We start from the raw sequence: 57,671 nt of genomic DNA, 5'->3' as shown, positions 1-57,671 counted from the left end.
CGCGGCAGACGGAGGCGATGAGCAAACCGCAGTTCACGACGCAGCTCAATCAGGTCAAGCGCGACTACGCCGAGGCGTACGGCGCCGCCCGCGCGGTGATCGGCACGGCGGATCGTTACGCCAAGACGCACCCGAGCGAAGAAGCGCGCAAGATGCTCGCCCAGTTCGTCGATGAGAATCAGCCGCTGCTCAAGCGCATCGACGAAGGCCGATCGGAATTCAACGATTTCATCGCCGACTACATCAAGCACGGTGATGCGGCTTTGCCCGAGCCGGCGGGCGGCGCCAAGGTCGCCGTCGCGAATCCGCCCGCCGACGCGCCGCCCAGAACGCAGCCGGAGGCGCCGAAGGAACCGCCTGTGGCCGTCGCCGAGCCGCGGGAGGAACCGCCGGTCGCGGTCGCGCCGCCGGCCGATGCGCCCCAGCCCGTGGCGACGGGGCCGGTGCGGACATCGCGGGGCATGATGCACATGATCAAATGCGACAAGTGCGGCGAGATGTTCATGCCGCCGCCGGGGTCCGATGACAAAATCTGCTATTGGTGCAAGAACGAACTGGGGTTCTTCCGCGTCGATGGTAAGTAATGCAGGCAGTCGATCACTCGGACCGGCGCAGCCACTCTTCTTCCAGACTCGAAAGCTCGTCGATAATCTTCTCGCGCTGTTGCTGAAGCTCGCGCACCTTCTGGCCGTCGCGATAGATGTTCGGGTCTGCGAGCTGCGCGTCGATGTCGGTGCGCTGCTGATCGAGCGTGCTCATCTTCGCTTCGAGCTTCGCATCGCTCAGAGCCGAGTGCGGGCCTTTGGCTTTTGTCGCGGGGGGCTTCGGGTCGGGCTTGCGCTCGGGCCTGGGTTCCGGTTTGGGCGGCGGGGGGGCGGGCGTTTGGGCGGCGGACGGATCGAGCGTGGCCAGATATTCGCTGTACGTGCCGTAGAACTGCCGCACGTTGCCCTGACCATCGAAGATCAGAAGTTGATTGACGAGGTTGTCGAGCAGCATGCGGTCGTGCGTGATGAGCATGACGGTGCCGCCGCCTTCGCTGGTCGTGCCATAGCTCTTGGGCGGCTGGGCGTAGACGCGCAGGGCTTCTTCGAGTCGCTCCGCGGAAGGGATGTCCAGATGGTTCGTCGGCTCGTCGAGCACGAGCAGGTTGTGACCACCGGCGACGAGACTCGCCAGCACCGCGCGCGACCGTTCGCCGCCGCTGAGCACATTGAGCGGCTTGTCCTGGGCCGTACCCGCGAACAAAAACGCACCGGCCAGCCCGCGCGCTTCCTGTTCGCTGCTGGTCACACGACGCAGATATTCCACCACGGTTTCCCGCAGGTCCAGATGATCGTGCGTCTGGCGGTAGTAGCCCACATCGACCTGCGCCCCGACCCGACACTTGCCGTCATCGGGCTCCAGGTGCCCCAGCAACGTATTGATCAGCGTGGTCTTGCCCGCGCCGTTGGGCCCGATGATCCCGATGCAGTCGCCGCGCTTGATGCTGACGGAAAGCCCGTCGAACAGCGGCTTGTTGTCGTAGCCCTTGCTGATGTTCTCCGCGACGATGACCACATCGCTCGCCCGGCTGTTGCTCGAAAGGCGCAGGTTCATCGTCTCCAACGTGATCGGCCGCTCGACCGTTTCATCGCGCTTGAAGCGCTCCAATCGCTTCTCACGCCCGCTGGCCTGCCGGGCCCGCTGACCGGCCCGATAGCGGTCGATGAACGCCTGCTCGCGATTGATGCGCTCCTGCTGTTTCTCATATTCCCGCCAGCGGAATTCGAGCCGCTCGCGCCGCAGCACGCGATATTTCTGATAATTGCCCGGGTATTCCTCAAGCCGCCCGCGATCCAGTTCGTAAATCTTCGACGCCACCCGGTCCAAGAGCCATCGATCGTGACTGATCACGATCACCGCGCCGTTGTAGCTTGAAAGGTATTGCTCAAGCCACCGCCGCGCTTCGATGTCCAGGTGATTGGTCGGCTCGTCGAGCAGCAACAGGTCCGGGTCGGTCAATAGCAGCTTCGCCAGCGCCAGCCGCCCGCGCTGCCCGCCGGAGAGCGCGCCGACTTTGACGTTGAATATCTCGTCGCCCAGACCCAGACCGTGCAGCGTGGCGTCGATGCGATGATCCACGGCATACCCGCCCGCCGCCTCCATCTTGTGCTGCACCTGTTCGTACTTTTTGAGCAGCGCCTCCAGCGCATCGCCCTCCGCCTCCGCCATCTGATGCGTCAACTCGTCCATCTGCTCGTGAAGCTGATGCAGCTTCGCAAAAGCCGCCCCGGCTTCGGCGCGCAGCGTGCGGTTGGGATCGAGCTGGGGGTCCTGCGTCAGGTAGCCGGCCCGCGCGCCGCGCAGAAGCTGAACCTGCCCGGCGTCGGCCTTGAGATTGCCGTAACCGGCGATGATCTTCAGTAGCGTGCTCTTGCCGCATCCGTTGACGCCGACCATGCCGACGTGCTCGCCGTGTTCGAGCGTGAGGTTCACGCCGTCGAGCACGATGTGGTCGCCGTACGAATGCGTCAGATTGGAGATGCCCAGTAGCGCCATGGGGCGGGAGTTTAGCACGCTCGGCGCTGAATTTCGCGTCGCAGCGGGGCGGATCGTCACGTTTGCCAATCCGCTTGGCGATGCATAAAGTATCACCCTGTCGCCACCCTAGCTCAGTTGGTTAGAGCGGTGCTTTCGTAAAGCACAGGTCGCGGGTTCGAATCCCGCGGGTGGCTTTTTGGGATCGAGATGCGTCACGCCGTATCATGTCGCATTGAAACAAGGAATCCTTCAAAGCGGACGAGTTCATCACGCCCGGCGCCTGGCACACTGCGTCAAGGTGGCTGGACTCGCGATAAGTGCGCAGAGGGCATCACATCACGTCGTAAGCCCAGGCGCTGTCGATGATATGATCGGTCGGACGATTCGATTGCGCCCGGAAATCAAGGCGGCGGATACGCCGGGCACAGCAGCGGCGTGCTGATCGAAAAAAACATTCGCCAGATGTCAGGAATCGTCGTTCCGGCGCTCTTGTATACGGACGATGAACAACACGGCTGAATATTCAGATGATTCCTCGGATCGCACGGAGCAGTTTGTGATGCTGCTTAACGGTTGCGAGCGGGGACTTTACGCCTACATTCTCGGGCTGGTCGGGAACTTCGCGGACGCGGATGACCTGGACCAGATTGTCAAGCTTCAGCTTTGGCGGGAATTCGGCAAGTACGAGCCGGGCACGGACTTCGGTGCATGGGCCCGAACGCTCGCGCGCTATCAGGTCATGGCCCACTTCTCCAGCAAGAAGCGATCCCGGGCGCAGTATGCGTCGGAGGTGATCAAGCTGCTTGCCGACGATCTGGCCGTGGAGGCCGAGCAATTTGATCGGCGGGCATACGCCTTGGAGGAATGCCTCAAATCGGTCTCTGATTCGAATCGTGATCTGCTGCGGCGTGTCTACACGGATGGCGCGGCGGTCAACCAGGTCGCCCGGGACAGCGGTCGCCCGGTTGATCAGCTTTACAAGATCCTTTCCCGAACCCGCCGTTTTCTTCATGACTGTATCCAGAAGCGCATTTGTCAGGGGGATACGGCATGAATTGGCCCGCATTCGATCGTGATCAGTTTGACGGCCTGTTGATGCGCGGATTTCACGGGCGATTGTCGGACGATGAGCAAACAGGTCTCGAATCGATCCTGCGTGATTCGGCCGAGGCGCGCCGGATGTATGGCCAGTGGATGACCGAGGCGGTGATCCTGCGTCGATGGGCGAATTGTCAGCCGGCGGCGCAGGCTGCGGAGCAAAATGAGCAGCGCATCCCTCACGCGACGCTCGCAAAGGTTTATCGCGTGTGGCTTACGCCTCAGGTCTACGCATTTGCCGCGGCTCTGGCGATCGCGGCCGTCTCGATTGCATTTTATTTTGTGGCGCGCCCGTCGCCCACGGATCATCGGATAGCCAAACCGGATGCTTACATGATGCCGGGCGTTGCGACGCTGACCGATACCCAGGACGCGAAGTTCGACGGCGAGACGCCGCAACTCGGCAGCGCGTTGCCATCGGGTCCGATCCGACTCGCGTCGGGCAAAGCGCAGATCCTGTTCGCTTCCGACGCCGTGGTGGAATTGAGCGGTCCCTGCCATTTTGAATTGACCGGTGAAAATCACGGCAAGCTCATCGCAGGCACGCTCGAGGCCTATGTCCCCGAGAAGGCGCACGGGTTCACCGTCGATCTTCCCGACGGCGCCCGCGTGGTCGATCTGGGGACGCGATACATGGTCCGCGCGGTAACCGGCGAACCCAGCTGTATCCGTGTCATGGAAGGCAGCGTCCGCGTGAGCCGCCGGGACGACGGCGAATCGATGGACATGATCGCCGGCTCCACAATTCGTGTTTCTCCCGATCGGCCGCTGGCGCTGGATCAGTCGATTCAATTTTCCATGTCGCTGGTCGACCGCACGTTGACTTTCGTTCAAGCGCAGCCGTTCGACATCAACGGCTTCCCGGGCAATACCGTTCGCGCCGATGATCCGACCCGCCCCTGGTCCTCGACCAGTCTCGACGCCAACGACGGCCTGTGGCGCCGGCGATCCGTCTCGACCTTCTGGCCCGACTTCGCCGAGCGTGCCGGCGCCGAGGGTTTTGACTTTGAATTGATTCACGATGACAACGTCAAAGCCCCCGAACTGATTACCAGCGTTTTGGGCCTCTCGCCAGGACGCTATGAAGTCTACATCGTTACCGCCTCGGTTAACCATGAACTATGGGCCGTGCGCGCCGATCTGAACGGACCGGCGGTAAAGCCACGAAGCCGCCGATCGGCCATCGACGCGTCGCCGTTTCCCGAGGGGGTCAGCGTCGTGCCGATCGGGACCACCGATGCGGCGGCAACCCGATTCGATGTCCACGTGCGCGGCGAGCCCGCCGCCGTCCGAAGCCAATACATCGGCGTCGCCTACCGACGCATTGACGACCTGAACCGACCCGAGAATCGCGCGATCGAGCCTTGATTCACACAAGCAACACCTGTTGCCTGACGACGCAAGCTAGCAACGCCGTCAGGCGGCTATAAGCCGTCGTGGATGGTCCGCGACGGGAGGAATTGAGCGGATGTTTCACGAAAAGGATCACGTTATGAAAAAGTTCATTTTTACGGCCGTTGCGATGTGTCTGATCATCGCCATGTCTGCTTCGGCCCATGCCGCCATCATCTATGTCGATGCCAACAGCGGCGCCGGCGGCAACACCGTCCGCGACTCCAACGGCAGCACGACCGACTGGGTCGGCGCCACCAACGCCACCAATGACAATCTCTGGTTCAATCGCACCGCCAGCGCCGGCATGTTCGGTGAGGGCGACGTCTGGGAAACGCTCCCGGAAGGCGAAAATGCCCCGCAGCTCCGTACGACCGTGACCGGGCTGATCAACGGCAACTACGATGTGTACGTCTACTTCGGTACACCGAACACCTCGTCAACACTTTGGCAGATCAGGGCCGGCCTGACCAATTCCGGACTCGTCCAGTATTCCTCTGCGAGTCCCGATGCGACGAAACTCTTCGACGATACGAGCTTCGACGGTTGGCGCGTCAAAATCGGAACCGCGACCGTCACCGGCGGCACGCTGAGCGTCTTCATCGCCCATATGACCGACTCCGCGCCCACCGGCGAGCGCACCTATTACGACGGCATCGGCTACGAGCAGATTATCACTGTGCCGACCCCCGGCGCGCTGCCGGCCGGATTGGGCCTGCTTTCGTTCGCCGCGATGCGCCGCAAGCGCCGCGATTGATCATGGATCGCCTGCACGCGGTGATGCGGCCGAATCCGCACGACCGCTTGACCGGGCCCAGACGGCCCGACGTATCCCGACCCGCCGTGAGGTCGGATGGGTTTCAGCCATGCGTAAAAACGCCTTTACGCTCATCGAACTGCTCGTGGTGATCACGATCATCGCGCTGTTGGTGGCGATTCTGCTGCCGGCGATGGGTCAGGCGCGCGCGGCGACAAGGCGGGTCGTCTGCCTCAGCAATCAGCGGCAGATCGCGCTTGGCGCTCTCGACTTCGCTTCCGACAACGCCGGCGCCATGCCGGTCTTTCGATCGTGGGTCCCGCACGCCGCGTACTCCTACAACAACTCCATCCTCGCCGACGGCCGATCAATTCTTTCGGACCTCGTCAGCGGCAAGCCGCAGGTCTACTACTGTCCTTCGCACGCGCGCGTCAGCTATGGCGACTCGCAGATCGGATGGAACGGCACGGCGACCATGCGGTTTGTGTCCTACTCGCTCATTGGCATGTGGGAGTTCGCTGACGCGGCATCCGCCGGCGGCCGATATATGAACATGCCCTCCGCCTTCCCTTCCAATCGACCCAAGCGCATCGGCCAGGCCGTCAACCCCGCCAACATGGCCATCTCCACCGATTCGCAGAACACCTACACCAACGACGGCAGCAGCTACATCTCGTTTGCATACCCCGGCTGCTACCAATCGTTTTCCTATTCGGGCTACGCGACCAGACCCTGGCCCGAAAGCACCTACTGGGCGGCCTACTGCTATCCGCACCGCGACGGCGCCAACCAATGGACCGGCACCGCTTCGTCCATGTACGACGGGTCTGCTCGATGGGGAGATTTCTCCGACATCTTCGATCAAACATTGCCCTACCCGTTTGGCGCCAAGTGGAAGCTTCACGATGGTTGGAACGCCGGCTTCGGCACCGGTATCAACGGCCTCGAAGGCTGCATCTACTGGTAAACTATCCGACTCATCCCTACCTGCCTCGCATCGCCCTCCCGAACGACGTCCAAATACCACCCCACGGACCCCCGCCGCGCGTTCGCGCTCAGGATTGTCGACGACGACAACGAACGCCGCGTCGAATCGATCGATTTTGAACCAAAGGGAAACAGCATGAATCGAATGTGGACCGCGATTTTCGTGATCATCGTCGCAAGCCGCGCTTTTGCACAGTTGCAGGAGCAGGCCCACTACGTCCTCAAGGGCAATGGTGATGCTGTCTCGCCGCAGGTTCTCCATGATCAGGCGGGTAACGCGCCGGACCTTCAGAGACAGGGATCGCCGCAAATCATCACCGATGCGCCGACGAGCCGTCGGCAGATCTCCGACACCTCGGTCAGGTTCGACAATCCCGACCAGTGCTACAGCGTTGCCAAGAATCTCGTGAGCGGCGACAACTTCGTCGTCGAAGTCTGGGTGAACGCATCAAAGGAGAATGATCCCGGCTGGCACACGGTCGTCGCCAACGGCAATGGGGCGCGCGGGTTTCTCATCGCTCAGCATGACAATCAATGGACGGTGCTCGTCGGTGGCGTCGGCGTCGTGACCCTCGGCGACGTCTACACGAACGAATGGACGCATCTGGCCATCGTCAAATCACAGGGTGCAGTGAGCGGCTGGTTGAACGGCAGGCGCGTCTGCGACCTGCGGAATCTGGGCGGCGGCGATGCGAATTTTTCCATCGGCGCGACCTCGCCGAACAATGAGTCGTTCAGTGGATGTATTGCGGAAGTGCGGTATGCGACATTTCCGCCCGGTCAGTTTGATCCCGCCCGCGACTTTGTGGGCAACCCGGCGCCGCCGCATCGCCCGGCCGTTCCGATCGGCCCCGAACCGCCCGCGGCAACACACACGCTTGCGACCCAGTACGCCACATTCGGATTCGATGACAAGGGTTTCCTCCTTTCGATCACGGCCCGGCAAACCGGCAAACAGTATTGCCCCGGCCTGCATCCGTCGCCGGTGATGAGTCTGCACGAAAGCGGGCAGCCCAATGACAAACTGCTCGCACCGACATCCGCCCGCTTCGATGCCGACAAGCACGTCATCGAGTTGAAGTATGCCAATGGCGCGACGGCCGTGGTCAAGGCCGAGGCGAAAGAGACCTATGTACGGTTGCAACTGATCTCGCTCACGCCGCGCGGCGACGTCGACAACATCGTCTGGGGCCCCCTCAATACGAAAATCGCCGGCAAAATCGGCGATATCATCGGCGTCGTGCGCGACGCCGACTGGGCCATCGGGATGTACGGCCTGGACGACAATACGATCGCCGGACCCGTCGAGGACGGCGACTGTTTCAGCATGGGCTACTACATCCATTCGCCCGACCCCGACAAATATCCGCTGCCGCGAAAGTACGAGGAAGGCCAGTGGTTCAACATCGGCGGCGACGGCGTGAGCGACACGGCGTTCTTCTCGCATCCGGAGGAGTATTTTCAATGGATCGCCGGCAGCGGCGCGAAATTGAATCCGCAGTTCGGGTCGACCGTGACGTATCACGCCCGTGATCGGCGAAAGTCATACGTTCATCACTACTCGCTGTTGCCGGGGTTCACCGCCTTCGGGCCGCGCCACATGGTCAGCGATCCGATCGAAGGCGTGGACTTCATGGGCTCCGGCGTGGCGCTGTACGCATGTCCGGATGACCAGGGTTTGTCGACTATTGAGAAGATCATCCGCGCCGAAGGATTGCCGTATATCACCAATCTCGATGGCAAATGGGTGCGCGATCCATCCGCCGTTCAGCCCACGTTGAACTGGAGCGGTCCGTACGACAAGGCGATCGAGTACGCCGCGGCGATGGGCATCAAAAACATTTCGCGCGAAACCGGCGGATGGTACCCGAGTCTCGGAAACAACTGGGTCGGCAACGGCGCAGGCATGTCCAGCGGCCCAACGATGCCCGGCCAACAATTCATGGCCGAAGCGAACAAGCGCGGCATCACCTACGGCGGCTTGCATACGTTGACCGTGTTTCTTCAGGGCGGTATTTCGCATGACGTGACGCCGACGCCGAGCGAACATCTGCAAACTGTTTGCCGCACGAAACTCGCCAGGGACATCTCCGCCGACGATACGACCATCATCGTGACCGATCCGTCGTTCCTGGCGGAAACCGGAACCTGGCCGAGCCCCAACGGCAACTACCTGCGGATCGGCGGCGAAATGCTCACGTATACGGGCATCAGCGATTCGGCGCCGTGGACGCTCCAAGGCGTCAAACGCGGCCATGCGTCGAAGGCCGTCGAACATAAGGCGGGCGACGAAGTCGTGAAGCTCATGCAGAATTGCTACAACGGCTTCGTGCCCGACATGAAATTGCTGATGGATTATGCCGAGTACTACGCCGATCTGATGGCGCGCAACGGCATGGATAACATCGGATTCGACGGCTTCGAAAGCATGACCTATCAGAACCACGGCTACTATGCGTTCCGCGTCTTCTGCCGCCGACTGTACGAAACTTACCATCAGCGCACGGGCAAATGGCCGACCATCACGACGACGTCCAACGTCTTCGCCGGTTCATGGGCCTACCTCGCGTCGTGCAATATCGGCGGGGGCGGCCATATGTTCGACATCGCCTCCGGCCGGCGCGGCATTGAAGGCAAAGACATCGGCAACGCTTTCACCAACAGCTATTTCCCCGGCACCTTCGGCAGGCAGGGCTGGTACAGCGGCTTGTCGCTGTACGATGCGGAGAACCTTGAAGCGAAATCCGTCGGATGGAATGCGACGTACGCGCTGGATGTCAGCCAGGGCGGCCTCGATCACACCGGCGAACGCGACGCGATCTTCAAGGCGTTTCACGCATGGGAGGCCGCCCGCGCCGCCGGCGTGTTCACCGAGGATCAGAAAGAACGACTGCGTGATCCAAAATATAAATTCCACCTCGAGCAAATCGACGATCACCGCTTCAGGCTGACGCCGATCCGAGAAGTGCGCATGGCCGGTCAGGCATCCCAACCGGTGGCGATCTTCAACGATCAACAGGCCCAGCCGCTGCAATTCGCCCTTCGCGTGCCCGAAGCGGCTGACGGAGTTGTGATCACTCTCCCGGACGGCGGACAAATCATGTTGAACCAGAAGATCGAGAAAGATCAGTTCATCATCTGCAAAGGCGACACGGTCTATCTCGCGGACAACTTCCGCAAGAAAGTCACTGATCTGTCGCTGGCTCGCCCGGCCGTGTTGCCGGCCGGGGAATCGAGAATGAGCGTGACTCTGACCGGCGGCGTCGCGCATTTTGATCTGACGGTCTGGGTGGCAGGCAACACCGAGGAAATCAAATAATGAAAGAATTACGGATTCGAATGAATTGGGTGGCGACGGTGTTGCTGATGTTTGCGGGATCGGTGATGTTGCGAGCCGCCCGAGCGGATGAATTGTTGCGCGACAATTTTGCGGGTACATCGCTATCGGCGAACTGGGAAGCGTCGGCAAACAATGTGAAGATCAGCGACGGACGCATGGTATTCACGAACGGGCCGCGCAGTTTCGTGCGGTCCGTGAAGACGGATTGGGCCAAGCAATCCTTTCGCGCCGAGATCACCGTGACAGTGGACGGCGATGCAAACGGGTGCGGCTATTTCGGCATGGGCGAAGGCCAAACCGGCGGCGACCCGTATCGGAATCCGAATGCAGTCCCGGCGGCTTATGTGTTGTGCGGCCCGTCGGGATTTGCCGAAGGCCCGCTCGATTTGCGCGTCAACGGTGCGACCAAGTGGACGCTTCAACCCGGTCCTGGTTCCGGAACGCACCGGCTGAGATTGACTTGGGACGCCCACACCCATTCGATGTTCGTGGAAGTGAACCGGAACTGGCAGGGCGGCGAATTCAAACGCGACGACCTGCTCGTCGCGCAATCGGTATCGGCGAATTTTACATCTGACAACGCGCATCTGTTCTTCGGCGGCGCGGGCGGGGCCGCGTTCAGCGATCTGGTCGTGACCACTGTCAGCCCGACCGATATTGAGGGATTTTCAGCGGATTTCTTCGCGGAAATGGCGAAACAGAAACTCGAGGCGGTGCCGGGCATGGAGGGTAATTCGTCACCCAAACTGCCGGACATCGCCTTGCCTTGGGATGCGCAGCTGGACGCCGGTTTCAAGGGCGCCGACAAGATCGATACGCAGGCGGAACTGGATGCGGAGTTGCAACGTATGCGAGAGCGGTATACGCCGTTCATGACCGAGCTCGCGCCGGCGTTGCCAGCGACGCGGCGGCGGATGATGCTGGAGAAATTCGATTACCATCTGGTGTCAGCGGGCGACAAACCGGTGGATCGTGCATGGGAACAAGTCACCATTCCGCACTACACCGGCCCGATCGACAAAGCGGAGGCCCATTACAAAACCGCCTTCGAACTCGATTCCGACATGCTCGCGCAGGACGCGCTGTTTCTGCACTTTCAGGCGGTGGACTACATCGCGGAGGTTTACGTCAATGGTCAGCCCGTCGGTCGACACGAAGGCCTATTCGGCGCATTTGAATATGACATCAAACCGTTCGTCCATGCCGGTGCGAACGAACTGCTGGTCAAGGTATATAACGACGCGGTGATGATGGGCGATTTTTTCAACACCGGCGCTGGGCGACCCTTCGGCAAGAAGCTTGCCGCGTGCGGCGGTCCCGGCTGGGACAATCCCCAGATGGGCTGGCACATGTGTCCGCCCGGGTTCGGCATCTGGCAGAAGTGTTGGATCGAATCACGTTCCGCGCCGTCTATCCGTGACATATTTGTGCGGCCCATGCCGCAGGAGAATCAGGCGGAAGTTTGGGTGGAAACCAGCGGCGATACGAAGGGCCTTGTTCTGTCGTATTCGCTCTACGGCCAGAATTTCAATGCAACCATCGCGCAGGACAAACCGGCCGATGCGACGCCCTCGGCGGATGAGCCGAATGTGACGCGATGGAAATTCGTCGTGTCGGTGCCGGCGGAGCAAATGCGTTGGTGGTCGCTCGACGAGCCGTGGCTCTATCAATTGCAAGTTCAGCTCAAGCGCGAAGGCAAGCTGATCGATGCCGGGAAGCGATCGTTCGGGATGCGGACGTTTGTCCAATCCGCCGACAGCACGCCGAAGGGTCGGTTCTATCTCAACGGTAAGGAGATCAAGCTGCGCGGCGCGAACATGATGGGCAATCTCATGCGCGACGTCATGCGCAACGACATGAATCAGCTTCGCGACGACATCCTGCTGGCCAAAATCGCGAACATGACCTTTTGGCGCATGACGCAGCAGCCGTGTCAGGAGGAGGTGTACGACTATTTCGACAAGCTTGGCCTGCTCGCTCAATCCGACATGCCGGCGTTCAACGGATATCGTTACGACTGCGTGGACACTGCGCACGAACAGTTTGCGGAAATGATGCGTTTGGTGCGCGGTCATCCGTGCAACGCCGTCATCTCCTATTTGAATGAACCCGATTTCAACAAGCCGGTGATGCTCGATCGCGCGGGTCATACGCAACTGTTCCGTGACTTTGACGCCATGGCCGTTCAGCTCAATCCTGATCAGGTCACGAAATGGGTGGACGGGGATTACGTGAGTCTCAGCCCGCGCTTCAGCGATATCCACGATTACAGCTACTGGTACGGCAACGGTATCCGCGGCATCTATTTCGGCGGATGGCACGCCACGCGCGCCGACTGGATGTGCGGATGCGGCGAGTTCGGCGCCGAGGGACTCGACAGCATCGCGCTGATGAACAAGTATTACCCGAAGGAGTGGCTCGAAACCAAGCCGGACGGCACATGGACGCCGAGCCGCATCCCGCGCTGTCAGACTCCGGGCACCGGCATGAAGTGGCAGTCGCTGACGACGCGCACGATGGAGGATTGGGTGCACAGCAGCCGGGAGCATCAGATGTGGGGCACGCGTCTGATGACCGAATCGCTGCGTCGGATGCCGAAGATGAATTCGTTTGCCGTGCATCTGTTGATTGACGCATGGCCGGCCGGCTGGCTCAAGTCGATCATGGACTGCGATCGTCAGGCCAAGCCCGCGTTCTTCGCCTATCGCGATGCGCTGACGCCGTTGGCGGTCAATCTCCAGCCCGAGCAGTTATATTATTTCGGCGGCGATATGGTGCGAATTCGTGCATGGGTGCTCAATGACACGACTGAAGTCCCGCCCGACGCCGTGCTTCGTTACCAACTCGAACGCGATGGCGAGATTATCCAAACGGGTCACGCCCCGGCGAACATCACGGCCTCCGACCCGACCTTTCAAGGCAATCTCGAATTCGCCGCGCCGGATGCGGATAACCGTCAATCACTGACTGTGCGACTTGCGCTCTTTGACCAGGGTGGAAATCTGCTGCATGATACCTCTGTGGATCTGGATCTGTTTCCTGCTTCGGACAAAGGCAAGAAACTCGATCACCCCGGCGGCCCGGCGCAGCGATTGATTTCCCAATGAGCATCCCGGACACCCAGCCTTCATCCCCGCGAGGTTCGATGAGCAATTCACTTCTTCCGCGTCGCGATTTTCTCGGGTACTCGATTGCCGGCGTCGCAGGTCTGTCCGTCGCCGGCATGGTGGGGCATGGCCGCGCCGCCGAAGCGACTGTGCCACCGATCTCTGACCCGCCCAAGGATGCTTTGCGCGTCTGCTTCTTCACCGATTCACACCTGCCCGGACCGCACACGCACGAAAATGACCGCGGCGGCAGCATTTCCGATCAGGTGCTGCATTATCAGGCCCGAATCCGCCGCGCGTTTGACAAAGCCAACGCATATAAGCCCGCTGTCTACATTTTCGGAGGTGACAATGTTTTTGCGGTGGACCAGGGCAACAGCGAGGAAAACGCCGACGCGCAGTTCGAGAGTTGGAAAGCGGTGGTGAAGGGAAAAGTCACCGTTCCGCACCACAGCATCATCGGCAACCACGACATCTGGCACGGCCCGACACCGAAGGCCAAAGCCATCGCCGCCTACAACATGCCGAATCGTTACTATGCATGGAAGATGGGCGGATGGAAGTTCATCATGCTCGACGTGTTCGGCGGGGATGGCAAGATCGACGCCGGCTCCGAGCAGAGCAATTGGTGGATCGCGGAACTCGAAAAGTCGGGCGACAACGAACCGGTCTGCGTCGTCACGCATGCACCGCTTGCGGGTATGACCGCTCAGCACGTCGGCGGCAGCGTCGGCGGGAGCGGGTTCGATTACCGCGTATTCTTCTACCAGCATCCGCAGGTCCGCCTGGCACTGAGCGGGCACCAGCACATGGTCGACTGCTGCCGGCTCGATCGCGTGACCTACATCTGCGGCGGCGCGGTCTGCGGCGGATGGTGGGAAGGCGACTACCAACACTTCGGCCCGGTCTTTTTGATCATCGATCTCAAACCCGACGGCACATTTGATCACCAGGAAGTCTACTGGGAGCGAGACAACCCCGGCCCGTATCACGAAAAGGTGTTCCCGGTCGAAAAGCACAAGGATTTGTACAACGAGTGGGTCTACACAATGATGCAGGAGCGACAGGTCTCTGATCGCAAGTAGTTGGAACCCCGCAGAAGAATGCACACACCCGCCCCCGAAAGTTGCTTCGACGCATTCTGCTTCAACAGCTTCGCTTCGACATGGTCGTTGCACGGCCCCGAGTCGATCGCCATCGACGCCGGCAACAACGCCCCGCACAATATCGCCTCTGACACCTTCACATAGTTACGTCACTCACGCCCGCTGCGGCTCACATAGCGCGCCGACGCGGCGCTGGTCTTCAAGCCCATCAAGGCCATCACCGCCACGCCTCCCCCGTAATGGCGACCCCTCCGCTCATCCTCGCCCGCCATCACCGCTTTCAGAATCTCCCCCATCCACGCCACCGTCAACAACACATTGATTCGACCCATTGCCTTGCGTCTCTGCTTGCTCATGCCAACAATGCAGCGCCATCACGCTCACGTGTCAAATGGTTTCTACTGAGCAACGTTTATTGAAACGGTGCAGGTTGAGTATCCGCACCGGCCGCACTGTATGCTTGAGGTCCGTAATTCCTAGTCCTCCAGTCGCGCCGATCTAGGATGCATGGCGCAAGGCCGCCGAATCGGCCTTATTCGACCGCCACGTGAACTGTCCTTGTCCGTCGGTGCGGGCCCGTCCGTGCGACGCCCGCGGTGTCGAACCGGACGTGAAGTCGATACAACAGTCGGATTTATGTCCATCGGCCCGAACCCGAATTTTGGAGGCGGGCGACCAAACTTGGCACAATACAGACGGCTATGACGTTACCCTATTAATGAAGGATGTTTCGATGGACATACCCGATGCTCAGCCGCCGGACCCGGAGTTGTTCATGCGGCTCTACGCGACTCATCAGCGGCGGCTGTATGGGTTTGTCCGGACGCTGGTTCGGTCGACGACGGATGCGGAGGATCTGGTGCAGCAGACGATTGCGGTGTTGTGGCGTAAATTCGACCAATATACGCCCGGTACGGATTTCGGCAGTTGGGCGATTGCGACGGCAAGATACGAATGCTTTCACGAACTTCGCAAGCGTTCCCGGCGCGCCGGTTCGCTTGACGCCGATGTGCTTGAGCAATTGGCCGACGAGGCGGCGGCATTGAGCGAGCAGGCCGTCGAGCGCCGCGAGGCGCTGGAGCATTGCCTGCGTGAACTGCCGGGGGAGATGCGACAGATGCTTCGAATGCACTATGAGCATGAATTGAACGTCAATGAGGTGGCGCGTCGCGTCAGTCGATCGCGGCGCACGGTGTACCGCATGCTTGAACAGGCGCATGCCCTGCTGCTGGGCTGCATCCGCAGACGAATCTCCAGTTGATTGAAACATGCCCGACCTTACCGATGAAAACCTCCTCCCGACCGACCTTCTCGCCGCCGCGCGGTTTGGCGAATTGACGTCCGAACAGGCCTCGGATCTGAGCGAGCGGCTCCGCGGAAGTCAGCCGGCGCGCCGCCTGTACGCCGAGCACATGCTGCTGCATGCGGAGCTTCAATGGGACACGGTCGCGTCGCGCATCGATCAATCGCGCGTCGCCGCCGACGCGAGCGATAAAGCAGCGCCCGGGGAACGGCCTAATCTGCGGCGATGGGTTTCGGTGCTTGCGGCCGCGCTGGTGTTGGGGGCGGCGGTGGGGATCAACCGGTATTTTTCTGCGGGGCCATCGTCGCCACCTCCGGTCGCACGGATGTACGGCACGCTGGTCAATGCCGACAGCGTGACCTGGTCGAGCCAGCCGCTTCAGGCCGGTCACGACCTGGACGCGGGCACGATCGCCATCGACGCCGGTCGCCTCGACCTGACGATGACCAGCGGCGCGACCGTTCAGGTCATCGGGCCGGCGGCGTTGCAAATCGAAGGCGATGATCGCTTGTCGCTGAGGCGGGGCCGGGTTCACATCCGCGCCGGCGTCAGCGGCGGTTTTATCGTCGATGCGCCCGGGCTGCGCGTGCGCGATCTGGGCACGGAGTTCGAGGTCGTCTCGGTCAAGCCGGGCATCGCCGTCTCGGTGATGTCGGGTCGGGTGGAACTGACGCGGTGGAATTCAGACGGATCGATTGCACAACAGACGACCATGACGGACGGACAGCACGCCGCGCTTTTGGGCCAAGGCCCGCTGACATTCGACGACGCCGCGCACGACCGCCTCATGCGTGCGTCGCCGATCTATGACGCCCAGCCCGTGGCGGCGTATCACTTGGACTCGCCCGATTCCGATGGGGCGACTCAGTGGATCGGCGGCGTCGAGCGCACGGCGGGGCTCGAAGGCGACGGAGCCGCCCGGTTCGGCACCAAGCTCGGCGCGGTGACGCTGCAGCGTCCGCTGGCGGGATTCAACTTCGAGCGCGGATTCAGCATGGAAGTGGATGTGAAGCTCGAACCGGCGGCAGCGTGGCCTCAGGTGGGCAATCGCACGGTGCTGCGATATGAGCCCTATCCCGGCGCCATCGACGCCCAGCATCGCGAGCGGTCTGTGCAGCGCCTGCTGCTGGCGTTTCAGGGGCCGCGCTTCATTCGGGGCGACTACGGCCTGCTCGTGGGCGATGCGGGTACGCCCGGCCTGACCTTCGGCTTCGTCGCCGAGCAGTACACCGAACTCGACATCGCGCTTGACGGCAAGAACGGCCGACCACACATGATGGACCTCGTCGATGGCAAGGCCCACCATCTGGCCGTCACCTACGACACCGACAGCGGCCGCGTCGCGGCCTACATCGACGGCCGCCGTGTCGCCGACGGACAACTCAAGCCCGGCGTCGCGCCGCAGATTCCGACGGAAGCACTGACCATGAACATCGGCGCCTATGGCCGATCGCCCGCCCTCGTCGAGCCGTTCATGGGCATCATCGATGAACTGCGATTCTTCGATCGCGCGATCGAAGCCGACCAGGTCCAGCGCGATGCGCGCCGACTTGCAGAGCCACAGGAATGAGCGTCATGGATTGCAGCATGGGACACGCACCAACCGAAACGACGGTCCTAAAGCCGATTGCAAGCCGCCGGCCCAGCGCCTTGGCGAACAAACTCATGAAGAGATTGGTTTCACAAGAAAAAGGAGCGAACAACATGCGTCTCGAACGTGAACAGACCAAGCGGTCCACCCTGATCGGAATCATCCTCGCAACGGCGGCGATCGGATGGGGAGCGAGCCATTCCGCCGACGCCGCGGTTCTTTCAGGTCCCGGCGGCAAGGGCGTCACCGCCGGCAGCTCCGCGCTCATCGGCGTCTACGACTACATCGATACGTTCACTTGGGGCGCCGGCGCGCCGCTGGCCGGCCGGCAAAGCTACGCCAATGGCACCGCCACCAGTTCCACCGCCATTCGGCAGATGGAAAATACGTACGGCAACCCGACGACGTATTGGCACTACACCAGCGGCAGCTTCGCCGACTTCGGTTCGCTGTCTAAAGATTCGGGCATCAGCAACGGTACGCCCACCTATCCCGGCTCCAGCGGCGCGGGTTCCAGCACCGGCATCACCCAGGGGGGATTCACCGGTGAGGGCAACTTCTCCCTTGCATACGGCCTGCGGCGAGACTTCGTCGTGCAGTTCGATACGATCTTATCAACAGACCGCGTGAACATCAGCGTCAACAGTGCCGCGTTTTACAACCCCACGTCCTTCAACTCCGCCAACACGCAGGGCTTGATGGTCTTTTTCCGCCGCGACAATCATCCGACCTTTCCCACGCTCAGCGTCTACTACCGTGGTGTGGAATACAACACCGGGCTGACCACCGGATTGACCACGACGGATTTAGGCAAGTGGAACAACTTCGCGGTGGAGTTTGATCTGGACAATAAGGAACTGACCTTCTGGGTTAACGAGACGTTGCGCGGATCATGGAGCTATGCCGCGGTGTCGGCATTTTCGACATCCAGTATTTCCGGCGCCTTCGTCGGCGTCGGAACCGCTCAATCCGGCTCGAACCGACTTTGGACCGACAACTTCCAGGTCGGCGCACCGGTCGCGGTCCCGACGCCCCTGGCGATGTCGTCGGGAATCGGATTGCTGGCGGCGCTGATGATGCGTCGTCGGCGGGTGTGAGTGACGACCTGGTCATCGTGTCCGTGCGATGAAAGTCGCTCGGGCGCCATTCGTCGGACACCGTGAAGGAACTGGTATGCATCGTCGCGGCTTCACTCTGATCGAATTGCTGGTGGTCGTGGCGATCATCACGACACTGATCGCGATGTTGTTGCCATCGCTCAAAAACGCCCGCGAACTGGCGCGGCGTGCCGCATGCGCCTCGAATCTGCATCAGTGGAGCACCGGCTTCCTCGCCTACGCCGCCGACAACGAGGCCATGTATCCGTACAACGCCGACGGCAGGCATCTGAGTTGGAACGGCGCCGTGATGCGGCGATTCTTCGACGAATACCTGACTCATCTCCAGGTCGGCACCGTCCTGGCCAAACGCACCACGCTCTATTGCCCCAGCAGCGGCTACCACGACTGGTACACCCAAACCTGGCCCGCCACCGCGGAAGCTGGCGGGCTCGTCGGATACTTCGTCATGCCCAACCGATATCCCGGCGCGCAGGTCAGCTACGCCACCGGCGCCGCCCCGTGGTCGAGCCGCAGGCGCTTCGGCGAACTGGGCGGAAAAGGCCCGATCGCCAGCGACATGATTCAAACATTTTACAAACCTGGGACCGAAGCACGCTATGCCAACGAGATAGGCACACCCGGCTGGAACGCCGCTGTCCCCATGTCCAGTCATGTGGATGCGGATGGCTGGGCTGTCGGCGGCAATTTTCTCCATGAAGACGGCACCGTCGGATGGTATCGAACCGCCTCACACGCCGTTCGCGCCTACGCCTTTCCGACCGCCAATTTCGATGACGTCGACAACCTGGGCGGCATCGGCGCGTATCTTTCGTACAATTTCCATTTTTACTACCGCATCGAACGATAGCAGGTGTTCCATGATTCATTTGTTTTACACACGCCTGGGAATCGGGTTTTGGATCGTCATCAGCGCGACCGCGCTGCGCGCCGCGGGCGTCGAAAGCACCTTCGAAGCGGCGCGGCGTATCTTCGAGACGCGCTGCGTCACCTGTCACAACGCCAATGCGCACAAGGGGGGGCTCGCGCTCGATACGGCGAAGGGTCTGGCTGCGGGTTCGGTTCACGGCCCGATCATCGCCTCCGGCGACCCGGCGAAGTCGAAGCTCATCGAGATGATCAGCGGCGACGAGCCGAAGATGCCCAAAAAAGGCGGCGCGCTCAGCGCCGAGCAGGTGGAATCGCTGCGTACGTGGATCGCGGCGGGCGCGCCGTATCCGGCACAGGTCGCGCTCGAGGACAAATATGCGGCGGATGCGGATTGGTGGTCGTTCAAGCCGATGGCGACGCCTGCGATGCCGACGGTGGACGCGCGCGACAAGGCGTGGGTGCGCAATCCGATCGATGCATTCGTGGCGGCGAAGCTGCGCGAGCACGGCTTGTCGCACTCGGCGGAGGCGGATCGGCGCACGCTGATTCGGCGTTTGTACTTCGACCTGATCGGCCTGCCGCCGGAACCGGACGCCGTCGAGAAGTTCATCCATGACTCGGACCCGCAGGCGTACGAGAAGTTGGTCGATGCGCTGCTCGCCTCGCCGCGCTACGGCGAACGATGGGCGCGGCACTGGCTCGATGTCGTTCACTACGGCGACACGCAGGGCTATGACAAGGACAAGGTACGGCCCAATGCCTGGCCGTATCGCGACTATGTCATCCGTTCGCTCAATGATGACAAGCCCTATGGGCAATTCGTGAAGGAGCAGCTTGCGGGCGACGTGCTTTACCCCGGCGACCCTGATGGCATCATCGGCCTGGGCTTCATCGCCGCCGGGCCGTTCGATTGGGTCGGGCAGGTCGAAGTCGGCGAAGGCACGATGGAGAAGAAGCAGGTGCGCAACATCGATCGCGATGACATGGTCACGACGATCATGAATACTTTCACATCGCTGACCGTGCAGTGCGCCCGCTGCCACAATCACAAGTTCGATCCGATTTCGCAGGAGGACTATTACAGCTTGCAGGCGGTCGTCGCGGCGGTGGATCGTGCGGATCGGCCCTATGACTTGGACCCGAAAGTCACCGCGCGGCGCCGGGAGCTGGAATCGCATCGCGCGGAGATGGTCGGCTATCGCGACCGCTTCGAGAACGAAGCGAGGGCACGCCTCAAGAGCGATCTGGACGCGCTGAATGTCAGGATCGCCGACATCGAAAAGCGAATCGCGCCGGCGGACCGGCCCGAGTTCGGATATCACAGCCAGATCGAGCCGCGGCAGGATGTCGTCAAGTGGGTGCAGATCGATCTGGGGCGACCGACGGCGATCGGACGCGTGCAGGTCGTCGGGGCACATGACAGCTATGCGGGCATCGGCGACGGGTTCGGCTTCCCGGTGCGGTACCGCATCGAAGCGAGCGATGATGCGACGTTCGCAAAAGGCGTGACCACGCTGGTCGACCACGGCGATAGGGATGTGCCGAATCCGGGCATTGGGCCGCAGGTGTTCGATGGTCGGGGCTCGACGGCGCGTTACGTCCGATTCACGGCGATGAAGCTGGCGGAGCGGACCAAGGACTACATTCTCGCGCTGGGCGAGATGAGCGTGTATGACCCGACGGGCGCGCTGGTTTCGGAGCATGCGACGGTCACGTCGCTGGACTCGATCGAGGCCCCGCCGCGCTGGCGGCGGACGAATCTGGTGGACGGATATTTCTACGGCATGCGTTCGCCGGAGCTGGCGGATCAGTTGGCCGCGCTCAAGGCGCAGCGGTCGCAGATGATCGACGCGGCGCTGGATCCGAAGGTGCTCGCGAAGATTCGAGAGGACGCGCCGCGGATCGAGCGGATCGACAAGGAATTGGCGGCGCTGCCGCAGAGTCGGGCGTATGTGTTCGCGGCGGCGACGGAATTCGGTGCGTCGGGCAACTTTCGGCCGACCGGCGGCAAGCCGCGGGTGGTGTACCGGCTGATTCGCGGCAGCGAGAAGACGCCGGACTTGGACATGGGGCCGATGAAGCCGCACGCCGTGACGAGCATCAGCAAATCATGCGGGCTCGACGGTCATTTCGATGCGTCCGATGACGCGGATGAAGGCGACGCACGGGCGGCGCTGGCGCAGTGGATCGTCGACAGGAATAATCCGCTGACCTGGCGATCGATCGTCAATCGCCTCTGGCAGCACCACTTCGGCCACGGCATCGTCGATACGCCCAACGACTTCGGTCACATGGGCGCGCTGCCGACGCATCCGGAGCTGCTCGACTGGCTCGCCACGCAGTTCCGCGACTCGGGCCAGTCGATCAAGGCGATGCATCGGCTGATCTGCACCAGCGCGACGTATCGGCAGGTCTCGACGGACGACCCGGCGAAAGCGAAGATCGACGGATCGAATCAGTACCTTTGGCGATTCAATCGGCTCAAGCTCGAAGCCGAGCCGATCTGGGACGCGACGCTGGCGGCGGCGGGCGAGCTGGACTTGAAGATGGGCGGACCCGGCTTCCGCGTGTTCGGTTTCAAGGACGACCACTCGCCGCACTACAAGTATCAGGAATACGACCCGAACGATCCGGCGACGCATCGGCGTTCGATTTACCGCATGATCGTGCGCAGCGTGCCGGACCCGCTGATGGCGACGCTCGACTGTGCCGATCCGTCGCAGATCGTCGACAAGCGCACCGAGACGCTCACGCCGCTTCAGGCGCTTTCGCTGATGAACAACCCGTTCATGATCACGATGAGCGAGCACTTCGCCAAGCGCGTGGAGGCGATGGCGCCGGACGTGTCGGGGCGGATCAATGCGGCGTACCGGCTGGCGCTGGGCCGCAGCGTGACGCCGCAGGAACTAAGCGCGCTGGCGCCGCTGGCGCAGCAATACGGGATGGCGAACGTGTGCCGTCTGATTCTCAACTCCAACGAATTCATCTTTGTGGACTGATCACATGAATCCTCACGCACGCACGCATATTCCGATGCATCACACTTCCCGACGGCAGTTCCTTTTCAACTACGGCGGGGGTCTGGGCGGCATCGCATTGGCGGCGATGCTCGGGCGCGATCGCCTGCTCGCCGCCGAGCACCGCCTCGGCGCGGGCGTCATGCAGGCGCACGGCGGACTGAATTACATTCCCAAGGCCAAGCGCGTCGTCCAGCTCTACATGTCCGGCGCCGCCAGCGCCGTTGATCTTTTCGATCACAAGCCCAAGCTCTACGCCGATGACGGCAAGAAGTGGGACCCGGGCGAGAAGGTCGAGTTGTTCCAGTCATCGCCGGGCGCGACGAAAGCGCCGCCGTGGAAGTTCCGCCGGTACGGCCGTTGCGGCAAGATGCTCGGCGACGCCGTCGCGCCGCTCGGCGAGTGCGTGGACGACCTGGCGTTCGTTCACAACATGGTCAGCAAGTCCAACGTCCACGGGCCCGCCACGTTCATGCAGGCGACCGGCTTCATCCTCCCCGGATTCCCCAGTGCCGGCGCATGGGTCAGCTACGGGCTCGGCTCGCTCAATGACAATCTGCCGACGTTCGTCGTGCTTCCCGACCCGCGCGGCTTCGCGCCCAATGGGCCCAAAAACTGGGGCGCCGGCTTCCTGCCCGCCGAGCATCAGGGCACCATGATTCGCCCGACTTTCGCCACGCCCATCGCCGACCTGTTCCCGCCTCAAAGCGCCGGATTCATCAACAATGACTCGGAACGCGCGACGCGAGAGGCGCTCGAATCGATCAACCGCATGCACGAAGCGACCCGCGCCGGCGACAGCCGCCTCGATGCCCGCATCCGCAGCTACGAGATGGCGGCCCGCATGCAGCTCACCGCGCCGCAAGTGCTCGATCTGTCCGACGAACCGCAGTACATCAAGGACATGTACGGCCTCGATCGTCCGAACGTTGAATGGGACGGCCCGATGAACCCCGGCGAAGAGACGCGTATTTTCGGTCGCCATTGCCTTGTCGCCCGTCGCCTGCTGGAGCGCGGCACGCGCTTCGTGCAGATATGGAGCGGGGCCGACAACGGATTCCCCCGCCGCAACTGGGACAGCCACGAAGACATCAAACGCGATCACTGGCCGCTCGGGTTGGGCATGGCCACCGGCGCCGCCGCGCTCATCAAGGATCTGAAGCAGCGCGGCATGCTCGAAGACACCCTCATTCTCTGGACCACCGAATTCGGCCGCATGCCCTGCTCACAGGGCAGCCAAGGCCGCGATCACAACCCCTTCGTCTTCACCAACTGGCTCGCCGGCGGCGGCATCCAAGGCGGCGTCACCGTCGGCGAATCCGACGAATGGGGCTACAAACCCGTCGACCCCGACAACCCCACTTATTGCTACGACATCCACGCCACCATCCTCCGACTCCTCGGCATCGACCACGAAAAACTCACCTTCCGCCACAACGGCATCGACCGCCGCCTCACCGATGTGCATGGCCAAGTGATCGACGAATTGATCGCATAGTCGCTTCAACATGGCACGTGAACCCAAGCAAAACGCTAAGCAACTGCATTGCAGTCGCTTAGCGTTGAGCATGTCTAAAAAAGCGGAGAGGGCGGGATTCGAACCCGCGATAGGGACCTTAATCCCTATGACGGTTTAGCAAACCGTTGCCTTCAGCCTCTCGGCCACCTCTCCGAAGGTGTTGATCCGGGCTGAGAAGCGAAGCGTAGCCGGATCGGGGGGGCTGGTCAATCATGGCTGAAGATTGCCGTGGGACGGGGAAAGCTTCATGAGCGTGGGCAGCAGGTAGTTGGCGCCGTGGTAGACGAAGATCTGGCCGGACACGACGAAGACGACGGACTCACCCTGCTGAGCGACGACCTGCTCCATGTCTTCGAGCATCTGACAGGGGAGGATGTACATGGGCGGGTCGGCCATGCCGGAACTGTCAGCGTCGAAAGTCAGCATCCACGGCGACGCGCCGCTGATGGCGCGGACCATGCGGCATCGGCGCGTGATCAGGAACTGACCTTCGCGGCGGAGCTGGGTCTGCTTGCCGGCGTCGGGCGCGGTGCCGATCGTGGCGGGGTCGGTGGCGGTCGTCTGTGCGGGCTTGGCGGCGTCGGGGCGCGTCGGCTCGATGATCGGGTTCACGGCCGGCTTGGTCAATAGATCATCGAGCACCTTCTCGGGCGCTGGCTGCGCGGTATCCTTGGCGGCGTCGGGGGACTTTTTACCGGCGTCGGCGGGGGCCTTGTCGGCCGGGGCGTCGGCGGCGATGGCCAGGGCCATGATCGACAGGGCCAGCACGGCGGCGAGTACGAAGCGGAAAGTATGCATGAGCGTGGCTCCAGTGGGCGCGTCGTTGATGAACGTCAGCGTACGTCCATCGCTGGTTATCGGCAAGTTGTCGGCGGATTGTTGATTGAAGACGGGGAGTGCGAAGCCGCAAGCGGCGGGGGTCAGGCCTGCGCTTCGATGGGCGTGGCGCCGTTGTCGTTGCTTGAGAGTCGGCCGAAGATCATGCGACCCGCGGCGGTCTGCAGCGCGCTGGTCACGGTCAGCGCCACATCGCGCCCGATCTGCGAGCGGGCCTGTTCGACGACGACCATCGTCCCGTCTTCGAGATAGCCCACGCCCTGCCCGGGGCTTTCGCCGGGCTTGACGATCTTCACGCTCAGCAGTTCGCCCGGCAGCACGACCGGCCGAAGGGCCTCGGCGAGACTGTTGATATTGATGACCTCCACGCCACGCAGTTCCGCGACTTTCGTCAGGTTGAAGTCGGTGGTGATGATGCGGGCGTGCAGGTCCTGCGCGAGACTCACGAGTTTCTGATCGACGGTGGCGCCCTCGGCATCGGTGTCTTCGATGCTCACTTCGATGGTCGGATTGCTCTGGAGCTTGGCCACGATGTCGAGCCCGCGCCGCCCGCGGGCGCGTTTGAGCTTGTCGGCCGAGTCGGCGATGGTCTGCATTTCGTTGAGCACGAAGCGGGGGACGACGAGCAGGCCCTGCAGAATCTGCGTCGAGGCGATGTCGAGGATGCGGCCGTCGATGATGGCGCTGGTGTCGAGCAGCATCGGGCGCGTGCCGCGGATCTGTTTGGCGAATTCGACGTAGGGGATGACGAAGCGGAAGTCGTCTTTGGTTTGGAGCACGAGCGAAATCGCCGTAAAGACGCAGATGACGCCGACGAAGACTTTGATGCCTTCGATGAGGACCATGTCGACGCGCGTGGGGAAGAGCGTGCTGACGTAATCGATGATGAAGCTGAAGGCGAAGGCGGCGATCATGCCGACGATGAGTCCCAGGAAGACGCCGGAGAATGCGGAGAGTTTTTTGCGCGGCGTGAAGACGTCGGCGACGACGACGATGCCGGACATGAGCATGGCGGCGCCGATGGTCATGAGCATCTTGCTCGCCGAATCGGGGAACGCGCGGAGGGAATAAAGCCCGGCGACGGTGGCGGTCATCAGAACGAAAAGACCTCGGAGAACGATCTGAATCACGGGCGGCTCCCATTGCCTCGCCAGCGGGCCTCAACGCAAAAAAACGGCGGTCCGCTTGCCTGGACGTGTCCTCATGGTACACTTGACGATCCTCAAAAACCACCCGAAACCCCCGCCCTAGAGGCGGTCAAGGAACAGACGCAATGGCCCAGCAGGTTCAGGATCAGGAACAGACTTTTCAACCGACGGTGACCCTCACGGATGTCGGCCCGGCGAAGAAGAAGATCGCCATCGAGATTTCCGCCGAGGCGATCGCCGCCAAGCTGGCGGAGAATTTCGACTCCCTCCAGTCCGAGGCGCAGCTCCCGGGTTTCCGCCGCGGATTCGCCCCGATGAAGCTTTTGCAGAAGCGCTTCGGCGGAGACGTCCGCAAGGAAGTCTGCTCGCAGCTCGTCGGCGAAAGCTACACGCATGCCGTGCAGACCCATGAACTGCGCGTCCTGGGCGAACCGGACATCAAGAACTATGACGACCTGAAACTGCCCGACTCGGGCCCGCTGAGCTTCGAAGTCGAAATCGAAGTCGCGCCGGACGTCGAACTGCCCGACCTCAAGGGCATCGAAGTCAAGAAGCCCGCCATCGAAGTCACCGACGAGCAGATCGACTCGGAAGTCGAGCGGTACTGCGAGATGTACGGTCAGCCCGCGGGCGTCGACGAGGTCGAAGCCGGCGACTACGTCAGCGCGCAGGTGAAGATCACCGACGCCGCCGACGGCGCTTCGCTCCATGAAGCCGACGACGTGCCGATGCTCGTGACCGGCGAAGATCGCGAGTTCAAGGGCGTCGTCAGCGGCATCCTCATTCGCGATCTTGGCAAGGAACTGGCCGGCAAGAAGAAGGGCGACATCGTGAAGCTCGAAGCCGACGGCCCGGCGAGCCACGAAGTCGAAGCCCTCCGCGGCAAGAAGCTCAACATCGAATTGACCGTCCGCAAGGTCGAGCGGCTCGAACCGCTGCCGGTCGACGAACTGGTCACGATGGTCGGCATGGAGTCCGAAACCGAACTCCGCGAGCAGATCAAGCAGCAGCTTTCCGGCAAAGCCGATCAGACGCAGCGTCAGGCGATGGCGGCCCAGGTCGTCAAGACCCTGCTCGAGAAGGTCACGCTCGAACTGCCCGAAGGTCTGTCCAACCGCCAGGCCGAGCAGATCCTCCACCGCCGCCAGTACGAGATGATGATGCGCGGCGCCAAGCCGCAGGACATCGAGGAGAAGCTCGCCGAGCTGCGCGCCGCCTCGCAGGAGACGGCCCAGAAGGAGCTTAAGTCGCTGTTCATTCTCGACGCCGTGGCGCAGAAGCTCGAAGTGGAAGTGACGGACAACGAAGTGAACGGCCGCGTGGTGCAGATCGCCATGCAGCAGGGCCGCCGCCCGCAGTCGCTGCGTGACGAGATGGCCCGCAACGGTCAGCTTCAGCAGCTCTACGTGCAGATGCGCGAAGAGAAGGCCATCGAGAAGATCATCGCCGACGCCAAGGTCCAGGAGATCAGCGAAGAGGAATGGCGCAAGATGGAGGGCCTCGAAGCTCCCGCCGCCAAACCCAGGAAGAAGAAGTCCGCCCCGAAGAAGGCCAAGGCCGAAAAGGCCGAGGACGCCTCGCCCGCGGCTGATGACGCCGAGGCCAAGGCCCCCAGGAAGAAGTCGACCAAGAAGAAGTCCGACGAGTAATCCACTCCGGACAGGGGCGCACGCATGCCAGTCGCGCCACAGCTTCTGACGCTCGCCGCCAAGGATCCAGCGACCGCGTTCCGCGGCGTGTTGATCCCCTGCGCCGTGCTGCTGGGGCTGCTCGTCGTCTTCTGGATCGCCGCCGCCTTCGCCCGCCGCCGCGCGCGTGAGATGAGCCAGGGCGATCTGGGCATGGCGTTCTCGCCCAGCGCGCTGCGCCGCATGCACGCCGAGGGAAAGCTCACCGATGCCGAACTCGAACGCGCCCTGGGCAAGGTCGTCGGACAGGCCGGCGGAACCCGTCTGCGAACGCAGGTCACTGCGGCCGAAGAAGATGTGGAACTGGGTCCGAATCTGCTTCAATCACCGCCCGATAATGATTCGCGCGACAGCCGGACAGGAGATTCAACCGACAAATTGGGGTAGAATAGACATTAAGCGAAGGTGAACGCCGGTCGATTTAAGGAGCGTGGAGACCCCACGCGCGGGAGACGATCGACGTGCACAACGATGAGTCAGGGAATCTCGAAGCGCCTAACAGCAGTTCAGGATGGAATATGGCCAATCAGTCACGCGGTGGTAACAAAGGCGGCGACTCCGGCTCCGGCGGCGGAACCGGCGGTGGCGGCGGGGGATTCCGCGGCCGCAAAGTCACCACGTGCAGCTTCTGCGGCAAGAACAGCCGCGAAGTCGGCCCCATGGTCGAAGGCCCCAACGATGTCTACATCTGCGCCAACTGCACCGACCTGTGCCAGAACATCTTCAAGCAGGAACGTCGCCGCGTGCACACCAGCCGCCCGATGTTCAACTCCATCCCGACCCCGCGCCAGATCCGACAGTTCATGGATCAGTACATCATCGGGCAGGACCTGGCCAAAAAGGCCCTCGCCGTCGCGGTGCACAATCACTACAAGCGCCTGAGCGTCGAGGATCAGGACACCAAGGGCGTCGAACTTGAAAAGTCCAACGTCATGCTGCTGGGCCCGACCGGCTCCGGCAAGACGCTCCTCGCCCGCACCATGGCGCGCATGCTCAACGTCCCCTTCGCCATCGGTGACGCGACGACGTTGACCGAAGCCGGCTACGTCGGCGAAGACGTCGAGAACCTGCTGCTCAAGCTTCTGCAAGCCGCCGACTATGATCTGGAAGCGGCGCAGCGCGGCATCATCTTCATCGACGAAATCGACAAGATCGGCCGCACCAGCTCCAACGTCTCCATCACGCGCGACGTCTCCGGTGAAGGCGTCCAGCAGGCCCTTCTGAAAATGCTCGAAGGCACCGTCGCCAACGTCCCCCCGCAAGGCGGACGCAAGCACCCCGAGCAGCAGTACATTCAGATGGACACCTCCAACATCCTCTTCATCTGCGGCGGCGCGTTCGTCGGGATCGAAGACATCATCAAGAAACGCCTCGGCTCCCGACGCATCGGCTTCGCCGCCGAGCAGTCCGACGCCGACCTCGCCGAAGTGGACCACCGCCACGACGCCCTCAAGCATGTCATCCCCGATGACGTGCTCGAATTCGGGCTCATCCCCGAACTCGTCGGTCGTCTGCCCGTGCTCGTCCCGCTTTCACCGCTCAACGAAGCCGACCTCGTCCGCATCCTCACCGAGCCCAAGAACGCGCTGGTCAAGCAGTACCAGTACTTCTTCTCGATGGAAGGCGCCGAGCTCGAGTTCACCGAGGACGCGCTCAAGGCCGTGGCGCACAAAGCCATGCAGCGCGACACCGGCGCCCGCGCCCTCCGCGCCATCCTCGAAGAGATCATGCTCGATCTCAACTACGACCTGCCCGACATGGAAGCCGACGGCGTCAAGTTCGTCATCGACGCCGACGTCATCAACGGCAAGAAAGCCCTCTCGCAGGTCCAGCAGATTCGCAAGAAGGAATCCGCGTAACCGACCGCACCTGATCCGCACCCAAGAAGGCGGCCCCATCCGGGCCGCCTTTTTTTATTTCATCAGGAGTGCCGCGATCATGGACCTTCAGCTCAAGAACAAAACCGCCCTCGTCACCGGCTCCACCGCCGGCATCGGCTTCGCCATCGCCCGCCGCCTCGCCGCCGAAGGCGCGGCCGTCGTCATCAATGGCCGCACGCAAAAGCGCGTCGACGAGGCGCTGACGACTTTGCGCGCCGCTGTGAAGGACGCGAACGTGCGCGGCATCGTCGCCGACCTCGGCGCCGCCGCGGGTTGCGAAGCGCTGATCAAAGCCGTGCCGAACGTCGACATCCTCGTCAACAACGTCGGCATCTTCGAACCCAAGCCCTTCACCGACATCCCCGACGAAGACTGGATGCGGCTTTTTGAGGTCAACGTCATGAGCGGCGTGCGGCTCACGCGGCACTACCTTGCCGGCATGAAGGACCGCGATTGGGGCCGCATCATCTTCATCGCCAGCGAATCCGCCGTGCAGATTCCCGAAGAGATGGTCCACTACGGCATGACCAAGACCGCGCAGGTCGCCATCGCCCGCGGCGTCGCGAATACGACTCGCCGCACCGGCGTCACCGTCAACTCCATCCTCGTCGGCCCGACCGACTCCGAAGGCGTCGGCACCTTCGTCAAGCAGATGGCCGATCAGCAGAACATCACGCCCGCCGAGATGGAAAAGCGATTCTTCCAGACCGCCCGGCCCACGTCGCTGCTCGGCCGTTTCATCAACGTCGATGAAGTCGCCAATCTCGTCGCCTACACCGCTTCGCCCCTCGCCAGCGCCACCAACGGCGCCGCCCTCCGCGTCGACGGCGGCGTCATCCAGGCCATCCTCTGATCCCTTTCGCCCAAGGAAGTGTTCCATGATCGATCTCTACACCGCCGCCACGCCCAACGGCCGGAAAATCTCCATCGCGCTCGAAGAACTTGAGTTGCCGTATCACGTGATCCCCATCGATTTCGCCAAGCGTCAGCAGAAGGAGCCGTGGTACCTGAAGATCAATCCCAACGGACGCATACCCGCGATCATTGACCGTGACAACGGCGACTTTCCCGTCTTCGAGTCCGGCGCGATTCTCATGTATCTGGCGGAGAAAGCCGGGCGCCTCATCGGACGCACCGCCAACGACCGCAGCCGCGTGATTCAGTGGCTCATGTTTCAGATGGCGGGCATCGGACCGATGCAGGGCCAGCTTCACGTCTTCCAGAACTACGCGCCGGAGAAAATCGCCTACGCGATCAATCGCTATCGCAATGAAACCCGCCGGCTCTATGAAGTGCTCGACACGCAACTGACCGGCCGCGACTACCTCGCGGACGAATACTCCATTGCCGACATTGCCACCTTCACATGGGTGGCCGGCTTCGCCAAAGCGGGTCTGTCGATCAGCGGGCTCGATCATCTGGCCGCATGGCTCGACCGCATCTCGACGCGACCCGCCGTGCAGCGCGGCCTCAAAGTCCCGGTCGAAGTCGCGCCGGCGGAAGAGGATGCCCGCATCGAAACGGTGCGCCGAATGCTCGCCTGACCGACTGGCGCCCTACTTGGTGTGCAGGTACTCGGCGATGTCGCGCACGTCCTGATCCGTCAGTCCCATCTTCGACGCCGTGGGCATCCATGATTCCTTGAGGTGTTCGATCCGCAGACCCTCCCCGCGGAAAAGCAGCTTCAGATAGTCGCCGCCCATGACCTTGATCTTGCAACTGCCGGCGTGATACGAGTAGTTGACGAGAAAGCCCTCGGCGGTCTTGCCGTGCCCGGTGATGCGAACAGGATCCTCGAAGCCGTGCGCCAGTTTGTCGGACGGGGCGACGATGTCCTTGGCGATCTCGGCGATGGTGCGCTGCGTGCCCCATGTCGACAGGTCCGGCGCGAACATCGGGCCGACGCCGTCGATGCGGTGACACATCAGGCACAGCGTCGCACGCGCCTTGCCGTGCGCCGCGTCGCCCGGCAACTTCGCGATTTCCTCAGGGGTCGAGACCTTCGTCTCCGGTCCAAGCTCGCGCGGCATCAGATAATCCTGCGTCAGACGCACCGGCGGAATCAGGCGGATGTCCTTCTGATACACCTCGCTGACCGTCGTCTGGTAGTCGTCGCCCTTGAACTGCGGAATGTCGGCGAAGGCGAGCACGATCTTCTCGCGATGCGCCCGGTCGGGCTCATCGGTGTAGAGCGCGTAGGCCATGATCAGATGGCGGAACTCGGTGATGTCCGGAAGCTGGGCGCGGATCACCTTGTCCAGGTCATCGACCGCCGCCGGCGTGTGCAGCCGCCACGCCAGGTTCTTGAGCTTGTCGTCCCACTTGGCGTAGTCCATCGACTGCGCGAGCGGCTTGACCAGTTCGTCGTAGACCTGCGTCTCCTTGAGCGACGCGGCCGTGCCCAGCGCTTCGAGATACCAGCGATTGTGCGGCTCGTAGTTGGCGATCAGCGTGGCGAGGATGTCCTTGCACTGCGCGAAGGGCACATCGCGCATCGACAACGCCACTTCACGCCGCACGCTCGCCGACTTGTCGCCGGCGACCTGCGCGGCGTAGGCGAGCAGGCGATCCGGCAGGGCGAAGCGCAGGGCGCGATACGCCACGATGCGCTGCGATTCATCGCCGTTTTTCAGGAGATTCTCGACGAACGTGCGCCCCGCGTCGCCGGCTTTGGCCAGCAGCCAGACGGCCCGCGCGGCGATGTACGGATTGTCGGCGTGGCTGGTGAAAAACGCTTCGGCGTCCTTCTCGACTTGGGCGCCCTTGGCCATGAGCTTCGAAACCGCGACGAAGCGCACGCCGGAGTTCGGGCTCGCCAGCGCGGCAAAGAGCCCGGCGGTCGTGTCAAAGTCATACGTCGGGCGCGTCATCGGCTTGCCGTCGGTGCGTGTGATTCGGTAGATGGTGCCGGAGACCTGGTCGACATGGCGGCTCGTGTCGTTGTAGAAGTCCGCCAGGTACAGCGCGCCGTCGGTGCCGACAACGATGTCGGTGGGCAGGAAGAACTGGCCCTTGGACTGCTCATTGAGTCCGAGCCATTCGCCGAGGCGCACCATCTGAATCTCCGCGTCCTTGAGCGCCGGCTTGTAGCCGAGCAGGGCCTTGTGCACCATGTCGCAGGCCAGATACGTCCCGCGAAATTCGGCGCCCAGCTCGTCGCCTTCGATGAACGTCACGCCCGTGGGCGAGCCGGCCCCGTAGACGTCGCCGGGCGGTATCGTGCCCGGGTAATTCTCGCGCCAGTGCGAGGCGCTGGAGCGGATGACGCCCTTGCCGTGCACCGCCACGTAGCCGGGCGGATCATTGTCGGTCGGCCGCTGCTCCTCCCAGCTTTTGGCGATTTCCTCCCATGATTTCGTGCCGTCGATCAGATCCGAGTACCCGAGGTTGCCGTACTCCATGAGCCAGGTCGCCCGGCAGTGCGACGGGTCATCGTTGTCGTTCTGGTACACGTCGCCGAAGCTGTTGACGACCATGTCGTGCGTGTTCCGGAAATTGTGACCGACGACGTTCAGGCCGGTGCCGTCGGGGTTGATGCGCATCGCCGCCCCGCCGATGTAGCGGTGCCCGTCGGAGCTGTCGATGCCGCACTGGGCGGGGTTGCCGTAGTAGCAGTTGGAAACGAAGTGCCGGCCGTCGACGGTCTTGATGTTCGCGCCTTTGTTGCCGTAGCTGAAGTACCACTGCCCGCTGGGCGAGCCGACGACGGCGTGCAACGTGTGATCATGCCCGCCGCCTTGAAAGCCCGTCAGAAACACCTCGCGCTTGTCGATCTTCGGATCGAACTTCCCGTCGCGGTCCACATCCGTGTACACAATGATGTCCGGCGTCGCCGACAGCACGATCACATTGTCAAACACCCCGATGCCCAGCGGCGCTGTCCGCACGTTCGGCTCGGCGACGAACACATGCGACTCGTCCGCCTTCCCGTCGCCGTCGGTGTCGCTGATGACGACAATGCTGGTCCCGTCGCCGAGCGTGCGGCCGCGACCGTAATCGACGCCTTCGACGACCCACGCCCGACCCTTCGGATCGATGTCCATCGTCACCGGCGTGAAAAGCTGCGGCGATGTGGCCCACACTTCGATCTTCAACCCCTTCGCGTGTTCGTTGAACGCGAACGCTTCGACCGGCACGCGCTCGGACTTGGGATTGCTCGCCACGAACGCCGCCCGATCGGCGAACGGCGCCGCCCACGTCAGCGCGGCGGCGATTGCGAAAATGCAGACAGCGACAACGGCTCGTGTGAGTTTCCGGTAAGACATGCGGATTCAACCTTTGGTTTTTAACGGTGACAGCGGGGAAACGATTATATCGCGCTCGATCGCGTGCGTCCCCTTTTCGACGATGGGCCGGCGGGGTATGCTCATCGCATGAGCCAGCCCAACGATCTTGACCATCAGACGATTGCAACCGATCTCGCCAGCGCCACGATCTATCCCCAAGGCGCGCACCTGACGCATTGGCAACCCGCCGGCCGCAAGCCCGTCCTCTGGATGAGCGCCAAGAGCCGCTTCGAACTCGGCGCGCCCATCCGCGGCGGGATCCCCATCTGTTGGCCCTGGTTCGGACCCCATCCCGTCAATCCCGAAAAGCCCGCGCACGGGTTCCTCCGCACCATGCCCTGGCGGCTCGTCGATTCGATCAACCTCGCCGACGGCTCCGTCCGCGTGACCTACGAAGCGCAGTCCGACGAGATGAGCCAGCAGCTCTGGCCCCACAAGTTCCTCGCCGAATTGACCGCCACCATCGGCCCGACCCTGACCGTCGCCCTGACCGTCTTCAACACCTGCGTCAAACCCTTCGAATCCACCGGCGCGCTGCATACCTACTTCGCCGTCTCCGATGTGACCAAGGTCAAGGTTCACGGTCTCGACGGCGTCGAATACCTCGACAAAGTCGACGGCATGAAACGCAAGACCCAGCACGGCCCCGTCACGATCAGCAATGAAACCGATCGCGTCTATCTCAACACCGAATCCGAATGCGTCATCGAAGACCCCGGTTTCCGCCGGCGCATCCGCATCGCAAAGTCCGGCTCCAAGACGACCGTCGTGTGGAACCCGTGGATCGAGAAATCGAAAAAGATGAGCGACTTCGGCGATGACGAATATCCGCACATGATCTGCGTCGAGACGGCGGCGGCGGGCGACGAGTCGATCAAACTTGACCCCGGCGCCTCCCACCGCCTCGAAGCACGCATCAGCGTCCAAGCGATCTGATCCTCCGGCGCGACAGAGAGGGCTACGCCCATGCGAGCGATCATCACGATCGTGGCGGTTCTGACGGCGGGGGCGCCGCTGTGTTTGGCGCAGCCGACGACGCAATGGCGCGGGCAGCATCATAATGGTCATTACCAAGGCGCGATCCATTGGCCCGACGGCGGGCCGCGCGTGCTTTGGGAAGCGAACATCGGCATCGGCTACGCCGGTTTCGCCGCCACGCCGACGCGCGTCTATACCGTCGGCAACGTCGACGGCGAGGATGTCATCGATTGCCTGGACGCCGCGAGCGGGGCGGTCGTGTGGTCGCAACGCTATCCGCAGGACCTCGTCCCGCTCTACAACCCCGGCGGGCCCAACGCCTCGCCGACCCTCGACGGCCCGTGGCTCTACACGCTCAGCAAACAGGGACTGGTCACCTGCTGGAGCGCCGCCGACGGATCGGTCCGGTGGCGCGTCGATCTGCTCAAGGGCGTCGGCGCCACGATGCCGCGCTGGGGATTCGCCTCCACGCCGCTGATCCTCGACGACGTGATCTACCTCAACGCCAATCAGCACGGCATCGCGCTCAACAAGGACACCGGCGCGGTCGTGTGGAATTCGCCCGCCGACGAGAGCGGCTACGGCGCGCCGGTCGAGATGACCTGCCGCGGCGAAAAGGCGCTGGCCATACTCGGCACGCGAACCCTTTTCGTCGTGCGCCAGTCCGACGGGATGGTCATGTGGAAAGTCGACTGGCCCACGAAGATGGGCGAGAACTCGGCGGACCCGACCTTCGCGGACGGGAAGTTGTACGTGTCGTCGTGGTGGGACATGGGGGCGGCGCAGTTCGATCCGAACCTCGCCGGGCACGAACCGCTCTGGCGCAACAAGGCGTTTCAAAATCACATCGCCGCGCCAGTACTGTTCGAAGGGCATCTTTACGGTTTCGACGGGCCGGTGCATCGCAGGAACGTGCCGGGGGCGCTGCGCTGCGTCGAGTGGGCGACCGGCAGGACCATCTGGTCGCAGCCCGACATGAAAGGTTCGCTCATCCTCGTCGGCCGCCAACTGCTCATCCTCACCAACGACGGCTCGCTCGTTCTCGCCGACGCGAACCCCGACGGCTATCGCGAGCGCGGCCGGCTCGACGGGCTGGGCAAGCGCACATGGAACGCGCCGGTGCTGCTCGGTGAGCATGTGTACGTGCGCGATGCGGATGGGAAAGCGATCTGCGTGGACCTGAGCGCGTCGGCGCAGCCCTGATCATTTGACGCGCGTGAGCTGAAGCAGCCGAACCTCCATCACTTGTTTACCCGGCATCTGCGTCGCCCGCAGCGTGAGTTGATCGCGGGCTTTGGGCAATTCGATCGTCCCGAGCGTCATCGGCTTGAAGTCCTTGACGTATCCCTCGCCGCGCTTGAAGCGATCGTGTTCCCATCCATACAGCGGCGGGTCGTGCGCCGCGCTGACCTTGCCGGTCAGTTTGACGCCCTCGAAGGAAAGCTCGATCGTCGATCCGACATCCGCGGCGGGGCAGGCGTAATAGATCACCACTTCGTATTTGCCCGCCTCGCCGACCTGGGCGTCCCATGTGATCGAGCCGGTCAGGTCGGTCCAGTGGGTGAAGAACGTGCAGTTGGGGTAGTGGTTGCTGCGCTCGACGCACCCGTGCGGCTCGCCGTCGCGCGCCGGCAGGAGCGTCACGGGGAAATCCAATCCGCCGAACCCGACGGTGAACGGGCGATCGTCGTGAGCGAGCAGGGGGGAGAACGCCTCTCGGAAATCGACGACGTCCTTGCCAAGCTGCTTCGCCAGACCGCGCTGAGCGGGGGTCATGTCCTTGATCGGCGCATGCTGGCCGGGGTCGGCGCTCATGTCGAAAAGCCGCTCGTTCTGATCGAAGCGGTACTGCTGCGTGCGGACGCTGACCTTGTTGTTCCAGTGCGAGAAGATCGCCCGGTCCGGCCAGTCGGCGGGCGCCTCGCCCACGAGCAGCGGCTTGATCGACTTGCCGTCGAGCGGCTTGGTGCTGACGATCGGAATCCCCGCCAGGTCCGCCAGCGTCGGCAAAAGGTCGATCGCCGCCGCGATCTGCGGGCGATGCGCGCCGGCCGCGATGTGACCGGGCCAGCGGATCATGAACGGCGACCGCACGCCCCCTTCGTCCACCGATCCCTTGCGCCCCTTCATCCCGTCGTTCCACCGCCAACTGTTGGGCCCGTTGTCGGAAAAATAGATCACGATCGTGTTGTCCGCCAGCTTCAGTTCGTCGAGCTTGGCGACGATGCGCCCCACGTTCCAATCGACATTCTCCACCATCGCCAGCACGGCCCGCGTTTCCTCAAGCGGCTCCGTCGCCTTCCCCGCCCCATTGAGGTCCGAGCGCATCTTGATCGGCGCTTCGCGGAACTTGTCGTAAAAACGATCCGGAACCTGCGGCGGAAAATGCGGCGTGTTGAACGGAATGTAGCAGAAGAACGGCTGATCCTTGTGGGCCTCGATGAACGCCATGGCGTGATCGGCCAGGTCGTCGATGATGAAGCCCTTGCCCTGCGTGATGACGCCGTTGTGTTCGAGCATCGGGTCGAAGTAGCTGCCCCAGTGCCCGGAGGTGAACCCGTAATACTCGTCGAACCCGCGCGCGTTGGGATGGTAGGGCCATTGCGAACCGTTGTGCCATTTGCCGAACGCGCCGGTCGCGTAGCCCGCCGCCTTGAACGTGTCGGCGATGGTCTTCTCGTCGGGGTTCATGCGCTCGCCGCCGGTCGAAGTCGAATGCACGCCCATGCGCACGTGATACCGCCCCGTCAGAAACTCCGCCCGCGTCGGCGAGCAGACCGCGCAGACGTAGAAGCGGTCCATGATCGTCCCCGCCGCCGCCAGCGCGTCGATATTCGGCGTCGAAAGATTCGTATTGCCGTTGACGCTCAAATCCCCCCAGCCCTGATCGTCCGCCAGAATCACCACCACATTCGGCGGCCCCGCCCGCCCGACCGCCGCGGCAATCGCAACAAACAGCATGACGAAACAAAAAACCATCCGGCATGGGCGGGCATCGATATCCATCTTCAAGACAGATCGCCTCCAGTGAGCAGGTTATTGCCTCCGCCCCATCGTACAACCTGAAGGAAAACCCCGAAACCCAAAACCCAAAACCAGAAACTAGAAACTAGAAACTAGAAACCAATTCCACCCCCGTCCCAAACGAAAAGGACCCGTCCAAAACGGGTCCTGCTCGAAAGATGCGGGGAATCTGCGGAAAAAGGGTGGCTGAGGGGATTCGAACCCCCGACCCTCGCGACCACAACGCGATGCTCTAACCAGCTGAGCTACAGCCACCATCGGGACAGTCCATCAATTTATGCCGGTGCCGATGGGGTGTCAAACGCGACGAAGATATCCAAACCACGCATGTTCCAACCCCTCCCCCTCGAAGGGGGAGGTTGGGAGGGGGATTCGCTTTGCGAGCGACGCTTCGATGACTTACGATCACGCGCATGGCGGGAATCCCTCCCCCAGCCCCTCCCTTCAAGGGAGGGGGGCTTTTAACAGATGCTCTAAACCGGGGGCGGATGTGAAGCTCCCCGATTTTTCGTGAGGCCAGCCGTGCTGATCCTGAACATCATCCAGGGCCCCGACAAGGGACGCCGATTCGAGTTGCCCGACACCGAGCCGCAGCAGATCGGGCGGTCCAGCGAATCGCTGCCCCTGACCGACACGACCATCTCGCGCCGCCACGCTGAATTGACCCCCAACGATGGCAAGTGGTTCATTCACGATCTGCATTCCAACAACGGCACGTATGTCAACGGCAAGCGCATCGCCCAGCCGACGCTTCTGCGGCAGGGCGATCAGATTCGCACGGGCGCGACGCTCTGGGTCTTCGGCCGGGCCAACAGCGCAGGCACGACCAAGCCGGTCCGCGTCGTGGCCGGCGACCGCATCGACACGTCCGTCGAAGCCACCGTCGCCGCCAACGATGACTCGGTCATCATGGCGTCCCCCGAGCCGACCGAAGCGGCCGTGCTCCACCTGAAGGTCATCTACGAATTGACGCAGGTGGTCGGCTCCGTGTTCGACCGGCAGGAATTGCTGGAGCGCGTGATGGACCTGGTGTTCGAGCACTTCGAGCCGGACCGCGGATTCATTCTGCTGCGGCCCCATCCCGAGGCCAAGCCCGAGCCGGTCGTCGTGCGGTACCGGACGCCGCCGATGAACAAGGTGGAGGGCAAGATTTCCGTGAGCCGCACCATCGTGCGTCATGTGCTCGAAAAGTCGGAGGGCGTGCTGTCGAGCAACGCCATGACCGACCGGCGCTTCGCCGCGGGCGATTCGGTCAAGGCCTTCGGCATCCGCTCGGCGATCTGCGTGCCCGTCAAGTTCCGCGATCGCGTGTTCGGCGTCATCTACATCGACTCGAAAATCGCCAACTACACCTTCACCGAAGATCAGCTTCGCCTGCTCACCGCGATCGGCTCGCAGACGGGCCTCGCCCTCGAAAACGCCGACCTCTACAAGAAGGGCTTGCAGCAGGCGCGCCTCGCGGCGGTGGGGGAAACGGTGGCGAGCTTGTCGCATTCGATCCGCAACATTCTGCAGGCGATGCGCGGCGGGGCCGAAGTCGTCGAGCTGGGTCTGCGCAAGAAGGACCTCAAGCTCGTCACCAACGGCTGGGACATCCTCGCCCGCAATCTCGACCGCATTTACCAGCTCACCATGAACATGCTCGCGTTCAGCAAGCAGCGCAAGCCCGAGTTCGAGATGGTGCACTTTCCGGGATTGCTCAACGAGATCGTCCAGCTCATGCAGCCGCAGTGCGATCGGCGCAACGTCGCGCTCATCACGGAGTTCGACCCGGACATGCCGGCGATTCCCGCCGACCCGGGCGGGCTGCATCAGGCGGTGATGAACCTGATGACCAATGCGCTCGATGCGGTCGAAGCCGAGACGGGCGCGATCACGCTCCGCTGCGACTACCGCCGCAAGAGCGAAGAGGTGGTCATCAGCATTTCGGATAACGGTTCGGGCATCGAGGCGGAGGATCTGTCGCACCTGTTCGAGCCGTTCTATTCGACCAAGGGCCTGCGCGGGACGGGGTTGGGGCTGGCGGTGACGAAGAAGATCATCGAAGAGCACGGCGGGAAAGTCATCGTCGATTCGCACGTCGGCGAAGGCACGACCTTCACGCTGACGATCTCCAGCGAACACCGGCAGGACCCGTCGGCGACCGTGGTGTAAGTCCGTCGTAGATGCGCACAAAGCGGTCGCGCGGCAGGCGCGGGCGAGTTGGGAATTGGGGAATATTTCCCACTGCGGCGCACCGTCACGTCGCGATCGGCGCACTGCGATGACCGGATCGCGCACCCTTGTGACACCGCGCGCCACTGACCCGCGATTCGGCGTCGCAGCGCGGGGTGGGCAAAGACGAAATTGCCTCACGCATGCGCACCGTGCGCGCAGCAACCGCAAACCCGCCGAATTTTCCCCACGATTTGCGGGAAATATCACGGATGGTGAAACCGCGGCGGAGCCGTGTCAGTCGCCACGGCGATGCGCGTGGGGAAATTCGCGCAGCGGGCGGGGGGTTACCTGGGGATGATCCAGATGTTGCGATAGCGGACCGGATTGCCGTGGTTCTGCAGATAGATGGGCCCGGGCTCGGGGGATTCGGCCAGGGGCGACGAAGTGGTCCGCCCGCCGATCTCGACATTTTCCTGAATGATCACGCCGTTGTGCCGGACGGTGATTTTGGCGTTGGCGGTCTTGGCACCGTTGGCGTCGTACTCGGCGGCGGTGAAGTCGACGTCGTAGGTCTGCCAGGTCAGCGGCGGAGCGCACATGTTGACCTTCGGCTTGGAAATGCGGTAGATGCCGCCGCACTCGTTGTCCTCGCCCTTGAGGCCGAAGCTGTCGAGCATCTGCACCTCGTAGCGGCTTTGCAGGTAAAGCCCGCTGTTGCCCCGGCCCTGACCGCGTGCGTCGGGTTTGTACGGCAGGCGGAACTCGACGTGGAGCGTGCAATCCTGAACGAGCATGTTGGTCGTGGCGCCCTGCATGAGCAGGCCGTCGTCGGACATGTGGCTGTTTTTCCATTGTTTCTCGAAGGTTTCCTTCGTGCCGTCGAACAGGACGGTCGCGCCTTCGGGCGGCTTTGCGCCGAGCGTCGGGCTCAGCCGCTCGATCTTCAGCGCCGGATCGCCCGCCATGCTCGACTCGATCTTGCCGTCGGCGAGGGTGAGCACTTCCTCGGAGTTGGGGCCTTTGAAGTGGACCGCATTGTCCTGCGCATCGGCCTCATACTGCATCGGCGCCTCGCCGTCCCACCCGGCGCCGGGCAGTCCGCCGACGTAGCGCACGAGGCGGAAGTGGTGCTTGCCCAGCGCGATGACCTGGGCGTAAATGCGGCCTTCCTTTTCGCTTGTCCGCGGCGTGGCGTATTCGCCTTGCAGCACGAAGTCCGGGTCCTCGGCTGCGGCGGTCTGGGGGTCGATCCAGGCCTGATCCTCGGCCCGAAGCTGTTGGCAGCACATCGCAAGCAGAAACATCGCCGGCAGGACTTTACGCATCGGGGGAACTCCATGTTCGGGCGGGTGGTTTGGACACGGGTTGCGTCATACGATCATCGCGTTAAGCTACCGCCCTGTTCGAGGCACTGCAACAATCACCCTTTTTTTACGAAGCGCTGAAATCCCATGTTTGAGCACGTGACCACCGCGCCGCCGGACCCGATCCTCGGGCTCACCGACGCGTTCAAGGAAGATAAGAACCCGAGCAAGATCAACCTGTCCGTGGGCGTCTATCAGGACGCGACGGGCAAGACGCCGATCCTCCCGTCGGTCAAGGAAGCGGAAAAACGCCTGCTCGCCGGGGAGACCAGCAAGGGCTACAAGCCCATCAGCGGCGATCCTGTGTACGGTACGGCCGTGCAGAAACTCATGTTCGGCGAGGCCCATCCGGTCGTGACCGGCGGGCGTGCATTCACTGCTCATACTCCCGGCGGCACCGGCGCCCTGCGCGTCGCCGGCGACTACCTCGCCCGGCTCCACAACAAGCCGACCGTCTGGGTGAGCAATCCCACTTGGGCCAACCACAACGCGGTCTTTGAAGCGGCCGGGCTGAGCGTCAAGAGCTATCCGTATCTCGACAAGGCGCAGCGGGCGCTCGACTTTGACGCCATGATGGCGACGTTCAACACGATGGGCCCCGGCGACGTCGTGCTGCTGCATGGCTGCTGCCATAATCCCTCGGGCGTCGATCCGACGATCGAGCAGTGGAAAAAGATCGGCGAAACCCTTGCCAAGCGCGGCATCTTCCCGCTCGTCGATTTCGCCTATCAGGGCTTCGGCGACGGGTTGAGCGAGGACGCGGCGGGTCTGCTGGCCCTGTGCGAGCACGTCGATGAACTGCTCATCTGCTCGAGCTTCTCCAAGAACTTCGGCCTCTACAACGAGCGCGTCGGCGCGATCACGGCTGTGGCCAAGTCGCCTGAGCACATCAAGGCCGTGGCGAGTCAGATCAAGGTCACCATTCGCTCCAACTACTCCAACCCGCCCGCCCACGGCGCCGCCATCGTCACGACGATCCTCACCGACCCGGCCCTCAAGGCCCAGTGGGAAAAGGAAGTCGCCGAGATGCGAAGCCGCATCAACGGCATGCGCCACCTGCTCGTCGACACCCTCAAGGTCAAGGGCATCGCCCGCGACTTCTCGTTCATCATCCACCAGCGCGGCATGTTCAGCTTCTCAGGGCTCACCAAGGAACAGGTGCAGAAACTGCGCGACCAGTTCGCCATCTACATCGTCGGCTCCGGCCGCATCAACGTCGCCGGCATCACCGACAAAAACATCGGCCCCCTCTGCGACGCGATCAAGGCCGTACTCTGATGGCCAAGCCGCAAGCGGCTCAGAAATCCGTCAGCGATCTGGGCGGGATCGCCACGCGCAATGCGTTGGCGACCGCCAGCACGTCGATGACTTCCTGCGAAATGGCGCCGGCGACCGGCGGCAGGTAGCCGGCGGCGGCGATGAGCATGCCGACGATGCTCAGGGCCATGCCGCCGACGGCGCTTTGCAGCGCGATCGAGCGCATGCGCCGGCCGATGTGCATCAGCTCGTCCACTTTCTGTAGTGACGTATCCATGATCACGGCGCCGGCGGCCTGCGTGGTCACATCGCTGTGGGACCCGAAGGCGATGCCGACGGTGGCGGCGGTCAGGGCGGGGGCGTCGTTGATGCCGTCGCCGAGGAAAACCGTCGGCGATTGGGCCGCCGCGTCACGCACGATGGCGACCTTCTGCTCAGGGCTTTGAGCGGCGTACACCTGCGTGATGCCCACACGATCCGCGAGGTATTGGACTTCCGATTCGCGATCGCCGCTGACAAGCAGCACGTCATCGAAATGATGCTTGGGGCCAAGGTGATGAATGAACGACCGGCCCTCCGTGCGGGGCTCGTCACGGAAGCGATACGTGGCGGCGTACTGATCGTTGACGAGTACGATGCACTCAAGCCCCGCCGCCTGTTCGGGCAAGACGGCGAGCAATGACGGATTGGTGCGGGCGAGCAGCGAGCGGCTGGTGATGGTGACGGTGTGGCCATCGACCTGCCCGCGCAATCCCTCGCCGGGCTTTTCGCTGATGTGACGGACGGTCTGACGCGGAAGATGCTCGGCGTCGGCGGTCCGCACGACGGCCTCGGCCAGCGGATGCTTGGAGTAACGCTCAAGGTCCGCGACGAGTTTAAGCACCTGGGCGCGGTCGGAGCCGGGGGCGACAAGTTGTTCGGTCAGCTTCGGCTCGCCGTAGGTCAGTGTGCCGGTCTTGTCGAAAATGGCGGTGCGGCAGGTGTCAATTTTTTCGAGGACGACGGGGTCGCGGATGATGATGCCCCTCCGGGCGGCGAGGGAGATGGACCCGATGATGGCGACGGGAATGGCGATGAGGAGCGGGCAGGGCGTGGCGACGACGAGGACGGCGAGGAATCGGACGGCGTCGCCGCTGATGATCCACGCGGCGATCGCCAGCAGCACGGCGGCGGGGGTGTACCACGCGCCAAGCTGATCACCGAGGCGGCGCAGCTTGGGGCGGTGCTGCTCGCTTTCGCGCATGACCTGCATGATCTTGGCGTAGCGCGAATCGATGGGCAGTTTCGCGGCGCGGATGACCAGTGCGGATTCGCCGTTGATGGAGCCGGAGAGGACTTCGGACCCGGGGGTTTTGCTCATCTGGTACGGCTCGCCGGTCAGGTAGGACTCGTCCATGACGCCGTGGCCCTCGAGGACTTCGCCGTCGACGGGGGCGATTTCGTGGGGGTAGATGGCGATGGTGTCGCCGACGGCGATCTGATCGAGCGGGATGTCGATCATCTGTCCATCGGTGCGGCGGTGCGCGACGGCGGGCATGCGGCGGGCCAGAGCGCTGAGCACGCTGGACGCGCTGGCGACGGCGTAGCCCTCGAGCGTTTCGCCGCCGCTGAGCATGAGCACGACGAACGTGCCGGCGAGGTATTCGCCGAGCACGACGGAGGTGACGATCGAAATGCCCGCCAGAAGATCGGAGCCGAACTCACCGCGGAACAGTTTGCCGAGCAGTTCGAGCACCAGCGGCGTCCCGCCCAGCGCCAGCGCGATCCACAAGGGGACTTCATTTTCCGGCGGCGTGATGTGCACGGCGAAACGCAGCACCAGATGCGCCGCGATCGCGATGAGGGCGATCACGGCAATGATCGGCTGACGGCGTTGCCAGAGTGCGGCCAGAAGCGGAGTCATGCCGATATGGTACGCGAGGCGGCGGCGGATATGACATGGCCGCCTCATACGGCTATTATCTGGCCTCACCCGACCGGAGCGACGGACCATGGCACGCGAAAACGTCAGGGCGGACATCGACAACCTGCAGGCGCGGATTTTAACGATCCGCGACTCTCTTTAACCTCGACAAACGCATCGCCCGGCTCGGGGAACTGGAAAAAATGATGGAAGCGCCCGACTTCTGGAACAACCAGGAGTCGGCCCAGAAAACTGTCGCGGAGCTTAAAACGCTCAAGGCGATGATCGACCCCGTGAAGAAAATCACCGCGGAGGTCGAGGATGTCGGCGTGCTGTTTGAGCTGGCGGAGGAAGAGGGCGATGCGGCCACGAAGACCGAGGTGGAGAGCAAGCTCGACGAGATTGAATCCCGCATGGACGCGGTGGAAACGCAGGCGCTTCTGAGCGGCAAGCATGATCATCGCAACTGCTTCCTGTCGATCTACGCCGGCGACGGGGGGACGGAGGCCAATGACTGGGCGGAGATGATGCTGCGGATGTACCTGCATTATTTCCAGAGTGCTGGATTCAAGGTCGAAGAGCTCGACAAGCACATGGGCGAAGAGGCGGGCATCAAGGATGTGACGCTGCACGTCGTCGGGCCTTATGCGTACGGGTACATGATCTGCGAGCGCGGGACGCATCGACTGGCGCGGGTGAGCCCGTTCAATTCGCAGGGCAAGCGGCAGACGAGCTTCGCGACGGTCGACGTCGTCCCCGAGCTTGAGGACAACGATATCGAGGTGGACGAAAAGGAGTGTGATATTGAGTTCTTCGTCCGCGCCAGCGGACCCGGCGGGCAGAACGTCAACAAGGTCGCCACGGCTTGCCGCATCCTGCATCGCCCGTCGGGCATCACCGTCGTCTGCTCCAACGAACGCAAGCAGATGCAGAACAAGAAGCAGGCGCTGGCGATCCTTCAGGCCAAGCTCGAGCAGCTTGAGGAGGAGCGCCGCGAGGCCGAGCGTCACTCGGAGGCGGGCGGCAAGCTCGAGATGGGATGGGGCACGCAGATCCGCAGCTACGTGTTCTACGACAACCGGGTCAAGGACATGCGGACGGGCTACGAAGTGGGGAACCCGATGCGCGTGATGGACGGGGATATTCAGGGGTTCATCGACGCGGAGCTCCGCCGGCGGCAGAAGGCGAAGCAGACGGAAGCGGCGAAATAGCGGGCTTCGGCGGGCGTGTAAATCATTGTTATGGCGTCATTTGGCGATTCGGTCGGATTTTGCTGGCACGGTCCGGCTTCCCGTTCGTACAATATGGGTTAACAAGCGATGGATCGCGGTGGGGAAGACGGGGTGCGTGGCCCCACATACCGCCAACGTGCCGCGGCGCGTGATCAGTGATGCCGGGCCCGGCGGTGTCTGGACGGAGCTTCATGAAACTGGACCTTCGATTCACCCTGGAAACGGGGCGAGAAATATTCACCGGCAACGAACTGCTGGTGAAGGGCGCGCTGGAGACCGAAGGCGGGGTTCACCTGCTGACCGGCTACCCCGGCTCGCCCATCGCCGGTTTCTTCGACGCCTGTCAGCGGGCCAGTCCGCTGCTCGTCGAGCACGGCATCGTCGCGCGCATCGCCAACAACGAGGCGCTCGCCATGGCGATGGCCAACGGGTCGCAGATGGCCGAATGCCGCACGATCGCGGCGCAGAAGAGCGTCGGGCTGCATGTCGCCTCCGATGCGCTGTCGCTGGGCGTACTGGCGGGAACGAAGGGCGACGGCGGGGTGCTGGTGGTGTGCGGCGATGATCCGTGGTCGGACTCGACGCAGGTTCCGGCGGACAGCCGGTTCATGGCGGAGCATGTTCGCATGCCGATGCTCGAACCGTCGAGTCCGCAGGAAGTCAAGGATTGGGTGGACATCGCGTTCAAGCTCGGCCGGGCAGGGCAGATTTACATCGGGTACATGATGACCGTCGCGATGGCCGACGGCGGGGGCTCCGTCTTCGTGCGCCCCAATCGCTACCCGCAGATCAATACCTTTCACCGCACCACGCTCAGTTACGAAAAGGACATCAGCCGCACGCTTGATCAGTTCGTATTACTGCCGCCGCGGACGTGGCAGCGCGAGCTGGCCATGCCCCAGCGACATGCGGCGGTGTGCGCCGCGGCACGCGATCTGGGCGTCAATCGCATCGAGCACAAGCCCCAGCGCGGCGAAGTGGCGCCGATGGGTTTCGCCGCTTCGGGCGTCGGGTATGCATATCTGGTGCAGGCGCTGGAGGAGATGGGACTGACCGGTCGACTGCCCATACTCAAACTCGGGCTCAGCTACCCGGTCGACGAAGTCCTCGTCCGGGATTTCGCCGCTCAGGTGGATCAGATCATCGTCATCGAGGAACGCCGCAGCTTCGTCGAACGGCAGATTCAGTCGATTCTCGCGCCGCTCGTCCAGCGCGGGCAGTCGCGCACGCAGGTCTGGGGCAAGAAGTTCCCGCGCGAACTGCCCGGCATCCCCGCTTCGCGCGGCCTGCATCCGTCGATCCTCATCGAACGCCTGTCCCTGCTCATCAAGGAACACCCCACGCTCCCGATCGAGATGACCAACGGTCGGCTCACGCGCGAACTGGACCGCATCGAACTCACCGCCGCCGCCGTCACCCCCGCTTCGGAGCGTTCGCCGACCTTCTGCCCCGGTTGCCCGCATCGCGATTCGTCGGATGTGCTCCTGGAACTGCGGCGCGACCTGCTCGACGCCCAGTACATGCACCGCATGTACAAGCTGCCGCCGATCGATCTGGTCGCGCATGGCGACACCGGCTGTTACTCGATGCTGATGTTCGAGCCGAACAAACCGCTGATGCATAACTACAGCGGCATGGGCCTCGGCGGGGCGACCGGCAGCGGCATCGATCCGTTCATCACCAACAAGCAGATCGTCTTCATGGGCGACGGAACCTTCTTCCACTCCGGCCAGATCGCCATCAGCCAGTCGATCAACACCGCGCAGGACATCACGTACATCATCCTCGAAAACAAGACCACCGCGATGACCGGTCATCAGGGCCACCCGGCTGTCGAGACCGATCTGATGGGTCAGCCGATGACCGCGCTGGACATCGAGCGGGTCGTGCGCGGCATGGTGCCCAAAAAGCACAAGCGCGATGTGCGCGTCATCCGCATGAACCCCGAGGATCGGCCCGCCTACCGCGAGGCGCTCGAAAGCGCGATTCTCGCCGGCGGCGTGAAGATCGTCATCGCCGACAAGGAATGCGGCATCACCGCGCAGCGCCGCGTGCGGCAGACCGAGCGGGCGGAGGAACGCGAAGCCGGTTACCTCGCCAAAAAGACTTTCATGAACGTGGCGACCGAAGTGTGCGAAATGTGCCTGGAGTGCACGACGCAAACCGGTTGCCCGGGACTGACGCATGTCGAGACGGATTACGGACCCAAGATGCAGACCGATGCGTCATGGTGCGTCAACGACGGCGCCTGCGGGCGGATTCATGCCTGTCCGAGCTTCGAGCAGGTGACGATCACGCGTCAGACGCCGCCGCGCCGCAGCGATGAGTTCGTCGATCTGGCGGACATCCCCGAAGCCCCGCGCCCGATTCATGCGGATCAGAAATACTGGCGGGCGTATCTGGCGGGCGTCGGCGGGATGGGCATCGGCGTGGCGACGGAGATTCTCGTCAGTGCCGGTCACGAGATGGGCTACCACGTTCAGTTCCTCGACAAGAAGGGCATGGCCATCCGCAACGGCGGCGTGTTCAGCCAGATCCTCTTTACCCGCGACGACAAATCCGGCGCGACGCCCGTCATCCCCTACGGCAAGGCGGACCTGCTGCTGGCGGTCGATGCGCTGGAGGGCACACGCGCGATCGATCCGAAATACGGCTACCGCGTCGGCGCTCCCGACGCCACCGCCGCGCTCATCAATACCGCCAAGACGCTGACGATTCCCGCGCTGATGGGCAAGGATGATTTCGACGTGCCGAGTCTGGAAGCGACGATCCGCAAGCAGACGCATCCGGAGCGCTACCTGTCGTTCAACGTCGGCGATCTGTGCGAACGGCTGCTCGATTCCAAGCTGTATGTGAACATCATGATGCTCGGCATGGCGTATCAGGCCGGCTATCTGCCGCTGAAGATCGAAGCCATTGAAAAAGCCATCCGGCGCACCGTGAGGCGGGACGATTTGGATCGCAATCTCCGCGCATTCCACATCGGCCGCAAGATCATCGTCCGCCCGGACCTGTTCATCGTCCAGTTCGCCCACGAAGTCGAAACCCCGCGTCAGGCCCTTCGCCGCAAGGCCAACATGCTCGCCGCGCAGTTCGGGTGGTACTCCAAACGCCGCGGCGAGCGCTACGCCCGCCGATTCCGCCTCTTGATGCTTCAGACGTTCCGCGCCACGCGCGGCTCCAAGGTCGACAATCCACTGCTGCGCGATGTGATCATCCGCACCTATGACTGCATGATCTGGGGCGGCGTCGCCTACGCAGAGCGCTACTGCAAGCGCCTTGTCGAAGTGTTCAAGAAGGACAGCCACGCCGATGGTTTCGCACTCACGCGGCAAGTCGTCTGGAACCTCGCGAAGGTGATGCTCATCAAGGACGAGGTGTACACGGCGGCGCTTTTGACGAGCCCGGAAAAATACCGGCGCGATCAGCGCCGCTTCAAGGTCAACACCGCCCGCGGCGACACCATCTCGTATCGCCATCTCAATCGCCCCGAGTTCGTGATCTTCGGATGGAAGTGGCGCTTCGGATGGCACAGCCGCGACTGGCAACTGGCGGCGCTGGCGCGATGCCGCTGGCTGCGCGGGCTCATGCCCAAGTGGCACCGCTCCGAAAAGCAGTTCCGCGCGTGGTACGAACAGCTTGTCGATCAGGCCGAGTGGGACACGCCCGCGCAGTACCGCAAATGGCTCAATGCCTTGTCCACCCCGGTGTCCGTGACGGGCTTCCGCGAGGTGCGCTATCCCAAGCAGGAGGCCGCCAAGGCCCGCGCCGCCGCCGCGCTGGCCGGCGTCGAGGAGGACACGCCGATCGAACCCCGCGTCAATGTCAGCTTGTCGGACCGCATCCTCACCGGCCCGCGCCTATAATGAGCGTGCAGGGATTGTGAGGTTCTTATGACCAAGCCCCTGGGTTTGGCCCTACTGGTCATCGGCGTCGTGCTGCTGGTGATGGGCATCGGTGCGAACGATTCAATCGCATCGAAACTTTCCAACTTCTTCACGGGCTCCCCAACGGACAAGACCGTCTGGCTCATCGGCGCGGGCATCGTCTGCGCGATCGTGGGCGGCGGGTCGTTGCTGATGGGCGGGCGAAAGGCCTGATCGGACTGGGCATCGGATGTACGCATGCCGTGCATCCGATGCCGGTCCGGGTCCGGTTTCCCGACAGATGACGGAAGGAGATGATGCGCGCAAGCGGTGGTGCTTGCGGAGGATATCGTTTTGCCTGAATCGGGCATGGAAATTGAAATCCGTCATTCGGATTCAATTTCCTGATTCAGGAGCCGGCCATGATTCGTTCGATGCAGGACGCGGTGAAGTTGACGATCGCGATGGCGGAGGCGGACGAGCGCGAGGCGATTTACCGCCTGCGGCACGAGGTCTACGCACGGGAGTTGGGTCAGCATGCGGTCAACGAAGCGGGGCGGCTCACCGATGCGCTCGATGACTTCAATCACTACATTACGGCGCGCGAGGGCGACCGGTTGTGCGGGTTCGTGAGCATCACGCCGCCGGTCAACGCGGCGACCGGGGAGCCGGCGCGTTATTCAATCGACAAATACCTGAAGCGCGACGAACTGCCGTTCATGCTCGACGACGGCGCGTATGAAGTGCGCCTGCTGACGGTGCCTCGGGAGGAGCGGCATGGTTACGCGGCGGGGCTGCTGATGTGGGCGGCGCTGCGGTGGATCGAAGCGCGCGGCGGGACACGCGTCGTCGGCATCGGCCGGCGGGAGGTCATGGAGCTTTACCAGCGCGTCGGGCTTGAACCGGCGGGCATTGAAGTGCGCAGCGGCCAGGTGAGGTTCGAATTGATGAACGCCACGATCCAGTCGCTGCGCCGTTCGGCGGAGCGTTTTGGTCCGCGGCTGGCGCGAATGGCGCATCGCGTCGTCTGGCGGATCGACGCGCCGTTCGCGGCGGCGCATGAGCCGGACGAGTGTTACCACGGCGGGGCGTTCTTCGAGGCGATCGGGCCGGGGCTCGACAAGCTGGAGCGGCGGCATGCGGTGATCAATGCGGATGTACTCGATGCGTGGTTCGATCCGTCGCCGCGCGTGGTGGAGGCGGTGACGGCGTGTCTGCCGTGGATGATGAAGACCTCGCCGCCGACGGGGTGCGAAGGCATGGTCGAAGCGATCGCGCGCCATCGCGGCGTCGCAGCGGCGAACGTACTGCCGGGGGCGGGGTCGAGCGACCTGATCTTTCTGGCGCTGCGGCACTGGCTGAATCCGTCGTCGCGTGTGCTGATTCTCGAGCCGATGTACGGCGAATACGCGCACGTGCTCGAGAAAGTCATCGGCTGCCGGGTCGACCGGTTCGCGCTCGATCGCGAACACGGATATGCGATCGATGTCGGTGCGCTTGCTGAGCAGGCGTCGCGCGGGTACGAGCTGATCGTGCTTGTGAACCCCAACAGCCCGACGGGCCGGTTCGTCGAGCGCGGAGCGATGCGGGAGCTGGTGCGTCATGTGCCGGCGTCGACGCGCGTATGGATCGACGAGACGTACATCGAGTACGCCGGTCCGGGTCAGTCCATGGAGCGGATCGCGGCGGGGAGCGAGAACATCGTGGTGTGCAAGTCGATGTCGAAGGTCTGGGCCCTTTCGGGGATGCGTGCGGCGTATCTGATCGGACCGGCGGGCGTGGTACGCGAGCTTCGGCGGATCACGCCGCCGTGGGCGGTGAGTCTGCCGGGTCAGGCGGCGGCGATCGCGGCGCTGAAAGATGAGGCGTACTACGAATCGCGATGGCGGCAGACGCATGCACTGCGCGACGAGCTGGCGGCGGCGCTGCGGGAGCGGCTTGGGTGGGACGTGCTCGACGGGTGCGCGAATTTTCTTTTGTGTCATCTGCCGGCTGGGGGACCGGCGGCGAAGGCGGTCGTCGCGCGGTGCCGTGCGGAAGGGCTTTACCTGCGGGACGCATCCAACATGGGCGCGACGCTCGGGGAGCACGCGATTCGGATTGCGGTCAAGGACGAAGCGACGAACGGACGGATGGTGGAGATTTTGGAGGGGCCCACGGTGGAACACCGTGGGCTTCGGGCTGAAATCAGGAGCGTTTGACGGAGATTTTGAGCGTGGTGCGCATTTCGGGGACGGCGGCGTCAGTAGTTGGATGGACGTCGCGCTGCGGATGATCAAGGAAGCGGCGCAACTCGGCGGGGAGCGCATCGGGTTGATCGAACACGGGGCGATACCCGGCGTCGAGGATCATCTGCAAAGTTTCGGAGGCGCCGGAGCCCTCGGTGAGCAGGTAGCCGTCCATGAAAAGCGAATTGGCCGGTGCGAGGGCGAGCGGCTGAAGCGAACGCAGATGCACTTCGCGCCCGGCGGCGACGCGCACCTCGGCGGTCGGGTTCACGAGCCGGACCATGCACAGAATGCGCAGGACGAACTGGGGATCGAGCGGCTTGCCGCCGGAGGTCGGATGATTGACGCGGTTGCCGTCGATGGGCAGCAGGAAGTTGACGGGAATCGACTCGGCGCGGATGTCGCGCAGGGCGTAGACGACGTCGAGCAGGTCGTCGTAGGTTTCATCCATGCCGACGATGAGCCCGCTGCACACGCCGATGCCGGCGCGCTTCGCGGCGGCGAGCGTGTCGGTGCGGTCGTCGTAGGTATGCGTGGAGCAGATATCGGGGTAGTGTCGGCGGGAGGTGTTGAGGTTGTGATTGAGGCGATCAAGACCGGCGCTTGCGAGGCGCTGGGCCTTGGCATCGTCGAGGAGGCCGGCGGAAAGACAGGTGCGCATGCCCATCGCCTTGATCTGCGCGATGGCGTCGCACATGTGATCGACATCGCGGTCGTTGGGCCCGCGTCCGGACAGGGCCATGCAGAAGCGATAGGCCCCGCGCTGCTGCGCCGCGGCGGCGTCGGCGACGATGGCGTCGACGCTCTTGAGCTTGTAGGGCGCGATGGGGGCTTCGGAATCCTTGGACTGCCCGCAGTATCCGCAGTCTTCGGGGCAGGCGCCGTTGCGGACGTTGTCCAGAACGTGGATCGTCACGGTATCGGCGAAGTAGTGTCGGCGGACCTGCCCGGCGGCATGGAGCAGGGGCAGGAGATCGACGCCGCGGCCATGAATAATGGCCGCGGCGTCGTCACGGTCGATCGCTTCGTTGGCGAGCCCGGCCGCGGTCCATGCGGCAAGGGCATCAACAGGCGTGGTGCTCAAGGTCATGGCAAAAACTCGCTGGGCTCAGCGCGGCACGCGCTTGACGCCGCCGGCGCCCTGCCCGGTGTTCTGGGCCCAGACCTCGAACGCTTTGGCCACATCCATGTCGCCCAGCAGCTCGATCGTCTTCTTGTTGGGATCGAGGACGTAAGCGAGCAGGCGGGCCTGCTTGGAGTCGAGCACGTAGACGATGTCGGTGTCGGCGCGGTAGCGCGTCGAGAGCATGGTGGTGAAGTCCTTGTGCACGACCATTTCGGCGTGGGCCGGCTGGACGAGCGTCTGCGAGGACTGGACCAGCAGCAGAGCGGTGAGAACGATGGCGGAGGCGATCAGTGCGTAGCAGGCGGTTTGAACGCGTGTCATGGTGAATGCTCCTTGTGCTCAGCGGCCGCCCACGGGGGCGAAGTCGCTGCCGATGTTGCGGGCGGCGGTGGGGACGATGGCCTTGCGGTTCACGTCATAGTTGACCGCCATCATCAGCCCGTTGTTCATGTCGGTGATGTAGACGGTGCTGGTTTCATGGCCGGGCGTATAACCGGACACCATGACGTAGTCGCCGGCGCGGTTGCCGCCGAGCTGGGCCTGCGCCGCGGGGGGATTGAAGCTGACGAGCCCGAGGGCCAGCAGCAGCACGAGGTTCAGGACGATGAGTCCTCCGAGACTTCTGCGATTCATGACCGGCTCCTTGATGAGAAAGGATGGATCGTGCGCACCAGCGACGATTCAGTCCTGGTGAGTTCTTCCGGATGATTTCCATGCACCGAAGCAGACGATGATCATGAGTCCGACGACGATGCCCCAGGGGATGTAGACCTCGCCGGCCGACGCGTTGGGAGGCGGACCGGGCTTGGGGGGGATTTGTGCGAAGCATTGAGAAGCGGCGAGGAGAATCGTCGCCGCGAAGCCGAATGTCATCCGCCGTATCAGTTGCATATGCATGATGATACGCTTGGGGTGAGGGAGTGTAAACAGGCGCCGCGCGGCGCCTCGCTCATTTAGACGTACGGCCGCCGGTTCGGTTCGCGCCGTTGAGCATCGACATGAGCGGCATGGCCCGATCGTTGAACACGCTCGCCGGCACGTGCACCGTGTTCCACTTGGGGCTACGCTCGGTCATGTGCTGGGCATACTCCCGCACGCGCATCGCCAGTACGGCGTACCAGCGCCCGCGGTGCTCGTAGATTTCATGAAACAGCGCATCGGGCGGCTGGGCCTCGCACCAGAACAGGAACACCAGCGCCGCCTCGAAACCCGTACCGAACACTTCCTCCCATTGCAGCAGGTCGGTGACGTCGTCGTGCGTGACCCAATTGTCGAGCTGACGCCGACTGCGACCCGAATGCTTGCGGCCTTTGACATCGACCAGCAGGTTCGGCCCGTTCTCCGCGTAAACCACGAAATCGAAGCTCTTGAGCTTGCGCGCCCCCTGCATCGCCTTCTTCGCCTCGTCCACCGCCACGTACGGAATCGCCTTCGCCCGAAGGTAATGCTCGAACGCCCCGTCATAATGAAATCGGCGCTGGGCCATGCCAAGAGTGTCGCCGCGATGGCGTCGCTTCACAAGGTCCGAACCGCCGCGAATTTCGTTTACATCCGCGACGGGCTGTGATAGATTGACCTTATCAGGGTCCGGTCGTTCGGGAATCAAATGAAGGGTGAGTCATGAAGACTTGCATGAAGCTGGCGCTGCTGTGGGGCAGTCTCATCTGGTTCGGCACGCCGCCGCAGACCGCCATCGCCGTCGACGTGCCCGTGACCAACGGCGGATTCGAGACGAACGAATCGATCGGCGGATTGCTGCCGTCGATGTTCGGCGATTGGGACGGCGATGCGTCGGTGATCGTCGGCGCCGAGAACGGCATCACGCCGCACGGCGGGTCGAAGATGCTCAAGTTCAACCTCACCGCGTTCAATTCCTTCGGCGGAACCAGCGCCGATGTCATCACGCTCGTCGACCTCGCCCCCTTCAGCGCCGACATCGCCACCGGCGAAGCCGTCGTCCACGCTCAAGCGTTCTTCAATCGCATCCTCGGCACCAGCACCACCGATACCGAATTCCTCGTGACGATCTCCGCCTTTTCCGGCTCGCCTTCGAGCTTCCCCGCCGACAGCGGTTCGCCCCTCGCGTCCGGCAACAACTTCATCATCTCCGACGGCGACACGAGCACATGGGAAGCCGTCGATGTGAATCTGCTTTTGCCGACGGCGACGACATACCTCGCCCTGACAATTTCCGCGCCGGAGAACATCAGCCCGTCGGGCTTGCCGGAACTCGACGGGCATTATGCCGATGATGTGACGCTCTTGCTGTCGGTGCGGTCCGCGCTGACGCCCGAGCCGACCGCGATGATCATGTTTGCCGCGCCGATGTTCATCATGTTTCGCCGGCGGTGAGACTCACCGATTCAGGAAGCTGATCAGGTCGCCGCGGCGCACGGTCGTCTGATCGCCCGAGGCCATGTCCTTCACGCTCACCTCGCCGCTGTCGAGGGTTTTGGCGTCGACGATGACGGCGAATTTCGCCCGGCACGCCGCGGCGTCCTTGAGCAGTTTGCCCACATTCGTCGTCGTCTTGTAGCTGAAGCGCGCGTGCATCCCCGCCCCGCGCAGCTCCGACACCAGCGGCGTCACGCGCTCGCGCGCCGCTTCGTCGGCCGTCATGACAAACACATCGACCGGCGGCGCGACGTCGGCGGGTATCAGCCCCTTGTCCTCGAGCACATGACGCAGCACGACGTCGCCCATGCCGAAGCCCACGGCCGGCGTCGGCGGGCCGTCGAACAGCTCGATCAGCTTGTCGTATCGCCCGCCGCCGGCGACCGCCCGCAGCGCCCCGCTGGTTTCGTGAATCTCGAACACCGTCCCCGTGTAGTACGCCAGCCCGCGCACGATGCCCAGGTCGTATTCGCACCACTCCGCGATGCCGAACGCCCGAAGCTGCGCATGCAGCGCCGCCAGATCCTCCAGGTCCTTGTCCGGAATGCCGAACTGCGAAGCGATCTCGCCCCATGCCGCATCGCTCGCCACGCGCATCCGCGCCACCTGATTGAACCGCTCGATCGTGCTCGCGTCGAGGCCCAGTTCGCCCGCCGCCTTCGTGAACTCGTCGGGCAGCATCTTCTCGCGCCGGTCCAGCAGCACGAACGCATCGACCACCTTGTCCTCCCGCACGCCCAGTCGCAGCAGAATCCGCCGCACGACATCGCGGTGGCTGATCTTCACTTTGACATGACGCGGCTCAAGGCCCAGCGCGCGGAGCAGATCGACGGCGGTAAAAATCACCTCGGCATCGGCGGCGGGCGTGTCGAGGCCGAGCATGTCGATGTTCCATTGAAGAAACTCGCGCAGCCGGCCCTTCTGCGGGCGCTCGGCGCGACAAAGATTCGGCACGCAGAACCACTTGATCGGCTTGGGCAACGCATTGGCCTTCGCCGCCACCATCCGCGCGAGCGTCGGCGTGAACTCCGGCCGCAACGCGTACATCGTCTCTCCGCCGGTCCGCTTGAAGTGGAACAACTCGCTCACGATCCCGTCGCCGCTCTTGACCTTGTACAGATCGAGCGTCTCGAAAATCGGCCCGTCCACTTCCTCGAATCCATTCCGCACCGACACCGCTCGCCATATGCCTTCCAAGTGACGCCGCCATGCCATCTCGGCGGGGTAGAAGTCACGCGTGCCCTTGGGTGCCTGAAACTTGGCCATGTCTGTATCGTCCTATTTGACCGCCACCAGGTATGCGATCCATGCCGCGTCCGCCGGGGCGAATTTACGCTTGCGGAACACGCCCGTCCCTTCCCCGTCCGCGTCCTCGTCCTCCCAGTACACGTCGACCGCCGTGAACCCCGCTTCCAGCAGCAATTCGTGCACCTCCGGAATCGTCCACAGTCGCCAATCGTATTCGAACGCCCCGGTCATTTCGCTGCCGTCCTTGAAGCGGAAGTGAATCTGAAACAGGACGTCATTGGTGATCGGGTTGAAGCATTTCTGGTCCCACACATACGTGAAACCCTTCTTCCGCGTCGTCTCCACGTGATCGTCCTGCAACAGCTCCGACCCGCCCATCATGTCCAGCACCATCAGCCCTTCCTCTTCCAGATGGGCGCATGCCGCCTTGAAATATTCAAGAAGTTGCTCGCGCGACTTGAAGAGCCAGAACGAAAAGTTCTGCGCCGCGAGCACATCCGCCTTCTCGCCGTCGATCGTCCGCACATCGTCGAGGATCAACCGCACACGCGATTGTTCTTCCTGACTCAGCGGATCAGTCAGATGCTTCCTGCCCCATTCGACCGGCTCGGGATCGAGGTCGACGCCGATGGCGCGCCGGCCGGGGCGACGGTGGACCCACTCGTAGCAGATCGCCGCCGTGCCGCAAAAGTCCTCGCGCAGCGTCTGCGGCGGCCGCTTGTACTCCGCCTTGAACACACGATCGAAGAACTTCACCTCGACCGACGGCTCCTGCACCGAGGCGAGATACAACTGGTATTTGTCCGCCTGCGACGCGAGCGTCCGGCGGCGATGCTTCTTTGTTCGGGATGGCATCGCGGCAATGTAGCAATTCATCGCGCCGCCGTCGACACGCCTTGACGTCATGCCGATCGCGCGACAAAGTGGTCGCCCATGACCCAGGCCCGACACGCCGAGAAACACGCGCTCTACGAGACAGCCGTGCAGCAGCCGATCGTCGTCATCGGTTTCATCGAGGAGATCTTCGCGCAGATGATCGGCCGCGAACCGCTCGTCCTGCGCGAAGACTTTTGCGGCACGGCGTACCTGTCGAGCACATGGGTCCGCAGCCGCCCGGACCGCAAGGCCGTCGGCGTGGACATTGACGCCAAAGTGCTGCGCTACGCCCAGCGCCATCACCGAAAGCCCCTCGGCGATGCGGCCGGTCGCCTGACGCTCGTCGAATCCGATGTGCTCGCCTGTCGCGCCAGGGCCGATGTGCTCGCGTCGCTCAATTTCTCGCACTGCATCTACAAGACGCGCGACGCGATGGTCAAGTACCTGACCC

At 63.1% G+C, this 57,671-nt stretch carries 43 protein-coding genes and 3 tRNA genes (1 of these 46 only partly in view); 29 read left to right on the top strand and 17 right to left on the bottom strand.

Annotation, left to right across the window (positions count from 1 at the left end):
* Nucleotides 1-584: the 3' portion of a hypothetical protein gene (locus GC162_16235; protein ID MBI1370187.1), read on the top strand. It extends 463 nt beyond the left edge of the window; the window shows 584 of its 1,047 coding nt (coding positions 464-1,047); its start codon lies off the left edge, out of view; it ends in the stop codon at nt 582-584.
* A 13-nt stretch (nt 585-597) separates the two neighbouring features.
* Here GC162_16235 and GC162_16230 read toward each other — a convergent pair whose 3' ends face one another.
* Nucleotides 598-2,541, bottom strand: coding sequence for an ATP-binding cassette domain-containing protein (locus GC162_16230; GenBank protein ID MBI1370186.1), 1,944 nt, complete (start codon nt 2,539-2,541; stop codon nt 598-600).
* A 102-nt stretch (nt 2,542-2,643) separates the two neighbouring features.
* Here GC162_16230 and GC162_16225 point away from each other — a divergent pair.
* The 8 genes from GC162_16225 to GC162_16190 all read left to right on the top strand — a co-directional run bounded on the left by GC162_16225 (nt 2,644) and on the right by GC162_16190 (nt 14,289).
* Nucleotides 2,644-2,717: transfer RNA gene (locus GC162_16225), tRNA-Thr, on the top strand.
* A gap of 308 nt (nt 2,718-3,025) precedes the next feature.
* The gene (locus GC162_16220) at nt 3,026-3,577 is read left to right on the top strand and encodes a sigma-70 family RNA polymerase sigma factor (protein ID MBI1370185.1); all 552 of its coding nucleotides are present in this window, start codon (nt 3,026-3,028) and stop codon (nt 3,575-3,577) included.
* Nucleotides 3,574-4,989, top strand: coding sequence for a hypothetical protein (locus GC162_16215; protein MBI1370184.1), 1,416 nt, complete (start codon nt 3,574-3,576; stop codon nt 4,987-4,989). The genes GC162_16220 and GC162_16215 overlap by 4 nt, the downstream gene beginning before the upstream one ends.
* Before the next feature lie 124 nt (nt 4,990-5,113).
* Nucleotides 5,114-5,770, top strand: a complete 657-nt coding sequence (locus GC162_16210) for a hypothetical protein (GenBank protein ID MBI1370183.1) — start codon at nt 5,114-5,116, stop codon at nt 5,768-5,770.
* Between the two features lie 109 nt (nt 5,771-5,879).
* A complete protein-coding gene (locus GC162_16205; protein MBI1370182.1) occupies nt 5,880-6,737 on the top strand; it encodes a prepilin-type N-terminal cleavage/methylation domain-containing protein in 858 nt (285 codons plus the stop codon).
* A gap of 156 nt (nt 6,738-6,893) precedes the next feature.
* On the top strand, nt 6,894-10,076 hold the full coding sequence (locus tag GC162_16200; protein ID MBI1370181.1) for a hypothetical protein: 3,183 nt from the start codon (nt 6,894-6,896) through the stop codon (nt 10,074-10,076).
* On the top strand, nt 10,076-13,204 hold the full coding sequence (locus tag GC162_16195) for a hypothetical protein (GenBank protein ID MBI1370180.1): 3,129 nt from the start codon (nt 10,076-10,078) through the stop codon (nt 13,202-13,204). The genes GC162_16200 and GC162_16195 overlap by 1 nt, the downstream gene beginning before the upstream one ends.
* The gene (locus GC162_16190; protein MBI1370179.1) at nt 13,201-14,289 is read left to right on the top strand and encodes a hypothetical protein; all 1,089 of its coding nucleotides are present in this window, start codon (nt 13,201-13,203) and stop codon (nt 14,287-14,289) included. Before GC162_16195 ends, GC162_16190 begins: the two co-directional genes overlap by 4 nt.
* A 170-nt stretch (nt 14,290-14,459) precedes the next feature.
* On the opposite strand, the gene GC162_16185 is transcribed toward GC162_16190, so the two are convergent.
* Nucleotides 14,460-14,666: a hypothetical protein gene (locus GC162_16185; protein MBI1370178.1), complete on the bottom strand. Its 207-nt coding sequence runs from the start codon at nt 14,664-14,666 to the stop codon at nt 14,460-14,462.
* Nucleotides 14,667-15,028: 362 nt separating this feature from the next.
* Here GC162_16185 and GC162_16180 point away from each other — a divergent pair, with 362 nt between their 5' ends.
* The 6 genes from GC162_16180 (at nt 15,029) to GC162_16155 (ending at nt 23,707) form a co-directional block, all read left to right on the top strand.
* Nucleotides 15,029-15,571, top strand: a complete 543-nt coding sequence (locus tag GC162_16180) for a sigma-70 family RNA polymerase sigma factor (GenBank protein ID MBI1370177.1) — start codon at nt 15,029-15,031, stop codon at nt 15,569-15,571.
* Nucleotides 15,572-15,578: 7 nt separating this feature from the next.
* The gene (locus GC162_16175) at nt 15,579-17,183 is read left to right on the top strand and encodes a hypothetical protein (GenBank protein ID MBI1370176.1); all 1,605 of its coding nucleotides are present in this window, start codon (nt 15,579-15,581) and stop codon (nt 17,181-17,183) included.
* A gap of 5 nt (nt 17,184-17,188) precedes the next feature.
* Nucleotides 17,189-18,301, top strand: a complete 1,113-nt coding sequence (locus GC162_16170) for a hypothetical protein (protein ID MBI1370175.1) — start codon at nt 17,189-17,191, stop codon at nt 18,299-18,301.
* A 76-nt stretch (nt 18,302-18,377) separates the two neighbouring features.
* The gene (locus tag GC162_16165; protein ID MBI1370174.1) at nt 18,378-19,172 is read left to right on the top strand and encodes a prepilin-type N-terminal cleavage/methylation domain-containing protein; all 795 of its coding nucleotides are present in this window, start codon (nt 18,378-18,380) and stop codon (nt 19,170-19,172) included.
* Between the two features lie 10 nt (nt 19,173-19,182).
* The gene (locus GC162_16160) at nt 19,183-22,191 is read left to right on the top strand and encodes a DUF1553 domain-containing protein (protein MBI1370173.1); all 3,009 of its coding nucleotides are present in this window, start codon (nt 19,183-19,185) and stop codon (nt 22,189-22,191) included.
* A gap of 34 nt (nt 22,192-22,225) precedes the next feature.
* Nucleotides 22,226-23,707: a DUF1501 domain-containing protein gene (locus tag GC162_16155; GenBank protein MBI1370172.1), complete on the top strand. Its 1,482-nt coding sequence runs from the start codon at nt 22,226-22,228 to the stop codon at nt 23,705-23,707.
* Between the two features lie 83 nt (nt 23,708-23,790).
* On the opposite strand, the gene GC162_16150 is transcribed toward GC162_16155, so the two are convergent.
* The 3 genes from GC162_16150 to GC162_16140 all read right to left on the bottom strand — a co-directional run bounded on the left by GC162_16150 (nt 23,791) and on the right by GC162_16140 (nt 25,695).
* Nucleotides 23,791-23,881, bottom strand: a tRNA-Ser gene (locus GC162_16150).
* Between the two features lie 57 nt (nt 23,882-23,938).
* Nucleotides 23,939-24,526 carry a hypothetical protein gene (locus GC162_16145; protein ID MBI1370171.1) on the bottom strand — a complete coding sequence of 196 codons (588 nt, stop codon included), beginning with the start codon at nt 24,524-24,526 and terminating at the stop codon, nt 23,939-23,941.
* Nucleotides 24,527-24,648: 122 nt separating this feature from the next.
* Entirely contained in the window at nt 24,649-25,695 is a 1,047-nt protein-coding gene (locus GC162_16140; GenBank protein MBI1370170.1) for a TRAM domain-containing protein, read from the bottom strand.
* 143 nt (nt 25,696-25,838) lie between these two features.
* On the opposite strand from GC162_16140, the gene tig reads away from it, so the two are divergent.
* The 5 genes from tig (at nt 25,839) to GC162_16115 (ending at nt 30,825) form a co-directional block, all read left to right on the top strand.
* Nucleotides 25,839-27,362 (top strand): trigger factor, encoded by a 1,524-nt coding sequence (gene tig, locus GC162_16135; GenBank protein ID MBI1370169.1) that lies wholly within the window; start codon nt 25,839-25,841, stop codon nt 27,360-27,362.
* Nucleotides 27,363-27,386: 24 nt separating this feature from the next.
* Nucleotides 27,387-27,788 carry a hypothetical protein gene (locus GC162_16130; GenBank protein MBI1370168.1) on the top strand — a complete coding sequence of 134 codons (402 nt, stop codon included), beginning with the start codon at nt 27,387-27,389 and terminating at the stop codon, nt 27,786-27,788.
* Between the two features lie 131 nt (nt 27,789-27,919).
* Complete coding sequence (gene clpX, locus GC162_16125; protein ID MBI1370167.1) at nt 27,920-29,260, top strand: ATP-dependent Clp protease ATP-binding subunit ClpX; 1,341 nt, start codon at nt 27,920-27,922, stop codon at nt 29,258-29,260.
* A 79-nt stretch (nt 29,261-29,339) separates the two neighbouring features.
* Nucleotides 29,340-30,134, top strand: coding sequence for an SDR family NAD(P)-dependent oxidoreductase (locus tag GC162_16120; GenBank protein ID MBI1370166.1), 795 nt, complete (start codon nt 29,340-29,342; stop codon nt 30,132-30,134).
* Between the two features lie 25 nt (nt 30,135-30,159).
* A complete protein-coding gene (locus GC162_16115; GenBank protein MBI1370165.1) occupies nt 30,160-30,825 on the top strand; it encodes a glutathione S-transferase in 666 nt (221 codons plus the stop codon).
* A 12-nt stretch (nt 30,826-30,837) separates the two neighbouring features.
* On the opposite strand, the gene GC162_16110 is transcribed toward GC162_16115, so the two are convergent.
* Nucleotides 30,838-33,546, bottom strand: a complete 2,709-nt coding sequence (locus GC162_16110) for a c-type cytochrome (GenBank protein ID MBI1370164.1) — start codon at nt 33,544-33,546, stop codon at nt 30,838-30,840.
* Between the two features lie 108 nt (nt 33,547-33,654).
* Between GC162_16110 and GC162_16105 the strand changes: the two genes are divergently transcribed.
* Both GC162_16105 and GC162_16100 read left to right on the top strand, forming a co-directional pair.
* Nucleotides 33,655-34,503, top strand: coding sequence for a D-hexose-6-phosphate mutarotase (locus GC162_16105; protein MBI1370163.1), 849 nt, complete (start codon nt 33,655-33,657; stop codon nt 34,501-34,503).
* Between the two features lie 30 nt (nt 34,504-34,533).
* The gene (locus GC162_16100) at nt 34,534-35,748 is read left to right on the top strand and encodes a PQQ-binding-like beta-propeller repeat protein (GenBank protein MBI1370162.1); all 1,215 of its coding nucleotides are present in this window, start codon (nt 34,534-34,536) and stop codon (nt 35,746-35,748) included.
* Here GC162_16100 and GC162_16095 read toward each other — a convergent pair whose 3' ends face one another.
* Together GC162_16095 and GC162_16090 are read right to left on the bottom strand one after the other, a co-directional pair.
* Nucleotides 35,749-37,524 carry a sulfatase-like hydrolase/transferase gene (locus tag GC162_16095; GenBank protein MBI1370161.1) on the bottom strand — a complete coding sequence of 592 codons (1,776 nt, stop codon included), beginning with the start codon at nt 37,522-37,524 and terminating at the stop codon, nt 35,749-35,751.
* A 226-nt stretch (nt 37,525-37,750) separates the two neighbouring features.
* Nucleotides 37,751-37,824 (bottom strand) — tRNA-His (locus GC162_16090).
* Nucleotides 37,825-38,079: 255 nt separating this feature from the next.
* On the opposite strand from GC162_16090, the gene GC162_16085 reads away from it, so the two are divergent.
* Nucleotides 38,080-39,723, top strand: coding sequence for an FHA domain-containing protein (locus tag GC162_16085; protein ID MBI1370160.1), 1,644 nt, complete (start codon nt 38,080-38,082; stop codon nt 39,721-39,723).
* Between the two features lie 347 nt (nt 39,724-40,070).
* Here GC162_16085 and GC162_16080 read toward each other — a convergent pair whose 3' ends face one another.
* The gene (locus GC162_16080; protein ID MBI1370159.1) at nt 40,071-41,051 is read right to left on the bottom strand and encodes a DUF1080 domain-containing protein; all 981 of its coding nucleotides are present in this window, start codon (nt 41,049-41,051) and stop codon (nt 40,071-40,073) included.
* A 126-nt stretch (nt 41,052-41,177) separates the two neighbouring features.
* Here GC162_16080 and GC162_16075 point away from each other — a divergent pair, with 126 nt between their 5' ends.
* Complete coding sequence (locus GC162_16075) at nt 41,178-42,368, top strand: aminotransferase class I/II-fold pyridoxal phosphate-dependent enzyme (GenBank protein ID MBI1370158.1); 1,191 nt, start codon at nt 41,178-41,180, stop codon at nt 42,366-42,368.
* A 19-nt stretch (nt 42,369-42,387) separates the two neighbouring features.
* Here GC162_16075 and cadA read toward each other — a convergent pair whose 3' ends face one another.
* A complete protein-coding gene (gene cadA, locus GC162_16070; GenBank protein ID MBI1370157.1) occupies nt 42,388-44,298 on the bottom strand; it encodes a cadmium-translocating P-type ATPase in 1,911 nt (636 codons plus the stop codon).
* A 128-nt stretch (nt 44,299-44,426) separates the two neighbouring features.
* On the opposite strand from cadA, the gene GC162_16065 reads away from it, so the two are divergent.
* The 4 genes from GC162_16065 (at nt 44,427) to GC162_16050 (ending at nt 51,549) form a co-directional block, all read left to right on the top strand.
* Nucleotides 44,427-45,461 (top strand): peptide chain release factor 2, encoded by a 1,035-nt coding sequence (locus GC162_16065; protein MBI1370156.1) that lies wholly within the window; start codon nt 44,427-44,429, stop codon nt 45,459-45,461.
* Nucleotides 45,462-45,673: 212 nt separating this feature from the next.
* Complete coding sequence (locus tag GC162_16060) at nt 45,674-49,348, top strand: indolepyruvate ferredoxin oxidoreductase (GenBank protein ID MBI1370155.1); 3,675 nt, start codon at nt 45,674-45,676, stop codon at nt 49,346-49,348.
* Nucleotides 49,349-49,375: 27 nt separating this feature from the next.
* Nucleotides 49,376-49,582: a DUF3185 family protein gene (locus tag GC162_16055; GenBank protein ID MBI1370154.1), complete on the top strand. Its 207-nt coding sequence runs from the start codon at nt 49,376-49,378 to the stop codon at nt 49,580-49,582.
* A gap of 188 nt (nt 49,583-49,770) precedes the next feature.
* Nucleotides 49,771-51,549 carry an aminotransferase class I/II-fold pyridoxal phosphate-dependent enzyme gene (locus tag GC162_16050; GenBank protein ID MBI1370153.1) on the top strand — a complete coding sequence of 593 codons (1,779 nt, stop codon included), beginning with the start codon at nt 49,771-49,773 and terminating at the stop codon, nt 51,547-51,549.
* Here GC162_16050 and bioB read toward each other — a convergent pair.
* From bioB to GC162_16025, 5 genes are read right to left on the bottom strand one after another with little or no spacing between them, the layout of a single operon-like run.
* Entirely contained in the window at nt 51,536-52,666 is a 1,131-nt protein-coding gene (bioB, locus tag GC162_16045; GenBank protein ID MBI1370152.1) for a biotin synthase BioB, read from the bottom strand. The genes GC162_16050 and bioB overlap by 14 nt on opposite strands.
* 18 nt (nt 52,667-52,684) lie before the next feature.
* Nucleotides 52,685-53,023, bottom strand: coding sequence for a hypothetical protein (locus GC162_16040; GenBank protein MBI1370151.1), 339 nt, complete (start codon nt 53,021-53,023; stop codon nt 52,685-52,687).
* An 18-nt stretch (nt 53,024-53,041) separates the two neighbouring features.
* Nucleotides 53,042-53,335, bottom strand: coding sequence for a hypothetical protein (locus GC162_16035; protein MBI1370150.1), 294 nt, complete (start codon nt 53,333-53,335; stop codon nt 53,042-53,044).
* A 48-nt stretch (nt 53,336-53,383) separates the two neighbouring features.
* Nucleotides 53,384-53,593 (bottom strand): hypothetical protein, encoded by a 210-nt coding sequence (locus GC162_16030; GenBank protein ID MBI1370149.1) that lies wholly within the window; start codon nt 53,591-53,593, stop codon nt 53,384-53,386.
* A gap of 58 nt (nt 53,594-53,651) precedes the next feature.
* A complete protein-coding gene (locus GC162_16025) occupies nt 53,652-54,188 on the bottom strand; it encodes a hypothetical protein (GenBank protein ID MBI1370148.1) in 537 nt (178 codons plus the stop codon).
* A gap of 134 nt (nt 54,189-54,322) precedes the next feature.
* Here GC162_16025 and GC162_16020 point away from each other — a divergent pair, with 134 nt between their 5' ends.
* Nucleotides 54,323-55,054, top strand: coding sequence for a hypothetical protein (locus tag GC162_16020; protein ID MBI1370147.1), 732 nt, complete (start codon nt 54,323-54,325; stop codon nt 55,052-55,054).
* A 3-nt stretch (nt 55,055-55,057) separates the two neighbouring features.
* Here GC162_16020 and GC162_16015 read toward each other — a convergent pair whose 3' ends face one another.
* On the bottom strand, nt 55,058-56,362 hold the full coding sequence (locus GC162_16015) for a histidine--tRNA ligase (protein ID MBI1370146.1): 1,305 nt from the start codon (nt 56,360-56,362) through the stop codon (nt 55,058-55,060).
* Between the two features lie 12 nt (nt 56,363-56,374).
* Nucleotides 56,375-57,199 carry a class I SAM-dependent methyltransferase gene (locus GC162_16010; GenBank protein ID MBI1370145.1) on the bottom strand — a complete coding sequence of 275 codons (825 nt, stop codon included), beginning with the start codon at nt 57,197-57,199 and terminating at the stop codon, nt 56,375-56,377.
* Nucleotides 57,200-57,671 lie beyond the last annotated feature (472 nt).

This window comes from Planctomycetota bacterium, from assembly GCA_016125255.1.
Classification (GTDB): domain Bacteria; phylum Planctomycetota; class Phycisphaerae; order Phycisphaerales; family Zrk34; genus RI-421.
This window is presented reverse-complemented; position numbering and strand designations above follow the sequence as displayed.

Bases quoted from the DNA above. Each gene is read 5' to 3' on its own strand.
- GC162_16230 (MBI1370186.1), bottom strand. From the start codon at position 2,541: ATGGCGCTACTGGGCATCTCCAATCTGACGCATTCGTACGGCGACCAC.
- GC162_16220 (MBI1370185.1), top strand. From the start codon at position 3,026: ATGAACAACACGGCTGAATATTCAGATGATTCCTCGGATCGCACGGAG.
- GC162_16215 (MBI1370184.1), top strand. From the start codon at position 3,574: ATGAATTGGCCCGCATTCGATCGTGATCAGTTTGACGGCCTGTTGATG.
- GC162_16210 (MBI1370183.1), top strand. From the start codon at position 5,114: ATGAAAAAGTTCATTTTTACGGCCGTTGCGATGTGTCTGATCATCGCC.
- GC162_16205 (MBI1370182.1), top strand. From the start codon at position 5,880: ATGCGTAAAAACGCCTTTACGCTCATCGAACTGCTCGTGGTGATCACG.
- GC162_16200 (MBI1370181.1), top strand. From the start codon at position 6,894: ATGAATCGAATGTGGACCGCGATTTTCGTGATCATCGTCGCAAGCCGC.
- GC162_16195 (MBI1370180.1), top strand. From the start codon at position 10,076: ATGAAAGAATTACGGATTCGAATGAATTGGGTGGCGACGGTGTTGCTG.
- GC162_16190 (MBI1370179.1), top strand. From the start codon at position 13,201: ATGAGCATCCCGGACACCCAGCCTTCATCCCCGCGAGGTTCGATGAGC.
- GC162_16185 (MBI1370178.1), bottom strand. From the start codon at position 14,666: ATGAGCAAGCAGAGACGCAAGGCAATGGGTCGAATCAATGTGTTGTTG.
- GC162_16180 (MBI1370177.1), top strand. From the start codon at position 15,029: ATGAAGGATGTTTCGATGGACATACCCGATGCTCAGCCGCCGGACCCG.
- GC162_16175 (MBI1370176.1), top strand. From the start codon at position 15,579: ATGCCCGACCTTACCGATGAAAACCTCCTCCCGACCGACCTTCTCGCC.
- GC162_16170 (MBI1370175.1), top strand. From the start codon at position 17,189: ATGGATTGCAGCATGGGACACGCACCAACCGAAACGACGGTCCTAAAG.
- GC162_16165 (MBI1370174.1), top strand. From the start codon at position 18,378: ATGCATCGTCGCGGCTTCACTCTGATCGAATTGCTGGTGGTCGTGGCG.
- GC162_16160 (MBI1370173.1), top strand. From the start codon at position 19,183: ATGATTCATTTGTTTTACACACGCCTGGGAATCGGGTTTTGGATCGTC.
- GC162_16155 (MBI1370172.1), top strand. From the start codon at position 22,226: ATGCATCACACTTCCCGACGGCAGTTCCTTTTCAACTACGGCGGGGGT.
- GC162_16145 (MBI1370171.1), bottom strand. From the start codon at position 24,526: ATGCATACTTTCCGCTTCGTACTCGCCGCCGTGCTGGCCCTGTCGATC.
- tig (MBI1370169.1), top strand. From the start codon at position 25,839: ATGGCCCAGCAGGTTCAGGATCAGGAACAGACTTTTCAACCGACGGTG.
- GC162_16130 (MBI1370168.1), top strand. From the start codon at position 27,387: ATGCCAGTCGCGCCACAGCTTCTGACGCTCGCCGCCAAGGATCCAGCG.
- clpX (MBI1370167.1), top strand. From the start codon at position 27,920: ATGGCCAATCAGTCACGCGGTGGTAACAAAGGCGGCGACTCCGGCTCC.
- GC162_16120 (MBI1370166.1), top strand. From the start codon at position 29,340: ATGGACCTTCAGCTCAAGAACAAAACCGCCCTCGTCACCGGCTCCACC.
- GC162_16115 (MBI1370165.1), top strand. From the start codon at position 30,160: ATGATCGATCTCTACACCGCCGCCACGCCCAACGGCCGGAAAATCTCC.
- GC162_16110 (MBI1370164.1), bottom strand. From the start codon at position 33,546: ATGTCTTACCGGAAACTCACACGAGCCGTTGTCGCTGTCTGCATTTTC.
- GC162_16105 (MBI1370163.1), top strand. From the start codon at position 33,655: ATGAGCCAGCCCAACGATCTTGACCATCAGACGATTGCAACCGATCTC.
- GC162_16100 (MBI1370162.1), top strand. From the start codon at position 34,534: ATGCGAGCGATCATCACGATCGTGGCGGTTCTGACGGCGGGGGCGCCG.
- GC162_16095 (MBI1370161.1), bottom strand. From the start codon at position 37,524: ATGGTTTTTTGTTTCGTCATGCTGTTTGTTGCGATTGCCGCGGCGGTC.
- GC162_16080 (MBI1370159.1), bottom strand. From the start codon at position 41,051: ATGCGTAAAGTCCTGCCGGCGATGTTTCTGCTTGCGATGTGCTGCCAA.
- GC162_16075 (MBI1370158.1), top strand. From the start codon at position 41,178: ATGTTTGAGCACGTGACCACCGCGCCGCCGGACCCGATCCTCGGGCTC.
- cadA (MBI1370157.1), bottom strand. From the start codon at position 44,298: ATGAGGCGGCCATGTCATATCCGCCGCCGCCTCGCGTACCATATCGGC.
- GC162_16060 (MBI1370155.1), top strand. From the start codon at position 45,674: ATGAAACTGGACCTTCGATTCACCCTGGAAACGGGGCGAGAAATATTC.
- GC162_16055 (MBI1370154.1), top strand. From the start codon at position 49,376: ATGACCAAGCCCCTGGGTTTGGCCCTACTGGTCATCGGCGTCGTGCTG.
- GC162_16050 (MBI1370153.1), top strand. From the start codon at position 49,771: ATGATTCGTTCGATGCAGGACGCGGTGAAGTTGACGATCGCGATGGCG.
- bioB (MBI1370152.1), bottom strand. From the start codon at position 52,666: ATGACCTTGAGCACCACGCCTGTTGATGCCCTTGCCGCATGGACCGCG.
- GC162_16040 (MBI1370151.1), bottom strand. From the start codon at position 53,023: ATGACACGCGTTCAAACCGCCTGCTACGCACTGATCGCCTCCGCCATC.
- GC162_16035 (MBI1370150.1), bottom strand. From the start codon at position 53,335: ATGAATCGCAGAAGTCTCGGAGGACTCATCGTCCTGAACCTCGTGCTG.
- GC162_16030 (MBI1370149.1), bottom strand. From the start codon at position 53,593: ATGCAACTGATACGGCGGATGACATTCGGCTTCGCGGCGACGATTCTC.
- GC162_16025 (MBI1370148.1), bottom strand. From the start codon at position 54,188: ATGGCCCAGCGCCGATTTCATTATGACGGGGCGTTCGAGCATTACCTT.
- GC162_16020 (MBI1370147.1), top strand. From the start codon at position 54,323: ATGAAGACTTGCATGAAGCTGGCGCTGCTGTGGGGCAGTCTCATCTGG.
- GC162_16015 (MBI1370146.1), bottom strand. From the start codon at position 56,362: ATGGCCAAGTTTCAGGCACCCAAGGGCACGCGTGACTTCTACCCCGCC.
- GC162_16010 (MBI1370145.1), bottom strand. From the start codon at position 57,199: ATGCCATCCCGAACAAAGAAGCATCGCCGCCGGACGCTCGCGTCGCAG.